We start from the raw sequence: 55,574 nt of genomic DNA, 5'->3' as shown, positions 1-55,574 counted from the left end.
ACGATGTGACCGTCGTGCTCGGCGAGCACCTCGGCCCCGGCGCCGACGGACTCCACCCAGGGGGCGCGGATGAAGACGCCCTCCACAGGATCGCCCGGGATGCCCTTCACGTCGACCGCGGCCTCGAACGACTCGTTCTGCCGGCCGAAGGCGTTGCGGCGCACGATCATGTCGATGCCGCCGATCGTCTCCTGGCCCGAGCGCGGGTCGAGGATCTTGTCGGCGAGCATGATCATGCCCGCGCAGGTGCCGTAGACGGGCATGCCGTCGGCCACGTGCGCGCGAAGGGGCTCCATCACGCCGAAGAGGACGGCCAGCTTGGAGATGGTGGTGGACTCGCCGCCGGGCAGGACGAGACCGTCGACCTCGGCGAGTTCCTCGGGGCGCCGCACCGGCCTGGCCACGGCGTCGGCCGCGGCCAGGGCGATGAGGTGCTCCCGTACGTCGCCCTGGAGGGCCAGGACGCCTATGACAGGAGTGTTCATGGGGTTCAGTACCTGGTCCGTACCGGTGTGCTTACCAGCCGCGGTTGGCGTAGCGCTCGGTCTCGGGGAGGGTGTCGCAGTTGATGCCGACCATGGCCTCGCCGAGGTTGCGCGACGCGTCCGCGATGATCTTCGGGTCGTCGTAGAAGGTGGTGGCCTTCACGATGGCGGCGGCGCGCTTGGCCGGGTCGCCGGACTTGAAGATGCCGGAGCCGACGAACACGCCCTCGGCGCCGAGCTGGCGCATCAGGGCCGCGTCGGCCGGGGTGGCGACGCCACCGGCGGAGAAGAGGACCACCGGGAGCTTGCCCAGCTCGGCGACCTCCTTGACCAGCTCGTAGGGGGCGCGCAGATCCTTGGCGGCGGCGTACAGCTCGTGGTTGTCGAAGCCGCGCAGGCGGGCGATCTCGTTCTTGATCTGGCGCAGGTGGCGGACGGCCTCGACCACGTTGCCGGTGCCGGCCTCGCCCTTGGAGCGGATCATCGCGGCGCCCTCGGCGATGCGGCGCAGGGCCTCGCCCAGGTTGGTGGCACCACACACGAACGGGGTGGTGAAGGCCCACTTGTCGGAGTGGTTGACCTCGTCGGCCGGGGTGAGGACCTCGGACTCGTCGATGTAGTCGACGCCGAGGGACTGCAGCACCTGGGCCTCGACGAAGTGGCCGATGCGGGACTTGGCCATGACCGGGATCGAGACGGCGTTGATGATGCCCTCGATCATGTCCGGGTCGGACATACGGGCCACGCCGCCGTCCTTGCGGATGTCGGCCGGGACCCGCTCCAGGGCCATGACGGCGACGGCGCCCGCGTCCTCGGCGATCTTCGCCTGCTCCGGCGTGACGACGTCCATGATCACGCCGCCCTTGAGCTGCTCGGCCATGCCACGCTTCACGCGCGCGGTGCCGGTCTCGGGAGCCTGGTTCTCGATGGTGGACACGGGTGACCTCACTGATGGGAAAGAGGGTTTTCTGCACCGACGAGGAAACGCGAGTGGACCAGGCCACAGCAAGGGCCAATGGCAAGCCGGTGGATCCTTTTCGCCGGCCGGCCCTCAGGAGACCCGCTCGACCAGGGCGGCCGGCGGCTCGTCGTCCATCTCGAAGGCCAGGGGGAACGGGGCGTGGCCGGCCAGCCGGAACCAGCGGACCTTGCGGTGTTCTCGGAGCCTGCGGGCGGCTCCCACGGCGTCGTTGTGGAAGCGGCGGGCCATCGGGACCCGGCGGACGGCCTCGGCCAGCTCACGGGCCGCCTCCTCGCCGCCAGGGGCCTCGCGCACGGCCTCCACCTGGCCCGGGTCCCCGAAGACCGCGCGCAGCGCCTGGCTCAGCTCGCTCTCGGCGATCTCCCGCTGCTCCTCCTCCGCCTGCCGGGCGGCGTGCGCGGCCTCGTACAGCACGATCGAGGCGGCCGGGTCCAGCACGCCCGAGGTGGCCAGCTCCTGCGCGACGGAGGCCCGGCGCAGCAGCTGCGCGTCGAGCGCGGCACGCGCGGCGTCCATCCGCACGTGCAGCCGGTCCAGCCGCCCGGCCGTCCAGCTCAGGTACACGCCGATCGCGACGAGTGCGACGAGGATCCAGATGAGGGTTGCGGTCACGCCGGAAGGCTATCGGCTGCGGGAACCCGCCCCTCATGCCCGTCCCGCACCGGCTACGGCCACCATCGGCCCGGGGCGACGCGCCCGCGTCGGACACCGCGCCGCGGGCCCGGTCGGGCTGATCGCGGCTCCGCACCTGCGGTGCGCGGGAGAGGCCCGTGGGCCGAGGCTGCGGCCCGGTCCCGGAGAGGCCCGTGGGCCGAAGCTGCGGCTCGGTCCCGAAGAGGCCCACCCCCGGCCCACCCCCCGCGCCCACAGCCCGAGCCACGGGCCTGCCGCCCCGCGCCGCGGACTCAGTCCCGGGCGAGCCCGAACCGGGCCCGCAGGCCCGTCGTCCGTTCGTCCGCCGCGACCGCTGCCGCGCCGGCGGTCACGGTCTCGTAGACGGACAAGATGTCGGCGCCGACCGTCGACCAGTCGAACCGCCGCACATGGGCGCTGCCGCGTTCGCGCAGTTCGGTGCGGCGGGCCGGGTCCGCCAGGAGTCGTACGGCGGCCTCGGCGAGCGCGTCGGCGTCCTCGTTGGCGAAGACCTCGCCCGCCTCACCCTGGTCGAGGACCTGCACGAAGGCGTCCAGGTCGGAGGCGAGCACGGGCGCGCCCGCGGACATCGCCTCGACCAGGATGATGCCGAAGCTCTCGCCGCCGGTGTTGGGCGCGACGTACAGGTCGACGCTGCGCAGGAAGCGCGCCTTGTCCTCATCGCTGATCATGCCGAGGAACTCCACGCGTGAGCGCAGCTCCTTCGGCAGGTCCTCGACGGCCGCCTCCTCGTCGCCCCGGCCGGCGACCAGGAGACGCGTCTGCGGGCGGGCGTCCAGGATCTTCGGCAGGGCCTTCATCAGGACCGGCAGGCCCTTGCGGGGCTCGTCGATGCGGCCGATGAACCCGATGGTGTCGCCCTGCCACTCCGGGTTCGGGTCGGCCTTGGCGAAGAAGTCCACGTCGACGCCGTTGGGGATGACCACCGCGTCCCCGCCGAGGTGTTCGACCAGCGTCCGGCGGGCGTACTCGCTGACCGCGATCCGGGCGCTGATCTTCTCCAGGGCCGCCTGCAGGATGGAGTACGCGGCGATCATGGCGCGCGAGCGGGGGTTGGAGGTGTGGAAGGTGGCCACGATCGGGCCGGAGGCCGCCCAGCAGGTCAGCAGGCCCAGCGAGGGCGAGGTCGGCTCGTGGATGTGGACCACGTCGAAGGCGCCCTCGTGCAGCCAGCGCCGCACCCGCGCGGCCGACAGGAAGCCGAAGTTGAGGCGGGCCACCGAGCCGTTGTACGGCACCGGGACCGCGCGGCCGGCCGAGACGACGTACGGCGGCAGCGGGGTGTCGTCGTCGGCCGGGGCCAGGACGGACACGTCGTGGCCGAGGCGGAGGAAGTACTCGGCGAGGTCGCGGATGTGGAACTGGACGCCACCGGGCACGTCCCAGGAGTACGGGCAGACGATCCCGATTCTCACGAGGGTCCCTTCGCGGGGTCGAGGTCGGCGAGCCACAGCCGCTGCAGCATGTGCCAGTCCTCCGGATGGTCGGCGATCCCGGTGGCGAAGGCGTCGGCCAGCGCCTGTGTCATGACAGACGTCTTCTCGGCCCGGTCACCTGACTCGGGTACCTCGACCGGGGGATGCACACGGCCCTGCATGACGGGCGAGTCGTCGTACCAGAGCGTGACCGGGAGCAGCAGGGCGCCGGTCTGCTGGGCGAGCAGGGCCGGGCCCGCGGGCATCCGGGTCTTCTCGCCGAAGAAGTCGACCTCGACGCCGGAGGCGGACAGGTCCCGGTCGGCGACCAGGCAGACCAGTCCGCCGTCGCGCAGCCTGCGGGCCAGGGTGCCGAAGGCGGAGCCGCCGCTGTGCGGCAGGACCTCCATGCCGAGGCCCTCCCGGTAGGCGACGAACCGGTCGTACAGGGTCTCGGGCTTCAGGCGCTCGGCGACCGTCGTGAACGGCGTCCGGAGCTTGGTGGTGACCCAGGCGCCGGCCAGGTCGTAGTTGGCCATGTGCGGGAGCGCGAGGACCACGCCCTGGCCGGCGGCCAGCCCGTCGGTCAGGAAATGTATGTCCTTGGGGTCGAAGCCCGACTTCACGCGCTCGCGGCTCCAGGCGGGCAGCCGGAAGGACTCCATCCAGTAGCGCAGGTACGAGCGCATGCCCGCTCGGGACAGCTCGCGCAGCCGCTCCGGGCCGGCGTCGGGCAGCACGCGCGCGTAGTTGGATTCCAGGCGCTGTACGCCCTTGCCGCGCTGTTTCCAGGTGAGGTCGGCGATGGTCTGCCCGAGACGGACCGCGACGGGTTCCGGGAGCTTCTTGACGGTGCTCCAGCCGAGCCCGTACAGCGCGTCGGTGAGCCGTTCCCCGGCGCTCACTTCGCGGCCTCACTGGGGCTCTGCCGGGCCGCTTCGGCCTCGGCCTCGGCGGACTCGCGGCGGACGGTGACGACCCGCTGGACCAGCGTGACGAGGCTGCCGACGGCCACGATCCACAGGGCGATCGGCAGCAGCCACTGGATGCCGGGAACGCCGAACTTGTGCAGGCCCGCGAAGCCGGCCGCGACCAGCGAGATCACCAGCCGTTCGGCGCGTTCGACGAGGCCGTTGACGGCGACCGGCAGCCCGATCGACTCGCCGCGCGCCTTGGTGTACGACACCACCTGGCCGCTGGCCAGGCAGAAGATCGAGACGGCGCACAGCGCGTTGTCGTTCCCGTGGCCGGCGTACCAGAGCGCGAAGCCGCCGAAGATCGCGCCGTCGGCGACCCGGTCGAGGGTGGAGTCCAGGAAGGCGCCCCAGCGGCTGGAGCGGCCCAGCTGGCGGGCCATGTTGCCGTCGACCAGGTCGGAGAAGACGAACAGGGTGATCACGACCGTGCCCCAGAAGAACTCGCCCCGGGGGTAGAAGACCAGCGCGCCCGCGACCACACCGGCCGTGCCGATGAGCGTGACCGTGTCGGGGCTCACGCCCCGGCGGATGAGAAACGCGGCGAACGGTGTGAGGACACGCGTGAAGAATGCACGCGCGTACTTGTTCAGCATGGCCTTCCCGACGGTCGGTGTCGCCGCGGCCCCTGGTGGCCTCCGGCTGGCCCATCGTAGCCACGCGCGCGTACGCGTGGCGGGCGGGCACCCGCGGCCCGTGGCCGGAACCGGTGCGCGCCGCCGTGCGCGGGGCGCGCGGCGGCGCGATCGGCGGCCGCGGCTGTCGTTCGTATGGACGCGGCGTGACGGGAGTGGAAAGCTCGAATAACCGCGGGCGTCGCCGGAGCCGCCAGTGCACGCGGGTCCCGCGTGTCCGCGCCCACACATGACCTCACCGTGCACGGGAGGCAGGATCATGGGCGACAAGACTCAGACGCACCACCCCGGGGCCGCCGGCAGGGCTCTGGAGGCCGACCAGCCCGCATCCGTACGGAACGTGGTGCTGGTCGGCCACTCCGGTTCGGGCAAGACGACTCTGGTGGAGGCCCTCGCGCTGGCCGCGGGGGCGGTGAACCGGGCGGGCCGGAAGGAGGACGGCGGCACCGTCTCGGACTACGACGAGATCGAGCACCGGCAGCAGCGTTCCGTACAGCTGTCCCTGGTGCCGGTCGAATGGGACGGCATCAAGATCAACCTGCTCGACACCCCCGGATACGCCGACTTCGTCGGGGAACTCAGGGCCGGTCTGCGCGCCGCGGACGCGGCCCTCTTCGTCGTCTCGGCCTCGGACGGTGTGGACGGCTCCACCCGCATGGTGTGGGAGGAGTGCGCGGCCGTCGGCATGCCCCGCGCGATCGTGATCACACATCTGGAGGCGGCGCGCGCGGACTTCGAGGAGATGACCCGGATCTGCGCGGAGGCCTTCGGCGGCGACGACCCCGACGCGGTGCTGCCGCTGTATCTGCCGCTGCGCGGGCCCGAGGGTCCCGACGGGCACGCGCCCGTGACGGGGCTGATCGGGCTGCTGTCGCAGAAGCTGTTCGACTACTCGACCGGGGAGCGCAAGGAGTCCGAGCCCGGCGAGGACCAGCTGCCGGACATCGAGGAGGCCCGCAACCGGCTCATCGAGGGGATCATCGCCGAGAGCGAGGACGAGACCCTCATGGACCGCTATCTCGGCGGTGAGCAGGTCGACGTCGGAACGCTGATCCAGGACCTGGAGCGGGCCGTCGCCCGCGGCTCGTTCTTCCCCGTCCTGGCGGCCGCCCCCGCCGCCGAGGGCGCCAAACAGGGGCTCGGCACGGTCGAGCTGCTGGAGCTGGTCACGGGCGGGTTCCCGACCCCGTTCGAGCACCCGCTGCCCGAGGTCACCACCATCGACGGCAAGCCGCGCGAGCTGAAGCCGTGCGACACCGGCGGCCCGCTGGTCGCCGAGGTCGTCAAGACCTCCTCCGACCCCTACGTCGGCCGGGTCTCCCTGGTGCGCGTCTTCTCCGGCACCCTGCGCCCCGACCAGACGGTGCACGTCTCCGGGCACGGGCTGGCCGACCGCGGCCACGAGGACCACGACGTCGACGAGAAGGTCGGCGCCCTGTCCATGCCCTTCGGCAAGCAGCAGCGCCCGGTGACGCACGCCGTCGCCGGTGATCTGGTGTGCGTGGCCAAGCTCGGCCGGGCCGAGACCGGGGACACGCTCTCCGCGAAGGACGACCCGCTGCTGATGGAGCCCTGGCGGATGCCGGACCCGCTGCTGCCGATCGCCATCCAGGCGCACAGCAAGGCCGACGAGGACAAGCTCTCGCAGGGCCTGGCCCGGCTGGTGGCCGAGGATCCGACCATGCGTCTGGAGCAGAACCAGGACACCCACCAGGTGGTCCTGTGGTGCCTGGGCGAGGCCCACGCGGACGTCGCCCTGGAGCGGCTGCGCAGCCGCTACGGCGTCCAGGTCGACGTCGTCCCGCACAAGGTCTCCCTGCGGGAGACGTTCGCCGGCCGGGCCGGCGGGCGAGGGCGGCATGTGAAGCAGTCCGGCGGGCACGGGCAGTACGCCATCTGCGAGATCGAGGTGGAGCCGCTGCCCGGCGGTTCGGGCATCGAGTTCGTGGACAAGGTGGTCGGGGGTGCCGTACCGCGGCAGTTCATCCCGTCCGTGGAGAAGGGCGTACGGGCGCAGGCCGCCAAGGGCGTCGCCGCGGGATACCCGCTGGTGGACGTGCGGGTCACGCTGCTGGACGGCAAGGCGCACTCGGTGGACTCCTCCGACGCCGCCTTCCAGACCGCGGGCGCGCTCGCGCTGCGCGAGGCGGCGGCGGGCGCGCGGATCCATCTGCTGGAGCCGGTGGCCGAGGTGTCGGTGCTGGTCGGCGACGACTATGTGGGCGCCGTCATGAGCGACCTGTCCAGCCGGCGCGGCCGGGTGCTCGGCACCGAGCAGGTGGGTTCCGGGCGGACCGTGATCAAGGCGGAGGTGCCCGAGTTCGAGATCGGCCGGTACGCCGTCGACCTGCGCTCGCTGTCGCACGGCACGGCGCGGTTCGACCGCTCCTACGCCCGGCACGAGCCGATGCCGCCGCAGATCGCCGAGCGGATCCGCGAACAGGCGGGTGAGAACGCGTAGTTCGGCACCGTGAGCAGGTGCGCGGGCGGGCGGCTTCGGCCGTCCGCCCGCCGGTTGTCGGTGGCGGCGGATACGCTGATCACCTGATCGCGTCGTGCCGCAGTCGTCCGGTTGTGACGGGTATTCGGCGCGTCGGCCTGTTCAACAGGTGTGCGGAGCGAGGAAGTCGGGAAGGCCGCAGAAGCGACACCGGCGGCGATGGGGGCGGGAATGTCGTTGGGAACGGAGTGGGACGGACCCCAGGTGCCCGTCTCTGGTGACGAGGGTCAGGCGGCGACCTCGGCGCTGGCCTCGGCGGCGTACCGGGACAGCCCGCTGGAGGAGATCAAGAAGGCGGACAACGAGTGGCACGAGTCGACCCTCAAGCCCGGCAGGATCGCCCTGCTGAGGCCCAATCTCGGTGAGGCGTTCTCGCGGGCCGTGGTCGCCCGGATGCTGGCTCCCGACCGCAAGCCGCTCATCCAGTCCTTCGGCTCCGAGCCGCAGTTCGTCGTCGAGCACTGCCTCGCGGCCAACAACATCCGCCGGGAGCGCGACAACCGCCTGACCGCCGTGACGGTCCTGTGCGGGGTGCTCTTCCTGCCCGGGCTGATCGCCTGGCTGCTCGTCTTCCAGCTGCGCACGTTCGTCGCCAGGCGCGAGGACAGGCGGGCGGGCGCACTCGGCACGGCCCTGCTGCTGGGCGTGGGTCTGCTCGCCGCGCTGTTCCTGATCAAGATGCCGTTCAGCGGCTTCTGGGCGTGGTACGCACGGGCGTGCGTCGTGCTCCCCGTGCTCGGCTGGTTCTGGGCCAAGCAGATCTGCGAGCGCACGGCCAAGGACCTGCGGGCCCGCTGGGGCGGCCTGCTGTCGGGCACCAGCGTCGGCGCCAAGGTGCCCGAGGCGGTGCCGCGGGGGCCCGGCCAGACCGCGGCCGAGGAGCTGCGCCAGTCGCTGGCCCGGCTGACCGCCGAGCAGCAGTCCAACTCGGTCTTCTACGCCGGCCCCAAGGGCATACTCGGCATGGGCACCCGCTGGGGATCCTGGCAGCTCGCCGAGGATCTGGAGCCCGCCGACCCGACCCGGGAGATCCACCCCTTCCGCAGCTGGGACGTCATCCGCGCGATCCACGACCAGCTCGCCCTGCTGGAGCGCGGCCCGCTGAACACCGGCGGTTTCCCCAAGCCGTCCATCAAGCACTGGATCGTCACGCCGATCGGCGAGAAGGCCACGGAGGTGGCCCGGCCCGAGGGCACCGACGTCGAGGCCTTCCAGGTCAAGCCGCACGCGATACAGGAGATCTGCAACAAGCAGCAGTTCGGCAGCGGCGACCGGCACTACCTGGGCGTGCAGTGGACGCTGTGGGACGGGCAGCTGGTCCTCACCATGCTGATCACGGTGACGGTGCTGCACGAGACGCTGCGCATCGAGGTGACCGGGCACGCGCTGGGACCGGTGAACTCTCTGTTCACCTCCAAGCCGGAGCCGCCGAGCAAGGAGGTCTCCAAGTCGCTCAAGCCCTGGGAGACCAGGAAGATCATGCTGCCGCTGGTCACCACGGACGAGGTGGTCCGGCTCGCCACCCGCGCCCCGCTGAGCTGGTACCCGCCGCTGCTCAACTGGCTCGGCGGCTCGCTCGTCCTGCCCGAGCCGTTCGGTCTGCGGCACGCCTGGGCGGACCAGCCCTGGCGGCACCGCTTCATGGCCGACGACGCGCTGCGCGCGGCCACGCCGGTGCTGCGGGTGGTGCACTCGGCGGCGCTCAGGGTGCTGGAGGAGAACGGCGTGGACACGGAGAAGTTCGGCACCCGGTCGGGCGTCCTCAGCGGCTTGGTGCAGGACCCCACGCCGAGGAAGGCCGACCTGTACGACGCGTGAGCGGTGCCCTCGGCAGAGGGCACCCTGCGGCTACGCCGGCCAGGCCTCCGCCAGCATCTTCCTGGTGTCCGCCAGCAGCTGCGGCAGCACCTTCGTGTGGCCGACCACCGGCATGAAGTTCGTGTCGCCGCCCCAGCGCGGGACGATGTGCTGGTGCAGGTGGGCGGCGATGCCGGCGCCCGCGACGGTGCCCTGGTTCATGCCGATGTTGAAGCCGTGCGCGCCGGACGCGGTGCGCAGGGCCGTCATCGCCTGCTTGGTCAGCTCGGCGAGTTCCGCGGTCTCCGGACCGGTCAGCTCCGTGTAGTCGGCGACATGGCGGTAGGGGACGGTCATCAGATGCCCGCCGTTGTACGGATAGAGGTTGAGGACGGCGTACACGTGCTCGCCGCGCCGGACGATCAGTCCGTCCTCGTCGGACTTGGCCGGGATGGTGCAGAAGGGACAGCCGTCGTCGGCCCCGGGACCGCTCGGCTTGCCCTCGCCCTGGATGTAGGCCATCCGGTGGGGCGTCCACAGGCGCTGGAACGCGTCCTGCGTCCCCACTCCGATCTGCTGCTCCGGCTCACTCGTCATGCTAGGCAGCATATGGCTTCGCCCGTTCGCGGCGTGTCGCCGGGGCGGCGGGAGGAAGGCCACCGGCCAAGCTGGGCCGGTGGACGACGACAGCCGTGCGGTGCGCTGGACGCAGCGCACCGAGATCCCGCTCTTCGTGGCATCGCTGGTCTTCCTGGCCGCGTATGCCACGCATGTCCTGGCCACGGGCATGCCCGCCTTCTGGCATGTCGTGTGCCTGTCCGTGATGTTCGCCCTCTGGCTGGTGTTCGCCGCGGACTACGCGGTGCGCTGGCGGCTCAGCGGGCAGGGTCTGCGGTTCGTCACCACACACCTGCTGCACACCGTGGTGGTCGTCCTGCCGCTGCTGCGTCCCCTGCGGATCGTTCCGCTGTACGACGCCGTCCAGCGCAAGGCCGGGGAGCCCCGGCTGACGCTGCACGCGCGGGTGATCTCCTACGCCGGCCTGTCCACCGTGCTCCTCGGTTTCTCCGGTGCCCTCGCGGTCTACCAGGCGGAACGCGGGGCGCCCGGCGCCACCATGCGCACGTACGGGGACGCCGTGTGGTGGGCCGCGTCGACCCTCACCACGGTCGGCTACGGGGACATCACCCCGGTCACCCCGATGGGCCGGGTGATCGCCACCGGGATGATGATCGGCGGCCTCGCCCTGCTGGGCGCGGTGACGGGCTCGTTCTCGTCCTGGCTGATGCAGACCTTCTCGCGCGAGGGCGACGAGCGGCCCCCGGGACGCTGAACCTCCCGGGGGCCTGCTTACGCGAGCGGGCGCCGGATCAGACCTGGGCCCGCTCCTCGACGACCTGCGCGATCTTCGCGATGGCCGTGTCGAACGGGATGCCGTTCTCCTGGGAGCCGTCGCGGTAGCGGAAGGACACCGAGCCGTTCGACATGTCCTCGTCGCCCGCGATGACCATGAACGGCACCTTCTGCTTCTGGGCGTTGCGGATCTTCTTCTGCATGCGGTCCGAGGAGGAGTCCACCTCGACGCGCAGGCCCTTCTTCCGGGCCGCCGCCGCGAACTTCTCCAGGTACTCCACGTGCGCGTCGCCGATCGGGATGCCCAGCGCCTGGACCGGGGCCAGCCACGCCGGGAAGGCACCCGCGTAGTGCTCCAGCAGGACGGCGAAGAACCGCTCGATGGAGCCGAACAGCGCGCGGTGGATCATGACCGGGCGCTGCTTGGAGCCGTCGGGACCGGTGTACTCCAGGTTGAACCGCTCGGGCAGGTTGAAGTCGAGCTGGATGGTCGACATCTGCCAGGTGCGGCCGATCGCGTCCTTGGCCTGGACGGAGATCTTCGGGCCGTAGAAGGCGGCGCCGCCCGGGTCGGGCACGAGGGGCAGGCCCTGCTTCTCGGCGACCTGGCGCAGCGTCTCGGTCGCCTCCTCCCAGACCTCGTCGGAGCCGACGAACTTCTCCGGGTCCTTGGTGGACAGCTCCAGGTAGAAGTCGGTCAGGCCGTAGTCGCGCAGCAGGCCGAGGACGAAGGTGAGCGTCTTGTCCAGTTCCTCGGACATCTGCTCACGGGTGCAGTAGATGTGCGCGTCGTCCTGCGTGAACCCGCGGGCGCGGGTGAGGCCGTGCACGACGCCCGACTTCTCGTACCGGTACACGGTCCCGAACTCGAAGAGGCGCAGCGGCAGTTCGCGGTAGGAGCGGCCGCGCGCGTCGAAGATCAGGTTGTGCATCGGGCAGTTCATGGGCTTGAGGTAGTAGTCCACGCCCTCGTCGAGCTGCATGGGCGGGTACATGCCCTCGGCGTACCAGTCCAGGTGCCCGGACGTCTCGAAGAGCTTCCCTTTCGTGGCGTGCGGGGTGTAGACGAACTCGTAGCCCTCTTCCTCGTGGCGGCGCCGCGAGTAGTCCTCCATGACCCGGCGGACGATGCCGCCCTTGGGGTGGAAGACGGCGAGGCCGGAGCCGATCTGCTCCGGGATGGAGAACAGGTCCAGCTCGGTGCCGAGCTTGCGGTGGTCGCGCTTCTCGGCCTCGGCGAGGAAGTCCAGGTACCCCTTCAGCTCGTCCTTGGACGGCCAGGCGGTGCCGTAGATGCGCTGCAGCATCGGGTTCTTCTCGCTGCCGCGCCAGTAGGCGGCCGCGTTGCGCATCAGCTTGAACGCCGGGATGAGGCGGGTCGAGGGCAGGTGCGGACCGCGGCAGAGGTCCTTCCAGCACAGCTCGCCGGTCTTGGCGTCCAGGTTGTCGTAGATCGTCAGCTCGCCGGCGCCGACCTCGACGTCCGCGCCGTCGTCGTGCGACGCCGAGCCCTTGAGGCCGATCAGCTCCAGCTTGTACGGCTCGTCCGCCAGCTCCTCGCGGGCCGCCTCGTCGGTGACGACGCGGCGGGAGAAGCGCTGCCCGCGCTTCTGGATCTCCTGCATCTTCTTCTCGATGGCCTTGAGATCCTCGGGCGTGAACGGCTTCTCGACGTCGAAGTCGTAGTAGAAGCCGTCCTTGACGGGCGGGCCGATGCCCAGCTTGGCCTCGGGGAACAGCTCCTGCACGGCCTGCGCCATGACGTGCGCGGTGGAGTGGCGCAGGATGTTCAGGCCGTCCTCGGACGAGATCTCGACGCCCTCGACCTCGTCACCGTCGGCAAGCTCGTACGCCAGGTCCTTCAGCTCGCCGGCCACGCGCGCGGCGATGATCGAGCGCTCGCCCGCGAAGAGGTCGGCGGCCGTAGTGCCCGTCGTCACCACGCGTTCTTCCCGCTCGGAATCGCGTTGGATGATCACACGGACGTCTGACACCGGTCTCTCCTGACTGAAGGTGGGGTGCGGCGCCATACCAGGAGCGCGCGCACAGGCGATCGTACCGACCCGACGGCGCCGACCGCGAAACGGTCACCCTCGGTCCCCGCTCCCCGCTCCCCTACTCCCTCAGTCCTCGTCCCCGTACTCTCCTGCCTCCCGGTCGCCGCAGGCCTCCTCGAAGAAGTCGAGGTTCTCCTGCAGGGACTTCATCAGCCTGTCCCGTTCGCCCTCGTCCACCTGCACGGGTACGACACCGGAGGCGCCGGTGAGCCGGCGGAAGCCGCCGCGCCGCTCCAGCCGGCCGTGCACCCGCACCGGGAGGCCGACGAGGTGGGCGTGGCCGGCGATGCGGTAGTCCTCCTCGTCCAGGGTGACGCGGACGTGGGGTACGTCGGCGCCGGACAGGACGCGCAGCCGCACGGTGCCCTCGCCGCCGGGTCCGGAGCGGCGCATGCGGATGACGGCGCCGGTGACACGGACCGCAACGGAGGGTTCGTCGCGCAGATAGCGGGCGGCGGCCTCGCGCAGCGCGGGCAGGTCGCCGGGTGAGAACTCGACGGGTTCGGCGGAGGGGGCGCAGCCCTCGGGCACGCCGGAGCCGGGCGCCCAGGCGACGGCGATCCTGGCCCCCTCGGTGCCCCGCACGAGCGCGGCCAGCGCCTCGGTCAGCTCGCGGCTGACCCCCGCCTGCACCGCCCCGTCGAAGGCGTCCATGCCGCCGGTGGCCCGCCGGTAGTCGACCGCCTCGCGGGCGGCGTACAGGGCCTGGTGGAGGCGGACGGCGAGCGGGCGGCCGGTGGGCACGGGCACGAAGGCGGTAAGGTGGCGGCCCTCGGCGGCGGGGCCGACCAGGACGTCCTGCAGGAGGGCGGCGGCGGAGCGGCGGTGGCGGGCACCGTAGTACCCGGCACGCGCACGTGTGGCGAGGGCGGCGGCGAGCAGCATCTGCCGGGCGGCGCCGCGCAGTTGCTCGTCGGCCGTCCAGGGCGCGGCGCCGACGGGCCCGCTCGGGGTGTCGCGCCACCAGCGGATCTCGTCACTGGGCACGGCGAGGGAGATCAGCACCTCGCGGGCGGCGGGCGTCCCGCTGCGGGCGAGGGCGTCCAGGGCCTCGCCGAGCAGGTCGTCGCTGTCCGGGAAGGCCCGGCTCTCCGGCACCAGCAGGCTGGTCCCGCCGCCGCCCGGCCCCGGCGGGGTCCAGCGGCCGTAGCGCCCGGGGGCTCCGCCGCGCCGCTGCCAGCCGTGCCGGTGCAGCAGGGCGCCGAGCACGGCGGGGTCGACCTCGGCGGGCTCCGGGGGCCGGTTCCAGGGAAGGTCGTCGGGATGCGGCCGGACCTGGCGCGGCAGCTCCTCGTACGGACGGCTCCTCATGGCCTGCCTCCCGTCCCGACCCGCGTCATGATCTCGCAGAGCGCCCGGTCGTCGAAGATGCGTGTGGTCGGTATCCGCACGGTGGTCCGGTGCCGGCCGGTGATGGGGTGGCCGGCCAGGTTGACCCAGTAGCAGCAGTGCCTGAGGTCGAGCCGGTCGTGGCTGGCGCGCAGCCAGTCGTCCTGCGAGCGCGGGACGAGCATGACGACCAGGATCTTGTGCACCGAGACGGGTGTGCGGGCGAGCTTGCGCAGATGGTCGTTGTCGAGGGTGAAGGAGAAGGTGCGGCCCGGAGGGTTCGGCGCGACCTGGTACGTGGCCTTGAGCTGCACCTTGATGGTCACCTCGTCGTCGACGGTGTGTCCGGGCGCGCTGTGGCTGACGTGCCAGTCGATGCCGTTGTCCGGGAAGGGCTGGGACAGCGAGCAGCCGGCCGCGGCGGCGACCGCGTGCAGATAGCCGACCTGCAGTGTCTCCATGCAGGCGGTGGTGGCGAGCGTGCCGCGGAGGGGGCCCGTGCGATCGGGCAGCAGCCCGCCCCGCTCGGGCTGCGCAATGGCCATGACCAACAGCCTTCCAAGCCAAGTGTTTCCCCGCTGAGGGCCGCTGAACTGCAAAGACCCGTACTCCTGTTGTCTCCTCCCGGCGTACGCCGCAAACAGCCCGGGTATCACCAAACGGGCAGAAGACGGAACGTCACCTGCCCTGGGTGAACGAGGAGTTGGGTTGGGATGACGTACTGGTACGAGGGGCCGCTGGCCGCCTTCGACACGGAGACGACGGGCGTGGACGTCGAGACCGACCGGATCGTGTCGGCCGCCGTCGTCGTCCAGGACGCGCCGGGGACCCGGCCGCGGGTCACCCGCTGGCTGGTGAACCCGGGGGTGCCGGTGCCCGCCGAGGCCACGGCGGTGCACGGGCTGACCGAGGAGCACCTGCAGCACAACGGCCGCTGGCCGGCGCCGGTGATGTACGAGATAGCCGAGCAGCTGGCGGAGCACGCGGCGATGGGCCGCCCGCTGGTGGTGATGAACGCGCCCTTCGATCTCACCCTGCTGGACCGGGAGTTGCGCCGGCACCGGGCGTCGTCGCTGGACCGCTGGTTCGAGTCGACGCCGCTCAGGGTGCTGGACCCGCGCGTGCTGGACAAACACCTGGACCGCTACCGCAAGGGCCGCCGCACCCTGACGGACCTGTGCGAGCACTACGGCGTCACGCTGCAGGGCGCGCACGACGCCGCGGCCGACGCACTGGCCGCGCTGGACGTCGTACGGGCTCTGGGCCGCCGTTTCGCGACCCGCCTCGAGCGCCTGTCCCCCGCCGAGCTGCACACCCTCCAGACGGGATGGCACGCGGCGCAGGCCCGCGGGCTGCAGGCCTGGTTCGCGCGCAGCGGCTCGGAGGAGATCGTCAGCACGGACTGGCCCCTCAGGCCGGAGCTGCCGGCGGCGGCGTGACCCTGTGGCTCCGGCCGACTGCGGCGCCGGGGACGGGGGTGTGGGTGGCGGAGCCCCCACTTCGCGCGGCGAAGCCGCGCAGAACACGACGAGAGCGACGTGGTCCGCGCTTTTTGCGGACACACGTCGCTCTCGCGAACGTGGGCGATACTGGGTTCGAACCAGTGACCTCTTCGGTGTGAACGAAGCGCTCTCCCACTGAGCTAATCGCCCGGGAACGCAGTGAACAATACAGGCCCCGGCGCCTATCCTTCAAACCGCTTCCAGCCTGCGCAGCAGTCCGCGCCGTCCGGACCGCATCATCAGGCGGTGGTTGGCGCGGAAGACCGGGCGGCCGGGTACGGCGAACCGGCGGAGCAGGGGCTTGTGCACGCGCACGTCCTGGTCGTAGCGGGCGAGCGTGCCGGCGCCCCGGGCGGTGACCGTCCAGCGCGCCCAGCCCTCGATGTCACCGGAGAGAGTGACCTCCAGCACACCGGCGGTTCGGTCGCTGCGGACCTGCCGTGCGGTGAAGGTCATGTCGTAGGGCAGGAGGGAGCGGATGGTGATCACACCCGTGTCCGCGTCCAGCCTCGTCACCGAGCGGACCTGCGGCCACCAGCCCGGATAGTCCTCGGGCCGCTCCAGCACCGCGTACACGGCGGCGGGCGGTGCCGGCAGGGACCACAGGCTGCGGAAACGGTAGTGGGTCCAGTCCATGGGCAGAGTCTGCCCCGGATGGGTGCGCGCGTCTGAGTACGCATACTCATGCGCCGCGCCGTGCGCCGGGCCAGACTCGGTGGGGGAGCGCCGCCGCCCGTGCGACGGCGCTCCCCCTTCGCCGCTATCCCGGCATCCTGTCGCCGAGCAGCGCCAGGTTCTCGATGGCCGCGAGGCCGTAGAGCGCGGTGTCGTTGCTGGACACCCAGCTCGCCTCGCTGCCCTCGACCAGGGTGGCCGGTCCGGTCAGTTTCTCCGTCCTCCACGGCGAGGACTCGGTGTAGCCGTCCGAGCCGTAGAACTTGGCCCAGGCGCGCTCGGCGAGCGTGGCGTCACCGGTCTGTACGGCGGCGTAGGCGTCGAGGCGCGAGTGGCCCTGGAAGAGCAGCAGGGTGCCGAAGTCGGAGCCGTAACGGGCCTTCTGTTCGGCCTTGGTGGCGTTGAAGTAGCGGCAGTAGTCCAGGTAGGCCGACGTGAACGCGGGCATGTCGACCAGGTGGATCAGCTCGGCGGCCAGCTCGTTGAGGCCGAAGACCGCCGAGAGGTGGGAGACGGAGACCACCGGCTGGTCGGCGACGGCGAACCTGCCGGTGTCCAGGTCATACAGCCCGCTGCCCTGGACGAAGCCGTTGGGCTGGGCGGCGATGCCCTCCATGGTGGACAGCACACGTGCCCTGGCCTTCTCCCACTTGGGGCCCTTGCGCTCCCACTCGGTCAGCCAGGCCGACACCAGGCCGCTCCAGTCCGTGCCGAAGCCGATCGACAGGGCGTGCCGGTCGGGGGTGTAGGGGTCGGTGCGGACCTTGCGCTGGGGGTCGAGGACGAGGAAGGTCTCGTCGGAGTCGACGTTGGCGTGCATGAGGTCGCCCACGCGTTCGTCGGCGGTGAGGAAGTAGTAGAAGCGGCGGTAGGTGGTGTTGGCGATGCGCTGCTGTTTGGCGCTGTCGCCGAAGTGCTGCACACCGTGCCGGGTGCCGAGGCCCGCCCACTTGCCGAGGTGGTAGACGTCGACCTCGCCGGTGTGCCGGGTGAGCGCCTCGGCGAAGCGGAACAGGTCGCTGCGGCCGCTTCTCAGGTACGCGTACCAGAGCCACAGGTCCGGGGAGAGCTCGGAGTTGTCCCAGGCGTAGCCGCCGACGTCGTACCGCCACTGGTGGCGCACGGTGTCGTAGGTGTGCATGAAGTCGCCGTAGTCCCAGAAGCCGTACCAACGGCGTTGTTCCACCTGGTCCTTGTAGTAGGTGAAGAGGAAGTCGAGGTGGTCCTCGATCTTCGCCTTGGCCGGGGTGGAGCGGTCCGGCTCGGAGAACAGGCCGGGGCCGAAGACCTTGGCCTTGATGAGCTGCCCGGGCGGGGCGGCGAGCTGGGGCAGCACCCGAACCGCCTGGAGCTGCCCGGCGAGGGTGTCGGCGTCGGGTGTGGAGTCGTTGGCCCAGAAGAGGAGTTCGGAGGTCCGGGCGATGCCGTAGGGGGTGCCGAACTCGGGCTCGTAGTCCTCGTAGGTGATGTTGAGGCCTTCGAGCTGCTCGGCGTAGGTGTCCTGGCCCATGCCGTCGTGGTAGAAGCGCAGGTCCATCGGCTGGGCCTCGGGCGACCAGAGCCAGAGGGTGACGGTGGCCTCGTCGGTGTCGGCGTCGCGGATGTCGAGCTGGGCGGGGAACTTCTCCCAGAAGTCGCGCAGCCCGAAGGAGAGTCCGCCGCTCGCGCCGCCGACGTAGCCGAAGCCGGAGGCCCGCCTGCCGCCGCCCGCGGCGATCCAGCCGTGGCCCTGCTTGGTGCGCTTGCGCACGGTGAAGCCGTCGGCGGAGAGCTGGGAGAGGGTGTAGTCGCCCCAGTGCGGAATGTACCGCAGGCGGGTGGTGACCCGCTGGTCCCAGGTGGCGGGGTCGGGCAGCTTCCTGCCCTCGTACTGGGCCGACTGCACGGCGGCGCCCGGGTCGCGGCGCAGTCCGGTGATGCCCTGGACGGCCTCGCGCAGCAGACCGGTGCCCTCGCCGCCGAGGCGGATGTGCCGGTCGTACGCCGCGTCGCGCATCGGCACGGTGAAGCGGACGCCGAGTCCGCGGATGAAGTCACCGCTCGCCTTGCCGGGCTCCTGGGTGCCGTCGTAGGTGATGGTGTGCACCATGCGGAAGGAGTCGGCGCCCGCGTAGAAGTACAGGCGGAGCGAGAAGGGCAGCCAACCGCGGTCGCCCCTGCGGTGCTTGCCGTCGACGCGGACGACCGCGCGGACCGGGCCGTCCTGTTCGACGGTCACCTCGTCGAGAGCGCCGTCGAACCGCTCGGTCTTCACGGTGCCCTGGTCTCCGTCCTCGATCTCGGGCTGCCGGATGAGGACGAGCCGGCCGTTCTTCGCGATCTCGGTCGAGCCGCGGGTGACGGACTTGATCAGGGTGGTGCCGTTCTTGCCGATCCTCGCGGTGATGACGCCGGTGGAGACGTCGATGGTGCCGCCGCCGGCGTCGACGGTGACCTCCTGGCCGGGTGCGGCGGGCGTCCCGGCGGTGAGGGTCAGCTTCCCGCTGCCCGAACTCACCGCGTGGGCGGTCCACTTGAGGGAGCCGTCGGGCCAGTAGGCGAGCGGCCAGCTCTGTACGGGTACGTCCTTGCCGCCAGCGTCGGTGAGCGCGAAGGTCTGGTCGTCCTGGTGGACGCCCATGGGCCAGGGCACGCCGACGGTGGAGCCGGGCGCCGCGCCGAGGCCGCCGTCCTCCAGCCAGTCCAGGGTGACGGGCTCGGCGCCGCCGGCCGCGGCGGCGGGCGCGGCCTGCGCGTCGTGTGCCCCGAGCGCCCAGCTGAACCGGGTGGCGGCGCCGACCGTGGCGGCCGCCTTGAGCAGGGATCTGCGCGGGATGGGAGACATGCCTTTCCTTCCGTACGGGGATGGACAGCTGGCTGGTCAGAGGCATGACAGGGTGAGGTACGGCGCCCACGGCACCGGCCTTGGGAGCGGTCAGCGGCGCCGGTACCGCTCCTCCACGGCGACGGCCGCCGCCGCGACGGCCCCGAGCACGGGCACCGCCAGCGGGGCGATGAGCAGGGCGGAGCAGACGGTGAGGACCGCGCCGCCGACCAGCAGGAAGGATCCGGCGGGGTCGCGTACGGTACGGCGCCCGGCCGCGGCGAGCAGCACCCGCCAGCGCTCCCCCGGCGCCCAGACGGCCGCCGCGCGCAGCCCGGCCACGGCGAGCCCGATCAGCGCGAACAGCCCCACGGCCCCCACCAGCGGCCCGCCGGGCAGCCCGGCGCGTACGGCCTGGACGTCCACCCGGGCCAGCGCCGCCAGGATCCAGCCGGCGAGGCCCACCGCCCAGCCTCCGCGCAGGGCGGCCCGGACGTCGGCGGCGAACTCCCGCCAGCCGCCTCCGTGATCGCCCGTACGGCGGCGCAGATGCCGGGCGCCGGCGGCGAAGGCGGCCGGACAGGTGACGACTCCGAGGGAGGCCACCGCGATCCACACGCCGGTCAGCAGGCACTCGGCGAAGACGGCGAACCGCTGGGCGAGAACGGACTCCTTGCGTGCCTTCACACGTGCTTCGGCCATGCCGGTCGCCTCAGCCCTTCAGTCCGGAGGTCGCCATGCCGTCGATCAGATACCGCTGGAAGGCGAGGAAGAACAGCAGCACGGGCAGCAGCGCGACCAGGGACATCGCGATCATGCCGCCGTAGTTGGCGGCCACGCCGTCGGAGTCGCGGAACATCATCAGGCCCAGGGAGACCGTGTACTTGCCGGGCTCGTTGAGGTAGATCAGCGGGCCCATGAAGTCGTTCCAGGCGTTGATGAAGGTGAAGATCGCGCTGGTGATGAGCGCGGGCCGGCACAGCGGCAGCACGATCGACCAGTAGATGCGCAGATGCCCGCAGCCGTCGAGGCGGGCGGCCTCGTCCAGTTCGCGGGGCAGGTTCCGCATGAACTGCACCATCAGGAAGACGAAGAAGGCGTCGACGGCGAGGTACTTGCCGATCAGCAGCGGGGTGTAGGTGTTGATCCAGCCGAGCTTCTGGAACATCACGTACTGCGGGATCAGCAGCACGTGGTACGGCAGCAGGAGCGTACCGATCATGAGCGAGAAGAGCAGGTTGCGCCCGGCGAACCTGATGCGGGCGAACGCGTACGCGGTCAGCGAGCAGGAGATCAGCACGCCGACGACGGCACCGAGGGCGTAGAAGAGGGAGTTCCGGAAGAACGTCCAGACGCTGACATCCGCTATGCCGTCGGCGAGGCCCTTGAAGTTGGACAGGATCGGGTGGGACGGGACCAGGGTGAGGCTGTTGATGATGTCCTTGCCGGGCTTGAACGAGGCGCCGATGACCCAGATCACCGGGTAGAGGATGACGGCGAGGATCAGCAGGGCGCCGAGGTGCCAGGCGAGGGAGCCGGTGCGCCGGCGGGTGAGGACCGGTTTCGTGGTGGTGGCGCTCATCGGGCGTCCTCCTCGTAGTGCACCCACTTCTTCTGGGACCAGAAGAGGACGGCCGTCACCAGGGCCACGGCGAGCAGCAGCATCCAGGCCATGGCGGAGGCAAAGCCCATCTGGGCGTTCTTGAAGCCCTGCTGGTACAGGTAGCAGGTGTAGACGAGCGTGGCGTCGGCCGGGCCGCAGGAGGTGTTGGAGACGACGTAGGCCGAGCCGAAGATCTGGAAGGAGTGGATGGTCTCCAGCAGCACGTTGAAGAACAGCACCGGGGAGATCATCGGCAGGGTGATGCTCCAGAACCGCCGGAGCGGGCCCGCGCCATCCATCTCGGCGGCCTCGTACAGTTCCTTCGGCACCTGCTTCAGGCCCGCCAGGAAGATGACCATCGGCGCGCCGAACTGCCACACCGTCAGCGCGACCAGGCAGTACAGCACCCAGTCGGCGTTGCCGACCCAGCCGCCGACGTGCCGGCCGAAGAAGGACTGGGTGCGGTCCACGATCGCGCCGTCGGAGAACAGCGACCGCCAGACGAAGCCGACGGAGACGCTCGCGCCGATCAGCGAGGGGGCGTAGAAGGCGGCCCGGTAGAAGGCCTGGCCACGGCGGCTCTGTGCCAGCAGCAGGGCGACCCCGAGGGCGAGCAGCAGCTTCAGCGGGGTGCCGATGATCACGTACTTGGCGGTGACCTCCACCGACTTCTGCCAGCGGGGGTCGTCGAACATCTTGGTGAAGTTGTCGAGCCCGACCCACTTCGGGGTGTTGAAGAGGTTGTAGTCGGTGAACGCGAAGTACAGCGAGGCGACCATGGGGCCGGCGGTCAGCAGCAGGAAGCCGGCGATCCACGGGGACATGAAGAGGTAACCGGCGAGGTTCTCGCGCCGGCGGCCCGGCCGCCCCGGGGCGGCGGTGGCGGCCGAGCGTGCCCTGCGGGTCGCGGGCAGGGAGTCCTTGACGAGCGTCACGGCGGTTCCCATCAGGCCTGGAAGGCGGCCTCGGCCTCGGTGAAGAACTGCTTCACCGCGTCCGTGACCTTCGTCTTGCCCTGTCCGAGGTCGCCTCCGATGCGCAGGAAGGAGGCCTCGATGGTGTCGGCACCGGAGGGGTGCGGGGTGATCGCGCCGAGCACGCCCGCCTTGGCGGTGTCGGCCTCGTACTGCGCGATCTCCTTGTTCACCGCGTCGGTCGGCTTGTACGCCTCGTACTGTTCGGTGCCGGCGAGAATGCCCCGGTCGTAACCCATGATCCTGCCCACCTCGGGGTCGTGGACCATGAAGTCGATGAACCGGGCGACCTCCTTGGGGTGGGAGGTGCGGGCGGAGGCGCTGAGCATCAGGGAGGCGAGGTACTGGCCGGTGTGCTTGCCGTCCGTGGTGGGGATGGGCGCGAGGCCGTAGGTGCTGTTGCCCTCGGCGGAGTAGCGGATGGTGAAGTTGTCCCAGGTGAACTCGGAGGCGCCGTGGCCGGCGGAGAGGGAGGACTTGGGGCTGTCCTGCTGGACGACCTTCGGGTCGGTGACGATGCCCGCCTTCACGCGGTTGTAGCCGTCGGTCCACCACTCCGTCAGATCGGCCTTGTCGAAGCCGAGTCCGTCCTTGGTGTAGAACGCCTTGCCGTTCTGGCGGAGGTACAGGTCGTAGAGGTACATGATGGTGAAGTAGCCGGTGTCCCCGGGGACCCTCGTCCTGTCGTGGATGGTCTTCAGGGCCTTGAAGTAGTCGTCCCAGGTCCATCCCGGGTGCGGCTCGACGCCGGCCTTCTGGAACACCTTCTTGTCGACGACGAGCGCCATGGTGTTGGAACCGACGGGAATTCCGAGCTGCTTTCCGTCGACCTCGCCGACCTTCGTCACACCCTCCCGGAAGTGATTCAGAGTCAGATTACCTGCTTGCACCTGGGACTTGAGGTCGAGCAGAATTCCGCGCTTGTCGTACTTCCGGAGAAAGGTGACGGCATTTTGGAAAACATCCGGGGGATTTCCGCCGGCGGCCTGGGTCTGGAACTTCTCCCAGAAGGACGCGTACGTCTGGAAGTCGGTCTTGACCTTGATCTTCGGGTACTTCTTCTCGAAGAGGGCGATGGTCCGGTTGATCTTCTTGGCCCGCTCCTCCGCACCCCACCACGAGTAACGGATCGTCACCGTCCCGTCCCCGGAACCGCTTCCGCCCCCGCACCCGGTCGTCGCGGCGAGCCCTAGCGCGGCCGCCGAGGCCCCGGCGGCCTTCAGGATCGTACGCCTCTCCGGATTCCTGCTGGTTCCCATGGTGGGGCCCTCCCCGCAGCGTCGTCGCCGTCGTCATGAATCGTTTCAAGTAAGCGCTTGCTGGCACAAGTTACGGAGGGGTCCGGGGTGCGTCAATGAGTCGGACAGGAATTTCTTGCGGACGGCACGGGTCCGGCGCCGGGCCGGCTGCCGCTCCTGCGACTGTCGCGGTGCGTGTTTCTGCAGGTGAGCGGGTGAGGTGGGGCGGACAGGGTGAACGGAGGTGGTCGGGGTCGTCGCAGCCGGGCAGGGCGGTGAGTCAGTCGGTCGGGATCCGGTTCGTCTCCTTCGGGTGCTCCTGCTGGAGGAAGTGTCCGCAGCGGTACGGGACCGGCACTCGAACCGACCCGCGCCGAGAAGACGACAGCGCGCCGCCCCACGCGCGCCGAAAGCCCGCAGCCTCCGTCACGCTCACGCCTCGGACCCGTTCTGCAGGTTCTGTCGCTTCTGTCGGTTTGTCGATCTGTCGAGCCGTTGGCCTGCGGGGTTGTTGCGGCTTCACTGCTGGTCGCGGGCGGAGCGGCGAGGGACTGGTGATGCGGGAAGGGTGGCGGCGGACGGCTGGTGGCTACGTACCGCGATCGGGCGGCCGTGCCGGTGACCACGCGGGACGTTGCCGGTTCGGCAAAACGTCGGCCGACTGGCTGCTCGCGCTGGGCTCGGTGGGAGCAAGCGTGCAGTACGGGGAAGCGTGCGAGCGGTAGACCCGGGCCGTTGGCGTCCTGCGGCGGCGGGTCGAGGCCCGTGGTGCTTGCAGCACTTCCGCAGGAGCCCACGAGCCGCCTGTCGGCATCGAGACCCGCGCCGCGGCCCTGGAGCCGCCTCCGCCGCCGAAACGGCGCGCAGGGCGCCTGGATCGACCACGCGCCGCCGAGGTCCCGCCGCACGCCAGGAGCTGCTGCTCGCCGCCGAGTCCCGTAGGACACCTGAACCGCTGCTCGGCGCCGGCACCCCGCAGTGGACCGCAGCCGGTGTTCGGTGCCGGAGTCGGCCGGAGGGGGTGCGGTGGGCCGGTGCGGAACGCATACGGCGACGGCCCACCTGCTTTTTCGCAGGTGGGCCGTCGGTCCGGGTGGGCGATACTGGGTTCGAACCAGTGACCTCTTCGGTGTGAACGAAGCGCTCTCCCACTGAGCTAATCGCCCGGGCGCAGGAAGAACATTACCCCATGTCAGGGGGTGCTTCCGACCACGGACCGGGGCGGCGGACGACCAGGCGGAGGCGCCGGGTCACTGACTCTTGATCTTCCACGGCATGACGAGGCCGAACTTCCACACGTAGATCCCGGCGAGCACGGCCACGACCACCAGCCCGATCACCGTCAGCGCGATGTTGCGCCGGCGCACCCTGGGATCGAGGGCCCGTTGGGCCGCCTCGGTGACCTTGCGTTTCGTCCAGCGGAGCACGAGCTGCGCCCAGACGAACTCGGTCGCCCAGATCGCCATGCCGCCGAAGATCACCACCCAGCCGGGTCCCGGCAGCGGCAGCATGACGACGCCGGCGACGACGACCCCGAGGCCGACCACGAAGACGCCGACCTGCCAGCTCAAATGCAGCAGCCGGCGCGCCTTGACGAATTCCGGCGCCCGGGAACCGAGGCCGTCACCGGTGTCGTGCCCGACGTTCTGCCCGGGTTCCTGCCGGTCCGTCCTCGCCTTGTCCGCCACCACGACGACCTCGCCCGGCTCGTCACTCCCCGTATTCATACAGACAAACCCTACCGGAGTGAATCCAGTCACCGGAATGGTCGTAGATCCCGTACGAGTTCTCGGCCGGAAGAGTTACGTAAAGACACGCAAAACCCTCAGAGGGGTTTACAACGGCATCGTAGGTGGCATGTCGATTTCGCCGACGTGCGAATCCCCGAGCGCACACTGAGCGAAAGGCCCTGGCGCTTATGAACACCACGGTCAGCTGCGAGCTGCACCTGCGCCTCGTTGTGTCGAGCGAGTCCTCCCTGCCTGTCCCCGCAGGCCTGCGGTACGACACGGCCGACCCCTACGCCGTGCACGCCACCTTCCACACCGGAGCCGAGGAGACCGTCGAGTGGGTGTTCGCCCGCGACCTCCTCGCCGAGGGGCTCCATCGGCCCACCGGAACCGGCGACGTCCGTGTCTGGCCGTCGCGCAGCCACGGTCAGGGCGTCGTGTGCATCGCCCTCAGCTCCCCGGAGGGGGAGGCCCTGCTCGAGGCCCCGGCGCGGGCTCTGGAGTCCTTCCTGAAGCGGACCGACGCCGCCGTGCCGCCCGGCACGGAGCACCGGCACTTCGATCTGGATCAGGAGCTCTCGCACATCCTGGCGGAGAGCTAGGTCGCGGCCGAAAGCAGCCCGGCGCCGTCCACTCGGGGAGACGGCTCGGGCCAAGACAACCGCATACGGCACAGCCCGGCGCCGTCACCGTGAGCGATTCACGCGCGACGGCGCCGGTCTGTGCCTGCGATCCGCCGCGGGCCCGTCCGCGCAGGCGGCCTGCGCGAGCGGGAACCAGCTCGGGCGCGGAGGCGTTCTACGGGCAGTCGAGGTCGGGCGCGGGCCGGTGCGGTGGGCGGGGTAGTCGCTACCATCGGCCAGCATCGGCGGGCGTCCGCCCGACCCTCAGGCCAGGGAGCGAAACGTGCTGATCACCCACGACACCCGGTGCGCCCTCGACACCGTGGTGGATCTGGTGAACACCGCGCCGGAGGACGACGCGGCGGCCGACGGACTGCCCGATGTCCCGGCGCTCGCGGATTTCGTACGGAACCACAAGATCAGCGATGTCGGTGTGCTGTCGGAGTTCGATCTCTCGGCGGTGCGCAGGGTCCGGGGGCGGTTCGCGGCGATCTTCGCGGCGCCGGACGCCCGCGCCGCAGCGGGGCTGATCAATGAACTGGTCGCCGCGGCGGGCACCACCCCGCGCCTGACCGACCACGACGGCTACGACTGGCATGTGCACTATTTCGCACCCGGCGCCTCCGTGGCCGACCATCTCGCCGCCGACTGCGGGATGGCGCTGGCCTTCTTCGTGGTGGCCGGGGAGCGGGAGCGACTGCGGCGCTGCGAGGCACCGGACTGTCGGCGCGCCTTCGTCGACCTCTCCCGCAACCGCTCGCGCCGCTACTGCGACAGCCGCACCTGCGGAAACCGACTGCACGTGGCCGCGTACCGGGCACGCCGCAAGGAAGCGACGGGGTGACGGACGCGCGAAGAAGCGCCGCGGGGGTTCTTGTCGTGCGCCGCATGCGGGTGCGTTGACGCTGGTCGCACCGGAGCCGGAGCGACGTCGGTCCCGGCGGGTGGCGCCGGGACGGACGTGTACGGCTCACAGCAACAGCAGGTCGTGCAGCGCAGCCATGAGCAGCAGACACCCGATCACCGCAAGGAAGATCATCAGCGGTGGCTGGGATAGGGCGAAGAGGCACCCGCGCGGCTCGTCCTTCGGCGGCGCGGCCTCGCTCTGTCTCGTGTCCAGCATCTCGCCGCAGATCATGGCGCAGAACGGACCCCGTACGCGATCAACACACCCGCGTTATGCGGGAGTTGCCGCATAACGCGCCGTCTCGCCCGACTTGCTTCGGGTTGTGAACGGTTCCGGACGTCCGCGCGACGCTCTGTGTCGATTCGGTCCGGCGGGGGCCGGTGCGGCAGCGCCGACCGGCTGGGGCGGAGCGCCCCACCGCGTCATGCGGTCGGTCATATGCCGTGCTTCTTGAGGATGGCCTCGATGTCGCTGAAGTCGTCGGTGGACCCCTTGGCGCGCGGGGTGGTGGCGGGGCCGGTCGCGGGCCGGGTGCCCGGGCCCAGGGACGGCGCGGAGGCCGCCGGGGCCACGGCCTCGGAGCGGTCGCCGCGAGCCGCCTTGCGCTCGGCGCGGGTGCCGCCGCGCCGGCGCTCGACCGCCCGGGTGCCCGCGAACAGGAGCCAGGCCGCGCCCAGCACCCCGAAGCCCGCCCAGGCGGTGGGGCTGAAGGCGGTGTCGGCGAGCCAGCCGACGACCCCGGTCATCACCAGGCCGACCGGCACCAGCGAGTAGGCGGCGATGCGGGTCGCCGCGAGGAAACGCCTGCGGTAGGCCGTGACCACCGCGATGCCCAGGCCCGCCGCGGACACGGCGGAGCAGACGGTCTCGGCAATCATCCGGTCCTCCTGGCGGGCTCGGTCGGGTGGTGGGCGATGCTCGGCGGACGCGGCGCACCGGCACGGCGCGCGGCCTCCGTCCACCTCCATCCTGCCCCGCCCCGTCCCCGCGATGCCACGCCCGCGGCGGACATCAGGGACAACTCCGGGTCGTCTCCTACTGGAGTGCCGCTGCGGTGCCGTACGGCCGTGGCGTCCCGGGGCCGCACGGTCGCGGTATCGCGGTGCCGCGCGGCGGCCGTACCGTCCCGATTGGGTCGCCCGCGTCCGGCCTGCGAGACTGGTCGGCATGAGCGACTCCTCCCCCGCACGCACCGATGCCCCGGTCCTCGACGTCTGGTGCGAGCTGCAGTGCCCCGACTGCCGCACCGCCCTGGACGACGTCCGGGCCCTGCGCGCCCGCTACGGCGACCGTCTCGAGCTGCGGCTGCGGCACTTCCCGCTGGAGAAGCACAAGCACGCCTTCGCCGCCGCGCAGGCCGCCGAGGAGGCGCTGGTGCAGGGCAAGGGCTGGCCGTACGTGGAGGCCGTGCTGGAACGGGTCGAGGAGCTGGACCGCGCGGGCGAGCCCTTCCTGGTGGAGGTGGCCCGTGAACTGGGCCTGGACGCCGAGGAGTTCGACACGGCGCTGATCGACGGCCGGCACATCCTGATCGTGGACGCCGACCAGGCCGAGGGCAAGGCGATCGGGGTGACCGGCACGCCGACGTACGTCATCGGCGGTGAGCGCCTCGACGGCGGCAAGAGCCAGGAGGGGCTGCGGGCGCGCATCGAGGAGATCGCCGACCGGCTGCTGGGCGGCCAGGAGGCCTGAGCCGCGCCTCGGGAAGCGCCTCAGGGCGCACCGCAGTACCACCGCAGCACGCACGCAGGACGCACCGCAGATCCCGGCCGGAGCCTAGAGCAGGGGCTTGGCGAGGGAGTGGGTCGTCGTCTCGTAGCCGAGCGACTCGTACAGCCGCTCGGCCGGGGTGTTGCCCGCGAACACATTGAGGCCGAGCACCGGCCGGCCGGCCTCGATCGCCTGGCGCTCGGCGAGCAGCATGAGGGTGCGGCCGTGTCCCCGGCCGCGCCGGTCCGCGTCGGTCTCGACGTCGAACACGTACGCCTTGGTGTCCTGAAGGGCCACCCACAGCGTGCCCACCCTGGCCCCTTCGTGCTCCAGGACGCTGAAGATCATGCCGTCGGTCGCGAGACCGTGCGGCAGCAGCCTCTCGTGGTCGCCGCGGGCCTTGGCGCGGGCCGTTGCCTCGGGCACGCCGCGCGCGATCCACGCGCGCGCGTACCGCTCGCTCTCGTGCGCGTACCACGCGTCGAAGTCGGCCCCGGTCATGGGCCGCGCGCTGCTGCCCGCCGGCAGGTCGGGCGGGGTGGTGCCGAGGCGTTTCTCCATGCCGCGGTTGCGCGGGGTGTAGCCGAGGGCGCCGAACAGCCGCAGGGCAATGCCGGCCGAGGCGGGGACGAGGGTCTCGATCTGCCGGCAGCCCCAGCCGCGCGCCACCTCCTCGGCGGCGAGGGCGGCCACCGTCCCCCGGCCGCGCCGCCGGTCGGGCTCGGCTATCCGCAGGTCGATGACGCGGGCCACCGAGTCGCCGAGGGACGGCGAGGTGCCGAGGTGGATCTCGCCGACGGGACGGCTGTTCACGCACACCTGGTAGCGGCGGGAACGGGTGCCGTCGGGGTGCTGCTGGAGCGGCTCGACCGGCCGCAGGGTCGTGGTCATCACAGGTGTTCTACCCGGAGCCGACCACCGAGTCAGCCGGTTTTCCGCACCGTCGTCGGCCCGTCCCCCGGCTCACCCCGGCTCAGGGGTCCAGGTCCTGCCCGGACCGCTCGTCGAAGATCCGCATGGCCTTGGCGGTCACCGGACCGGGGGTGCCGGGCAGCTCGCGGTCGTCGACGCGGTGGACGGCCTGGACGTCGCGCAGGGTCGAGGTGAGGAAGACCTCGTCGGCGCCGCGCAGGACGTCCAGCGGCAGGTCGGTCTCCTTGGCGCCGGTCCACTCGACGGTCAGCGCGCGGGTGATGCCCGGCAGGCAGCCGGAGGCGACCGGCGGAGTGTGGATCTCGCCGTCGAGGACGACGAAGACGTTCGACCCGGTGCCCTCGCAGAGCTGTCCGACCGTGTTGCCGAACAGTGCTTCCGACGCGCGGTGCTCATGGGCGCGGGCGAGGGCGACCACGTTCTCGGCGTACGAGGTGGTCTTCAGGCCGGTGAGGGCACCGCGCTCGTTGCGGGTCCACGGGACGGTGATCACGGCGGTGGTGTCGGGGCGGCGGGTGGTCTCGCCGAGGGCGACCACGAGGGTCGGGCCGTGCTCGCCGCGGTCGGAGCCGAGCGGGCCGTGACCGCCGGTGTAGGTGATCCGCAGCCGGCCGAGCGGCATCGGATTCGCCTCCAGGACCGCCGCGCAGGCCTCGCGGACCTCGTCGTGGTCGGGGTCGGGCAGGCCGAGGCCCCGGGCCGAGCGGGTCAGCCGGTCCAGGTGCCGGGTGAGGGCGAACGGCCTGCCGTGGACCGCCTTCACCGTCTCGAAGATGCCGTCGCCGACGGTCAGCCCGTGGTCGAAGACGGAGACACGGGCGGATTCCGGGTCCCGCAGCCCGCCGTCCAGCCAGATCCTCATGCCAACACCCCTCCGCTTGCCTCGTACGCCCCCGACGCTACCGCGAGCAGCCGGGACGCCTTCAGCTCGGTCTCCCGCCACTCGCCCTCGGGGTCGGAGCCCCAGGTGATCCCGGCGCCGGTACCGAAGCGCAGCACCCCTGCCTCCCGGTCGGTCCAGAAGGTGCGGATGCCCACGGCCAGCTCGCCCGTGCCCCGGTCGGCGTCGACCCAGCCGATGCCGCCGCAGTACGGCCCGCGCGGGGCGGTCTCGAGAGCCTCGATGATCCGCAGGGCGCTCGACTTGGGCGCACCGGTCACCGAGCCGGGCGGGAAGGCGGCGGCCAGCAGGTCCGGCCACCCTGCCCCGTCCCGCAGCTCGCCGCGGACCGTGGAGACCAGGTGGACCAGGCCGGGGTGCTTCTCCACGGCGCACAGGTCGGGGACGGTCACGCTGCCGGTGGCGCAGACACGCCCGATGTCGTTGCGGACCAGGTCCACGATCATCACGTTCTCGGCGTAGTCCTTCTCCAGGAGGTCCGCCTCGGTACGCCCGGTGCCCTTGATCGGCCCCGACTCCACGACACGCCCGCGGCGGCGCAGGAACAGCTCGGGCGAGGCGGTGGCGATCTCCACGCCGTGCGCCGGCAGCCTGATCGTCCCCGCGTACGGCGCCGGGTTGCCGCGGGCCAGCAGGGCGGTCAGGGCGTCGACGTCGGCGTCCGGGGCGACCGGCGCGCTGAGCACCCGGCAGAGATTGGCCTGGTAGACCTCGCCGGCCGCTATGTGCTCGCGTATCCGGCGGACGGCGGCCGTGTACGCGGCCCGGTCCAGGGAGGAGGTCCACTCCCCCACCGCCGGGCCACGCCAGCCGCCCGGCACCGGGGCGGGCACCGGCTCCTCCCGCACGTCCGCGAAGCGGGCGCAGGTCAGGCGGCCCTCGAAGTCCGCGCAGACGGCCCAGAAGCCCGTGGAGTCCAGGGCTGCGGGGTCGCTGGTCACGTCGAGGAGACCCGTGGCGACGCGGTCGCCGAAGCGGGCCAGGGGAAGGAGGCCGGAAGGGTGGTGAAGCACGTGGTCGAGTCTAGGTCGGGTGTCCGACAGGTGGCCCCGGGATGTCCCGGAGGGAGCTCTGACCACGGGGTCCGTCGGGGGCAGCGCAGCACGCTGCGCAAACGCGTTTTTGTACTGGCCCGGGAATCCGCTAGAGTTCAACACGTCGCCGGGACGCGGAAGCGGACCGAAACGACAGGCGGACGTAGCTCAGTTGGTAGAGCGCAACCTTGCCAAGGTTGAGGTCGCGAGTTCGAGCCTCGTCGTCCGCTCGAAGGAAGAAGGGGTCATCCCGATCCCCTACACTCCTGGTGGAGTGGCCGAGAGGCGAGGCAACGGCCTGCAAAGCCGTCTACACGGGTTCAAATCCCGTCTCCACCTCCAAGGACGATTAGCTCAGCGGGAGAGCGCTTCCCTGACACGGAAGAGGTCACTGGTTCAATCCCAGTATCGTCCACTGGATCTTCTCGCAGGATCCACGGGTCTTCTCGAAGATCCCCACCCGCGCGATTAGCTCAGCGGGAGAGCGCTTCCCTGACACGGAAGAGGTCACTGGTTCAATCCCAGTATCGCGCACTGTCTGTGATCCTCGGGTCACGGGCTGCGGACGATTAGCTCAGCGGGAGAGCGCTTCCCTGACACGGAAGAGGTCACTGGTTCAATCCCAGTATCGTCCACACAGCGGCAAGCCCCCGGTCTCGCGACCGGGGGCTTGTTCGTGTGCTCAGCTGGAGAAGAGCATGTGCGCCCAGCTCTTGTGGTGGCCATGGGGGCCGTGGTGTCCGTGGCCGCCGTGGTGACCGCCGTGCGGGGCGCCCCAGGCGGGTGCCGGCGGCGCCGGGTAGCCCTGCGGGGCGGGCGGGACCGGCGGGACGGGCTTGGACCACTGGGCCTCCAGCTGGGTCAGCGCCTCCAGCTCGCCGTAGTCGAGGAAGATGCCGCGGCAGCCGCTGCACTGCTCGATCTGGACGCCGCTGCGGTTGTAGGTGTGCATCGGCGCGTGACACTTCGGACAATGCATGGTCGGCTCAACTCCTCGCCGGTCGGTCCTGCTTCGCGTCTCCCCAGGACAGACTCCGTCCAGCCCGGGCCGGTTGCAGCCTAGTCGGTCACGCCGGGCGCCAACTGGTGCGGAATCGGGGTCATTCGGGCACATGCGTCGACGGCCGCCTGTTCCACCTCGTCCAGCGGACGGCCGGCCGCGAGCGCCTTGGTGACGGCACGGGCGGCCGTCTGCACGGTCAGCGCGCGGGCCGGGACGTCAAGGGCGGGCCAGGGGTCGCCGGCCGCCGGTACGGCCGGGCCGCCGGCCCGCCGGTAGGCGCCGAGGAAGCGCGTCCACTCGTCGGGCGGAAGGAGTCCGCAGGCGTACCAGGCGGCGGGGCGGGCGAGGTCCCAGGCCGGGACACCGGTTCCCAGGTCGTCGACGTCGATCAGGCGCCAGGGGCCGTCCGGTGCCGGGTGGCGGACCAGCTGGCCGAGGTGCAGGTCGCCGTGGCAGAGGGCGGGGGTGCCGGGCATGGGGGCCTCGGCGCGGGCCCAGGCGGGCAGCGCGGCCCAGGCGGCGAGGACCGGGCCGGCCGCCGGATGGGGCGCGGCGCGCAGGGCCGAGTGCAGCCGGGCGACGGCGCGGGCGGCCTTGACGGGGCCGCGCATGGGGGGCAGGCCGGCGGGCGGGGGCGTGCGGTGCAGCCGGGCGAGGAGGACGGCGGTGGCCTCCCAGGGCGCCGCGTCCCGGTCGTCCGGGTCCACGGGGGTGCCGTACGGCCAGAAGGTCGCCAGGCGGTTCAGCAGGAGTGCGGGGGCCGGGGCGAGCGGGGGCAGGAGCACGTCCGGGAGGCCGGCGGCCACGGCGAGGCGCCGGGTCAGCTCGGCGGGGTCGGTACCGGGGGCGTGGGCCTTGGCGACGGTGCCGGCGTGCCGTACGACGGTGGCGTCGGGGCGGTCGGCGAGGGTGGCGGTGCCACAGGCACACGCGTCTCCACCGGTGCCGGGGTGTGCGGCGGCCCTGACCTTCGCGGTGAGCGCGGGCATGAGGGCGGGGGTGTCAGTGGTCAAGGGTTCCTCGGGACGGTGGGCTGCGCAGCCGAGGGTACTGGCGCCGGCCGGGGGCGGGGCGTCGCCCGCCCGCGCCGACGGGGTGCCGCCCGCGCCCACCCTCCCCCACTCTCGGCTTCGCTCGAGCGGGGGGACCCCCATCGCCCCAGCGGCACGACTGCCCGCAGCCTGAGCAGGCCGCACGGCAGCGGCTGCCGCGAGCCCCGCCCCGCCCCGCCAGCAACCCGCAGGCTGAGCAGGTCGTACGGCTGCCGGTGCTGTGGGCGCCCTTAGCGGCACGAATGCCCGCAGGCCACGACGGCGATGCGCGCCGCAAAGGGGCGCGGGGCTGTTTTGATATGCGGCTCTGCCGCGTGGGCGCGGACGGCCACAACGCACCCGCAGCCGGCAATGCACCGCACCCCACGGCGAGACCCCGCTGCGGCGCTGAGAAAACGGCGCATGCCGGCGCAGCTCCCCAGCTGCGCCGGCATTTGTGCCGTCCGCCGCACCCCCGTCCCCACGGGGTTTCCTGGATGGATGTCCCCGCCCGGACCGCTCTTCCGGGCCTGGGGTCGCCGCTCAGCGCCCCAGCATCGCACCCACGGACGACGCCTGTGTGGCCACCGTCTCCCAGCCGTCGAAGACGAGCAGGAGCAGGGCCGCCAGGGGAAGGGCCATGAGCGTCGCCACCACGGGGTGGCGGCGGCCCGTCCGGCGCGGTGCGAACGCCGGGCGTCGCGGTGCCGGGTGGGCCATGGTCCCTCTCCTGACCGTGTCGGTTGTCGTCGGCAGCGGCGGGTGTCTGACCTCGGGGGACGAGTGCTGCACCCGCCGCTTGACCTCAAATCTAGGCGTGGGGCGCCTGCCGGGCGTCATGCCTTCGTACCGATTGCCGGGCCTCCCCGAGGATGAGCCACAACTCGGGACGTACTCCCCTGGGTGGAGACGCGGGCCGGGGTCTCGGGGTCTTCCCGGAAGGGGCCGCCCGCTGTGTCCGGTCATTTCCGAAGGATCCGGCGATCACGAGGAGTGACTTCGATCACTCCGGACGGGTGTGGGAGTGGCGTCGCGTCCGGTGCGCGGCCCGTCCCGCGCCCGGGTCCGCGGTCGGTCCATGGCGGGTGCCGGACGGCCGCCCCGACCGGCATGTGCCGGTCTCTCGCGACCTCAACGCCCCGACACCCGCAGTCGGTTGAGGGTGCGGACGGATCAAGGGCCCCGCGCCGCTTCGCTTCCTGACCGCGTTTCATGTCGTACCGGTGGCCGGCACAATCCGTCCGGACCGGAGGGCGCGGCCTCTGCGCGCAGGCGGCCGTGGAAACGTAAGCTGTGCCACGTCACAGGGACCGGGCAGCGGGGATGAACATGGCGATGATGCGCCTGAGGCGCGAGGACCCGCGCGTCGTCGGCTCGTTCAGGCTTCACCGACGGCTCGGCGCGGGTGGGATGGGCGTGGTCTACCTCGGCTCCGACAAGAAGGGCCAGCGGGTCGCGCTGAAGGTGATCCGGCCGGATCTGGCGGAGGACCAGGAGTTCCGGTCGCGGTTCGCCCGGGAGGTCTCGGCGGCCCGGCGGATCAGGGGCGGCTGCACGGCCCGGCTGGTCGCCGCGGACCTGGAGGCCGAGCGGCCCTGGTTCGCCACGCAGTACGTACCCGGGCCCTCCCTGCACGACAAGGTCGCCGACGAGGGCCCGCTGAGCGCGGCCGACACGGCGGCGGTCGGCGCGGCCCTGTCCGAGGGCCTGGTCGCCGTGCACGAGGCCGGTGTCGTCCACCGGGACCTCAAGCCGTCCAACATCCTGCTGTCCCCCAAGGGGCCGCGGATCATCGACTTCGGCATCGCCTGGGCCACCGGCGCCTCCACGCTCACCCACGTCGGCACGGCGGTCGGCTCCCCCGGGTTCCTCGCGCCCGAGCAGGTGCGCGGCGCGGCCGTCACCCCGGCGACGGACGTGTTCTCGCTGGGCGCGACCCTCGCCTACGCCTCCACCGGCGACTCGCCCTTCGGGCACGGCAGTTCCGAGGTGATGCTGTACCGGGTGGTGCACGAGGAGCCGCAGCTGCACGGCGTACCGGACGCGCTCGCCCCGCTGGTACGGGCCTGCCTGGCGAAGGACCCCGAGGACCGGCCCAGCACGCTGCAGCTGTCGCTGCGGCTCAAGGAGATCGCCGCCCGCGAGGCCCAGGGCCTGACGGACGTACGGCCGCCGGCGCCGCGCGCCGCGGAGGCGGACCAGCCCACCGGTCGGCTCGTCGACACCTACCCCGAGCAGCAGCGCACCCAGCGGCGCGCCGCCCCCGGCACCCCGGTGCCGCGCGGCGGTGCGCCCGCCCGGGGTGGTGCGCCGGCGCGCGGCGGAGCGTCCGCGCGGACCGGCAGCGGCCCGCGCGGCAACGGTTCGGGTGCCCCGGCACGGCCGGGTTCGGCGCGCCCGACCCCGCCGCCGCGCGGTGACCGGCGCTCAGGCAACGGCACCCGTCCGGCCCAGCGCAACGGCTCCGGGCGGCCGGTGCAGCGTACGACCGGCACCGGACTGCGGCCGGCCAATCCCCGGCTGCTGCGTCAGCGGCTGTTCGTGTTCGTCGTGGTGACGCTGCTCGTGGCGCTCGGCATCGCGGTGGCCCAGGGCTGCCAGGGCCCGGCCCGCGGCCTCGGCGACGACGCCGGCCGGCACCAGCGGCTCGCTCAGCCGAGCCGTCCGGCGGCGGTGGCCGGCCGGCCGGTGTCCGAACGGTACGGGCCCACGCCGGGGCAGGGCCGGGACACGTGACCCGCGGTCCGGAAGCCGGCCGGTGGGGTCAGGCTTCCGGGCGGCCGGTGGTCACCGCGTAGAAGGCGACCGCCGCGGCCGCGCCCACGTTGAGCGAGTCGACGCCGTGGGACATCGGGATGCGCACCCATTCGTCGGCGGCGACCAGGGCCTGGGTGGACAGTCCGTCCCCCTCGGCACCGAGCATCAGGGCGACCCGGTCCATCCGGTGCGGGGCGGCCTCGTCCAGGGCGCGGGCCTTGTCGTCCGGGGTGAGCGCGAGCAGGGTGAAACCGGCCTCGCGGACCGAGTCCAGGCCCTTCGGCCAGGTCTCCAGACGGGCGTACGGCACCGAGAACACCGCGCCCATGGAGACCTTGACGCTCCGGCGGTACAGCGGGTCGGCGCAGTCGGGCGACAGCAGGACCGCGTCCATGCCGAGGGCGGCGGCCGAGCGGAAGATCGCGCCGATGTTGGTGTGGTCGTTGACCGACTCCATGACCACGACCCGGCGGGCGGAGCGCAGCAGTTCACCGGCCGTGGGCAGCGGCTTGCGCTGCATGGAGGCGAGCGCGCCGCGGTGCACGTGGTAGCCGGTGACCTGCTCGGCGAGCTCGGGGCTCACGGCGTAGACCGGGGCGGGGAGTTCGTCGATGACGTCGCGCATGACGTCGATCCACTTGGCCGAGAGCAGCATGGAGCGCATCTCGTAACCGGCTTCCTTGGCCCTGCGGATGACCTTCTCGCCCTCCGCGATGAACAGGCCCTCGGCGGGTTCGCGCTTGCGGCGCAGTTCGACGTCGGTCAGGCCTGTGTAGTCGCGCAGGCGCGGGTCGTCGGGATCCTCGACGGTGATGAGATCGGCCACAGGGTGATACTGCCTTGTCCTGCGTGTGCTGCCAACGGCTGGGAACGAGTAGGTTACCCCGGGTTACGCGTGATCAAGCGGTGGACGGTCAGGCGGCGGGCCGGGGGCCGACCGTCACGACCTCGCCGATGACGATGACCGCCGGGGGCTTCACTTCCTCGGTCCGCACCGTCTCGGCGACCGTGGCCAGGGTCGCGTCGACGCGGCGCTGCGCGGCCGTCGTACCCTCCTGCACCAGCGCGACCGGGGTGTCGGCGGACCTGCCGTGGGCGACGAGCGTCTCGGCGATCTTCCCGATCTTGTCGACGCCCATCAGGATCACCAGCGTGCCGGTGAGCTTCGCCAGCGAGGGCCAGTCGACCAGCGAGCGCTCGTCGTCCGGGGCGACATGGCCGCTGACGACCGTGAACTCGTGCGCCACGCCCCGGTGGGTGACCGGGATGCCGGCCGCCCCCGGCACGGAGATCGAGCTCGAGATGCCCGGGACGACCGTGCACGGGATGCCGGCCTCGGCGAGTGCCTGGACCTCCTCCATGCCCCGGCCGAACACGAACGGGTCGCCGCCCTTGAGCCGTACCACCGACTTGCCCTGCTTGGCGTGCTCGATGAGGGCGTTGTTGATGGCCTCCTGGGCCATGAAACGGCCGTACGGGATCTTCGCCGCGTCGATCACCTCGACGTGCGGCGGGAGTTCGGCGAGCAGGTCGCGCGGGCCGAGCCGGTCGGCGATGACGACATCGGCCTCGGCGAGCAGCCGGCGGCCGCGCACCGTGATCAGGTCGGGGTCGCCGGGGCCGCCGCCGACCAGGGCGACGCCGGCGGTGCGGGTGCGGTGGTGGGGCGCCACCAGCGTGCCGTCGCGCAGGCCCTCCACCACCGCGTCCCGGATGGCGGCCGTGTGGCGGGGGTCGCGGCCGCGGGCGTCCGTGGTCAGTACGGCGACCGTGACGCCCTCGCTGTGACCGGTGGCCGGGGTCCAGGCGGTGGCCTGGTCGGCGTCGTCCGAGCGCACGCACCAGACGCGGTGGCGCTCCGCTTCGGCGGAGGCGGCGGTGTTGGTCTCGGGGTCGCTGGTGGCGATGAGGGCGTACCAGGCCTCGGCGAGGTCGCCGTCCTGGTACGGCCGCCTGGTCCAGGTGATCTCGCCCGCTTCCGCCATGGCCTCGACGGAGGGGGTCGCCTCGGGGGACACGACGACGATGTCCGCGCCGGCCGCGATGAGTGCCGGGAGGCGGCGCTGGGCCACCGTGCCGGCGCCGAGGACGACCACGCGGCGGCCGGAGAGGCGGAGGCCTACGGGGTAGGCGGGGTGTTCGGCCATGAGGGACGGCTCCTCGTGCAGGGCGGTGCGGTGGGCGCGCTGCGGCGTCGAAGCGGCCCTGACGTGCGGATTTTAGCTGTGGACAGGGGTGCGGGCACGGGGTGGTCCGGCTGCTGGAACGCCGGACCACCCCTGCCGTGACCCCGTGACCTCTTACTTCTCGGTGACCCCGGCCGAGTCGAACGTGGCCACCTCGTGCATCGCCCGGGCCGTGCTCTGCACCAGCGGCAGGGCCAGCAGGGCGCCCGTGCCCTCGCCCAGGCGGAGGTCGAGGTCGACCAGCGGGCGCAGGCCCAGCTTGTTGAGGGCGGCCACGTGGCCGGGTTCGGCGCTGCGGTGGCCGGCGATGCAGGCCGCGAGGACCTCGGGGGCGATCGCGCGGGCCACCAGGGCGGCGGCACCGGCGCTGACGCCGTCCAGGATCACCGGCGTACGCAGTGAGGCGCCGCCGAGCAGGAGGCCGACCATGGCCGCGTGCTCGAAGCCGCCGATCGCGGCGAGGACACCGATCGGGTCGGCCGGGTCCGGCTGGTGGAGGTCCAGGGCGCGGCGGACGACCTCGGTCTTGCGGGCCAGCGTCTCGTCGTTGATGCCCGTGCCACGGCCGGTCACCTCGGCCGGGTCGGCACCCGTGAACACCGAGATGAGGGCGGCCGAAGCCGTGGTGTTGGCGATGCCCATCTCCCCGGTGAGCAGCGCCTTGTTCCCGGCCGCCACCAGGTCGCGGGCGGTCTCGATGCCGACCTCGATGGCCGCCTTCGCCTCCTCGCGGGTCATCGCGGGGCCGGTGGTCATGTCGGACGTGCCGCCGCGGATCTTGCGGGGCAGCAGGCCGGGGGTGGCCGGGAGGTCGGCGGCGACGCCGACGTCCACGACGCACACCTCGGCGCCGACCTGGCCGGCGAAGGCGTTGCAGACCGCTCCCCCGCCGAGGAAGTTGGCCACCATCTGGGCGGTGACCTCCTGCGGCCAGGGGGTGACGCCCTGGGCGTGCACGCCGTGGTCGCCGGCGAAGATGGCGACGGCCGCGGGCTCCGGGATCGGCGGCGGGCACTGCCGGGACAGCCCGGACAGCTGGGCGGAGATGATCTCCAGCATGCCGAGCGCGCCGGCCGGCTTGGTCATGCGCTTCTGGCGCTCCCAGGCCTCGCCGAGCGCCTTGGCGTCGAGCGGGCGGATCTGTGCGACGGTCTCGGCAAGCAGGTCGTGGGGTTCCTCTCCGGGCAGGGCGCGGCGGCCGTACGTCTCCTCGTGCACCACCCAGGACAGGGGGCGCCGCTTGGACCAGCCGGCCTGCATCAGCTCGGGCTCGTCCGGGAACTCGTCGACGTACCCGACGCACAGGTAGGCGATGACCTCCAGGTGCTCGGGCAGGCCGAGCGCGCGGACCATCTCGCGCTCGTCGAAGAAGCTGACCCAGCCGACGCCGAGGCCTTCGGCGCGGGCGGCGAGCCACAGGTTCTCGACGGCGAGGGCGGCGGAGTACGGCGCCATCTGCGGCTGGGTGTGCCGGCCGAGGGTGTGCCGGCCACCACGGGTGGGGTCGGCGGTGACGACGATGTTGACCGGGGTGTCGAGGATGGCCTCGATCTTCAGTTCCTTGAACTGCTTGGCCCGGCCCTTGGGCAGCGACTTGGCGTAGGCCTCTCGCTGACGCATCGCCAGTTCGTGCATCGTCCGCCGGGTCTCGGCGGAGCGGATGACGACGAAGTCCCAGGGCTGCGAGTGGCCCACGGAGGGCGCCGTGTGGGCGGCCTCCAGGACGCGGAGCAGCACCTCGTGCGGGATCGGGTCGCCGCGGAAGCCGTTGCGGATGTCGCGGCGCTCGCGCATGACCTTCAGGACGGCCTCGCGCTCGGCGTCGTTGTAGCCGGGCGCGGCGGGGCCGGTGGACTGCGGTGCTTCAGCCACTGCGGCCGTGCTCTCTTCCTCCTGGTCGGCGGCCCTGGTCTGCAGGTCCTCCGCGTGCTGTACGACATCGGGGGCCGCCGCGGGCTCGGGCTCGCCCTCGCGGGGTGCCGGCACCATGGCCACCGGCTCCGGCGCCTCCTCCGTGGCGAGGACCATGGGCTGCGGCGGGGTCGGCGCCAGGTGCGGGGTGGTCGGCACCTGGCCCTCCACCTGCACGAACTGACCGATCGGTTGCTCCGGGTGCGCCTGCAGCGGAACGTTGGACGGCAGCGGCCCGGCCTGCTCGGCGGGGGCCGGCCGGTCGCCGGCCTCCGGGTGCGCGAGGGATCCGTCGGCGGGCTCGACCGGCGTGGCCCCGGCCGCGGCGGCGGCCGGCGCCGGGGCGCCGTCGGCGACGGGCGCGTCGAGGGGCTCGACGGGCTGCGTCTGCGGTCCGGCGGGCGCGTCCAGGCCGTTCACCACCGGGGCCGTCCGGGTTGCGGCGACCTGCTGGGGCGCGTCCTGCTCGGTCGGCTCGGGCTGTGCCTGCGGCTGCGGGACGGCGGCGGTCTGCGCCGGTCCGGGCACGGCCTCGGACGCGGGGTGCGCCTCGCCGGGCACGCCGGCGGACGCGGGGTGTGCCGCGCCGGGCACGGCTTCGGCGGCGGGTGCGACGGGTTCGGCCAGCTGCGGGCCCTGCGCCGGGTAAGGCTGCGGCTCCGGCGTACCGGTGCCGTCAGCGGTGGGCACTGCCGAGGCGGCGTCCGGCGTCGGCGAGGGTGCCGGGAGCTCCGCCGGCGCGGCCTCCGGAGCGTGGTCCGCGGTCCCGGGCTCGGGCACGGCCGCCGCTTCGGGCGCCGGTACGGCTTCTGCGGCGGCCACTTGCCGGTCGGCGGACGCGTCCTCGGCTGCGGCGGGCACCTGCTGGACGGCGGCCGCGTCCTCGGCTGCGGGCACCTGCTGAACGGCGGACGCGTCCTCGGCTGCGGGCACCTGCTGGACGGCGGACGCGTCCTCGGCTGGCGCGAGCGCGTCCGGGGCGGCGGGCTGCCCCGCCACCGCGCCGGTCTGCGGCTCCCCCGCAACGGGGCTGTTCGGCTCGGGCTGGGCCGGGGCGGCGGCCTCACCCTGAAGGGAGACGGCGGCCTCACCCTGGGCAGGGACCACGGCCTCACCCTGGGCGGGGACGGTCTCCTCGGCGAACTGGGCAGTGTCCGGCGCCTGTTGTGCGGCAGTGGTGTCCGCGGTCTCGGCGGCGCCCTGCGCGGCGACCGTCCCCGCGGCAGGCGTGGCGGCCGGCCCGGCGTCGGCGGCCCCCGGCGCGCCCTCGCCCTGCTCCGAGGCCTCCCCAGAATGAGCGGGAGCCGAGGGCTGAGCCGGCGCGGGCGGTTCGGCGCCGGTGGCTGCCGGCGCGTCGTGCGGCACCTGACCGGGCCCGGGCTCGCCCGGCACCGCCTGGACCTGGGCCGCATGAGCGGCACCGGGATCGGCGGGGTTCACCGGTGCCGTCCCGGGCACGGGTGCGGCGTCGGCCACCGGCTGAGCCGGAGCCGGATCCGGTGCCGCGTCGGGCTCCGCGGCAGCGGCCTGCTCGGCCTCGGGCGCGACCAGGGCACCCTCGGCGGCCAGGCCGGCCTCCGCCTCTGCCTCTGCCACCGGCACACCGGCACCGGCGCCCGCGCTGTCCTCCGCGCCGAGGACAGCGCCCATGGCGGGCACGACGTCCTCGTGCTGCGCACCGGGCACGCCCTGACCGGCCTCGCCGCCCTCCCCGGAGACCTGCTGGACGCCCTCGGCGCCCTGACCGGGAACAGGCGCCTGCGCGCCCTCCGGGCCTGCGGCCGTGCCGGGTTCGGAAGCACCCTCGGCCCCCTGACCGGCGACAAGCGGCTGACCGCCGTCGGCAAGCGCGCCAACGGGGGCCTCGTACACACCGTCGTGGCCATGGACCGGCTGCACGCCGTCGTGGCCGTGGACCATCTGTGCCGTGCCCGGTGCCGGTGCGGCCGCCTGGCCGGCGAGGCGGGCGACGGCGGCCTGGGCGGCGCCGGACGGGTCGGTGGCGTGCCCGGAGGGGGCGGCCGGGTCAACCGTTTCGGCAGCCGGCGCCTGGGTGCCGACCTGGGCCACCGCCGCGGGTGCCGGTACGCCGGCCTCGGCGGGCACGGCGCCCCAGGGGGCCGCGCTCTGCGGCGCCATGTCGCGCAGCGGCTGGGCGTCGAGGTACTCGGGGCCGGGCGCGGCCGGACCAGGCTGCCGTACCGGCGCTCCGGCCGGGCCGCGGTCGGCGAGGGAGCGGACCGGGCTGGCGGAGGCGTCGGGAATCGGCGGGCCGAGGTGCAGCGGACGGCGCGGCGCCTGCGGGGCGGCCTGCTGGTCCTGCGGCGCCGAGAGGATCGGCGACGACGGCACGGACGCCGGGGCCGGGTCCGGCAGGCGGACGCCGCTGAGGTCGACGGAGCCGCTGTCACGGCCGGCCGTCTCGTGCGGGCCCGGCTCGTGGACGGCCTCGACGACCGGTTCCGGAGCGGGTGGCGCGACCTCGTTGCCCCACGCGCCCTGGGCGCCCGGCAGCAGCAGGTCTTCGTCCTCGGCGGGTGCCTCGGAGAGGTAGGTGTACGCACCGTGCGCGGCGACGCCCGGCTGCTCCACCATGCCTGCGCTCTCCGGCTGCCCCTCGGCCGGGACCTGGCCGGTGTCGGTCATGCGTACCCCTCGCCCATCGGTTTAGTGCTCCTACGACCAGCTCACCCGGAACGGCGCACCGACCGCCCGTAGTGAAGAACGAGCGTCCGTGCCCAGCGGCACGAACGACCCGCCGGAAAAGGCGACAAAGCCATTCAGTGGCATTGTCCCGGCCGTCGCGCCGTCGCGACAGCATGATCCGCGACAGCCCGCTGTGGACTGCGCCACGTTGCGCGTCCTCCGGTTCCGCAGTACCACACCCACCCCAAAACGGGCGTGCTTTCCGGTCATTGACGAACGAAGTTCCGGGCCGCCCGGTGTGGCACAACGATCGGCCAGCCTACCGCGCGCAGTACGACAACAGGATCACGGGTTGCGATCCAGCAGCACCCCGCTGAGCAGGAACGCGACACTCCGCTCGGTCTCGGTCCAGGCGCGGGTGTCGAGTTGGACGGACTGCACCAGGGCGCACTCGACCCGGTAGCCGTGCTCGGTCAGGTCGCGCCCGACGAGTTCGGCCGCGTCGCGGGTCGCGGCGTGCGTGACGATGCGCTGCGGGCGCCGGTCGGCGACCGCGGAGACGACGGCCGCTCCCCCGCCGCCGACCCGGACGACGTCCGGTTCGGGCAGGTTCTCCAGGACGTGCGGGGCGGTGCCCTGGACCACGTGGAGCTGGACGCCGTACCGGCGCGCGGCCGCGTCGGTCCGGGCGCAGGCCGCCGGGTCCCGGTCGACGGCGAGGACGGCGGCTCCGGCCCGTGCGGCCTCGGCGGCGAACGCGCCCGAGCCGCAGCCGATGTCCCAGACCAGGTCGCCGAGCCGGGGCCCGAGGCGGGCCAGTTGGGCGGCGCGCAGCAGCTCCGTCTCGCCCTCGCCGAGTCCGCCACCGGGACCGCCGCCGCGTCCGCCGCCGGGTCCGTCGCCGTACGACGCGTCGGGCTGCACCCAGCCGCGCGGGCCGGCGCCCGGGTCGCGCCCGGCGATCCAGCCGCCGCCGTCACCGGCCCCGACGGGTCCGCCGATGACGATGACCACGTTGGGGTCGCGCCAGGTGTGGTCGGCGGCCTTGTCGGAGGTGACGACGGTGACCTGTTCGCGTTCGGTGCCCAGTTCCTCGCAGATGACGAAGGTCCGGTGGACGCCCTCCAGCAGGAGTCCGAGTTCGGCGGGTCCGGCGCCGGGTGCGGTGAGGACGGCGACCTTGGTGTGGGCGCGGCAGACGTTCACGGCGCGGCGCAGGGTGCGCGGGTGGGCGACGACCACCTGGGCGTCGTCCCAGGGCATGCCGGCGCGGGCGAAGGCGGCGGCCACGGCGGAGACGGCGGGGACGACCTCGACCTCCAGGCCGAACTCCGGGGCGCGCAGGGTGCGTACGACACCGAAGAAGCCGGGGTCGCCGTCGGCGAACACGACGGCGGTGCCGCGGTGGGCGGCGATCCGGCGGGCGGCGAGCGCGACGCTGCCCAGGCGGACGCGTTCGGCGGTGGGCGGGACCTCGGGCAGCGCCAGGTGGTGGGCCGCGCCGGCCACGAGCGTGGCGGCGCCGAGGGCGGCGCGTGCCGCGTCGGTCAGCGGCGAGCCGTCCCAGCCGATCACCGTGACCCGGTCGGCCATCGTCGTCTCTCTCCAGGTCTTCGCAGGTCGTCAGGGGTGTGGGCCCGTAGCCGGGCTCCCTGAGCGTACCTGGTGACGCTCGGGGGCTCAGTTCCAGTCGGAGTAGGAGGTGAAACCGCTCGTGTCGGCCAGGTCCTCCGGCAGCAGGCTCCAGACGATGACGTCGGTGCGTACGTCCGTCCACGTCCCGTCCCCGGTCCTGCTGCGGGCTATCCAGGCGCCCCGCAGGACACCCTCGCTGATGCAGCCGATCTTCTGGGCGACCTGCTGGGAGGCGGTGTTGTCGGCGGCGGTGCGCAGCTCCAGGCGCTCGAACTTCTGGTCGTGGAACAGCCACTGTGCGGTGGCCAGGGCGGCCTCGGAGGCATAGCCCTCGCCGCGGGCCCAGGGGGCGATGACGTAGGCGATCTCGGTCGAGCGCACCCGCCAGTCGGTGTTCTGCAGATGGACGATGCCGACGAGGCGCTGGGTGAGGAACTCGTCGACGGCGAAGACGATGCCGCGGCCCTCGGCGCGTTCGGCCGGGGCGCGCTCGGTGATCCAGGCGCGGGCCTCGGCCTCGGTGTAGGGCTGCGGGACGGAGGTCCAGGCGGTGACCAGTTCGTCGTTCATCATCTCGGCGAAGGCCTGGATGTCGGACTCCTCGAAGGGGCGCAGGACCAACCGCTCCGTGCTGATGGAGACGTTGGGAAAGGTGCCAGTCATGCGCCACTCCGTAACTTCGGAAAAACCGTCAGGGCCTGCTGAACTGCCCAGCATGCAGCATGAAACCACTGAACCGCACGACGGGGTCCACACCCGGTGAGGGTGCGGACCCCGTGCGTTGCGGCCGGTGTCAGAAGGACGGGATGACCGAGCCCTGGTACTTGTCCTCGATGAACTTCTTGACCTCGGGCGAGACGAGGAGCTTGGCGAGCTTCTTCACCCGCGGGTCCTTCTCGTTGCCCTTCTTCACGGCGAGGAAGTTGGCGTACGGGTTGTTCGTGGCGGACTCCAGGACGAGGGCCTGCTTGGCGGGCTTCAGACCGGCCGAGATGGCGTAGTTGCCGTTGACGACGGCGGCGTCCACGTCGTCCAGGGAGCGCGGGGTCTGGGCCGCCTCGACCTCCTTGAACTTCAGGTTCTTGGGGTTCTTGGCGATGTCCTGCGGGGTCGCCTCGTTGCCGGCGCCGGGCTTGAGGGTGATGAGCCCGTTGGCGGCGAGCAGCTTCAGGGCGCGGGCCTCGTTGACGGCGTCGTTCGGGACGGCGATGGTCGCACCGCTCTTCAGGGCGTCGGCCTTCTTGACCTTGTGGGAGTACAGGCCGAGCGGCTCCAGGTGCACCGTGACGACCGGCACGATGTGGGTGCCGCGCTTGTTGTTGAAGTCGTCCAGGTACGGCTGGTTCTGGAAGTAGTTGGCGTCCACCGAGCCGTCCTCGGTCGCCGTGTTCGGCGTGATGTAGTCGGTGAACTCCTTGACCTGCAGGTCGAGGCCCGCCTTCTTCGCCAGCTTGTCCTTGACGAAGTTCAGGATCTCGGCGTGCGGGGTCGGGCTCGCGGCGACGACCAGCGGGCCGCTGTAGTCGTGCGAGCTGGCGGAGTTGCCGGAGCCGCAGGCGGTCAGCCCGAGGGTGAGGGCTCCGGTGGCGAGGACGGCGGCGGTGAACTTGGCGGTGTTACGCACGAAAAGTGCCTTTCCTTAAGGGTGGTGCGACCCCGTGTGGGTGTACGGGGAGTCTTGAGGGACGCTCAGGCGGCCTTGCCGACGTCGGCCGCGGCCGGCTCCTCCGCCTTCAGCAGGCGGAGCTTCGGCGCCGGGCCGGAGCGGCCGCCGCGGCTGTGCAGGGAGCGGGCCGCGACGTCGCCGGCGAACTGGATCAGGGAGATCACGACGGCGAGGATCGCCACGGTGATCCACATCAGCTCGGTCTCGAAGCGCTGGTAGCCGTAGCGGACGGCGAGGTCGCCGAGGCCGCCGCCGCCGACCGTGCCGGCCATGGCGGAGTAGCCGATGAGGGCGATGACCGTGGTGGTGGTGGAGGCGATCAGCGAGGGCAGGGCCTCGGGGACGAGGACCTTGCGGACGATCGTCCAGGTGTTGCCGCCCATGGACTGCACGGCCTCGACGAGACCGTTGTCCACTTCCCGGACAGCCGTCTCGACCAGCCGGGCGAAGAACGGGATGCCGCCGATGGCGAGCGGCACGATCGCGGCGGTCGTACCGATCGTCGTCCCGGTGACCCAGCGGGTGAAGCTCATCAGGGCGACCATCAGGATGATGAAGGGCATGGACCGGCCGATGTTCACGATCTGGCCGATCACCTTGTTGGCGAGGACGTTCTGCAGCAGGCCGCCCCGGTCCGTGAGGACGAGGAGGATGCCGAGCGGAAGGCCGGCGGCGACGGCTATCAGGGTCGACCACAGCACCATCTGGAACGTCTCGGTACACGCCTGCGACAGCAGCGGCTGCATCTCGGACCAGGTCACTTGGCACCTTCCTTCACCAGCGGAGCCTCCTGGCCCACCACGTCGATCTGCAGGCCCTGCTCGCGCAGGAACCCGACCGGCACCACGTTGTCCTCGTAGCGACCGGGCAGCTCGATGCGCATCCGGCCGATCTGCAGGCCGCCGACGGTGTCGATGGCGGCGCCGAGGATCGAGATGTCGATGTTGTAGGTCCGCGCGAGCTGGGAGATGACCGGCTGGGTCGCGGCCTCGCCGTGGAAGGTGACGTCGATGACGGTGCGGTCGGCGTCCGTGCGCTCACCGCTCACCGGGAACAGCGCGGCGGCGAGCTCCGAGCCGGGGGTGGCCAGCAGCTCGCTGACCGTGCCGGACTCCACGATCCGGCCCTTCTCCATGAGGGCGGCGGAGTCGCAGACCGCCTTGACGACGTCCATCTCGTGGGTGATGAGCAGGACGGTCAGGCCCAGCTGCCGGTTCAGGTCGCGCAGCAGCTGGAGGATGGAGCGGGTGGTCTCGGGGTCGAGGGCGCTGGTGGCCTCGTCGGAGAGCAGCACCTTGGGGTCCCCGGCCAGGGCGCGGGCGATGCCGACGCGCTGCTTCTGGCCGCCGGAGAGCTGGGCCGGGTAGGCCCTCGCCTTGTCGGCGAGTCCGACCAGGTCGAGCAGCTCCAGGGCCTTGCGGGAGCGTTCCTTGCCGGACTTGCCGAGGATCTCCAGCGGCAGCTCGACGTTGTCCTGCACGGTGCGCGAGGAGAGCAGGTTGAAGTGCTGGAAGACCATGCCGATGCGGCTGCGCGCCCGGCGCAGCTCCTTGCCGGCGCGCGGGCCGCGGCCGGCGAGGGCGGTGAGGTCCTGTCCGGCGACGGTCACGGAGCCGGAGGTGGGGCGTTCCAGCAGGTTGACGCAGCGGATGAGGGAGGACTTGCCGGCGCCGGACTGGCCGATGACGCCGTAGACCTCGCCTTCGCGGACGTGGAGATCGACGCCGTCGAGGGCGGTGACCTCACGGCCGCGGGAGCGGTAGACCTTGGTCAGGCCCGAGGTGGTGATCACAGGATTTCCGTCACTGTCGAGTGCGCGGGCGTGGGTGTGCCCGGGCACGGGTGCATGCGGTTCAGGCATGGAAGTGGATGTGCGTCTCGTACGGACTGCGCGGGCAGTCATGCGCGCACGGACATGCCACGGCTCTCGCTTCGGGGCGCGAGGCTCAGCTGATGCGGGGGCCCTCTAGAAGGCGCACATTCGGCACATCGAGCGACACATACAACGAGCACCGGGCGTCATGGTCGCCTCGGTCGCAAGGGTGCGGCAGCTCGTCGTGGTCATGCGATCAGTAAACCAGACCTACGGTCCTGACAGGTCGCCGCTGTCCGGATAGTGGACAGCGGCGGACACCCCGGACCTGGGGTTCAGCGGCGGACGGAGATCTCCACGCCCCCGTCGGTGACCAGTGCGGACAGGGCCGACAGGTCCTCCACCACGAGGTCGGCGTCGAGTTCGTCCGCGCGGTGGGTTGTGGCCAACGCCACGGTGGTCATTCCGGCGGCCCGGCCCGCCTGGAGTCCGGCCGGGGCGTCCTCGAAGACGACACAGCGGGCCGGGTCGACGCCGAGCCGCCGGGCGGCGAGCAGATAGGGCTCGGGGTCGGGCTTGCCGCGCGTGATGTCGTCGGCGGCGATCAGCGTCTTGGGCAGGATGCCGACGGCGTCCAGCCGGGCCTCGGCGAGCCGCCGGGTGGCGGAGGTGACGACGGCCCAGACCTCGGCGGGCAGCGAGTCGAGGAAGTCCCGCGTGCCGGGCAGCAGCCGTACGCCACCGTCGGGCACGTCGTCCACCTCCAGCTGCTCGACCCGGGCGACCGCCCGCGGGACCAGGTGGGCGGGCAGCAGGTCGGCGACTATCTCGGCGGCCGGCCGCCCGTGCAGCGCCACGCGCCCGAACTCCTCGGCGGTGATCCCGTACTCGCCGGCCCAGCGGGTCCAGCAGCGCTCGACGGAGTCGAGGGAGGAGACGAGGGTGCCGTCGTTGTCGAACAGGAGGGCGTGCGCGTGGATCGTCATACCCAGACCCTACGATGTGGTCTAGACCCCCTGGCTCGCGGGAGGCACTGGAGCCGACGCGCGGGTGGGGTGGGGGCCGAGGCGCGGGCGGGGTGGGACCGGCGCGCGAGCGGGGTGGGGCCGGGGGCCGGCGCGCGGGCGGGGCCGGGGGCCGGCGCCCGTTTCGGCCGTAATAAGGTCACGGCATGCTCAATGCCCTGACGCTGGTGACCGGGGTCGCCGCGCTGCTGCTCGCCGCCTGGTGCGGCTGGGCCGCCTACCGGGACCAGCCGACCAAGGACTGGCACTTCATCGGCATGGCCGCGGTGTCGCTGCTGGCGGTGATCCAGCTGGTGGTCGGGATCGTGCAGCTGGCGCGGGGCGAGAAGCCGGCCCAGGGCACGACGATCTTCGTGGCGTATCTGCTGGGCGCGTTCGCGTGCGTTCCGGCGGCGGGGTTCATGTCCCTGGCCGAGCGGACCAAGTGGGGCTCGGTGACGGTGGCCGCTGGCGGTGTGGTGCTGGCCGTGCTGGAGGTGCGGCTCTATGACATCTGGGGAGGCTGAGGTGACGGCGGTGGAGGAGAAGCCGGCGGCGGAGAAGCCGGCCCGGTTGATCAGCGGGCCGGGCATGCTGCTCGTCTGGTTCTACGGCGTGATGGTGGTCGGCGCGGTGTCGCGCTCGGCGTTCGAGATCAGCACCGAGTTCGACCGGGCGCCGCTCCCCTACGCGCTGTCGGCGCTGGCGGGCCTGGTGTACGGGTTCATCACCTACACCCTGATCCGGGGTGGCGAGACGGCTCGGCGGGCGGCGTTGCTGTGCTGCGCCGCCGAGCTCGCCGGTGTGCTGATCGTGGGCACGTGGACGCTGGTCGACCGCTCGGCGTTCCCGGACTCGACCGTGTGGTCGTACTACGGGGCGGGGTACATCTTCATCCCGGTGCTGCTGCCGGTCTCGGCGATGTACTGGCTGCGCAGGGCGCGGGCCACCACGGTCACGCAGTAGCCGCGTACGCCCCCGCCCGCTTCTCCAGGATGATCATCTCCACTCCGTCGGCACCCCTGGAGCGGCCCACCGTCTCGTAGCCGGAGCGGCGGTACAGGCGGAGGTTGCCCTCGCTGCGGTGGCCGGTGAAGAGGCGGAAGCGGGTGGCGCCGCGCTCATCGGCCAGCGCCGCCTCGGCCGCGCGCAGCAGCCGCGCGCCGATGCCGTGGCCCTGCAGGCGGGGGTGGACGCAGAGCTTGCCGATGTCGGCGGCGCCGTCCTCGGTGACCTTGCCGCGCACCGAGCCGACCACCTCCTCGCCGAGCCGGGCGACGAAGACGCAGTCGGAGGCGACCTCCTGGCGGACGGAGTCCAGTGTTTGGACGAGCGGGTCGATGCGGTAGTTGCCGTACAGCGCCGCCTCGCTCTGGAAGCACAGGTACTGAAGCCGGAAGATCTGCTCCGCGTCCTGCTCGGTCGCCACCGAGATGGTCACGCTCATGCCCATGTGCGCACGCCTCCCGCTCACCTGATCACCTGTCGTCCCTCACTCCTATCCCCGCACTTCGCGGGCCGCAACCTCCGGCGTGAGCAATCGGCGCAGACATCCCAGACATCTGGAGCGTTCCGGGCCGAGACTGCCCTGTGAGATACCCAACTCCCCCGCGATCTCCCGGTATGTCAGGTCGTTCGGGGACAGCAGGGCCTCGATGAGCCGGGGGCAGCGGCCGGGCAGCCGGCGCACCGCGTCGCGCAGCGCGCGGTACCGGGCGGCCGCGAGGACGTGGCTCTCCGGGTCGGTGCGGGCCTCGTCGGCCGGCTCGGTTCCGTACGGGCGCTCCCGGCGGGTGGTACGGCGGCTGCGGCGGGCCTCGGCGCGGACGGCCCTGCGCAGCCAGCCGTGCGGGTCCGGCGGCGGCCCCTCGGTCTGCAGCCGCTCCAGCAGCCGGAGCCAGACGGCCTGCTCCAGGTCGCCCGGCTCGCTCCCGGCGGCATATGCCTCGGCCGAGGCCTCGGCGGTGAGCAGCGGGCCCAGCGCGGCCACCAAGTCGTGCGTCATATGCGGAACGACGCGCTGCCCCGGGCGCAGGTTTCCCGGGCGGCGCACAGTCACCCCGAACGGGGTGAGAACGGGCCGTGGGTTGACGCGGTCAGCCCGCCCGGAAGTCGGCCCGGGCGAGCAGGCCGGTGTCGGCGTTGTCGGTGAAGACCCCGTCGATGCCGGTCGCGAAGTACGTCCTGAAGGCACCGAAGGGATCGCCGTAGCCGTCGGCCGCACTGCCCTTGCGGTACTCGGCCGGGAGGAAGGGGTTCTCGTTGCGCATGGTGTAGGGGTGGAGGACCAGGCCCACCTTGTGCGCGTCGGAGACCAGCGTCGTCGGCCGGGTGAGGTTGCCGTTCGCGTCCTTCGGGATGACCAGGTCAAGGGTCGGGCCGATGCCCTGGGCGTAGCCGGCGATCTCCCTGAGGCCCTTGGGCGTGATCAGGTCCGCGACCGTACGCGGGTCGCCGGCCTCGACGAAGTCGTAGGGGCGGCTGTCCGCCGTGGAGAGCAGCACGACGAGCGGGTTGTCGACCAGCTGGTTCAGCTTCTGGATGCTGGTGGGCTCGAAGGACTGCAGGATGACGGGCGAGTTCCGGCCGTCCTTGCCGTACTTGCGCAGCAGCTTCGCCACCCGCTCCTCAAGACCGAGGCCCAGCTTGCGGAAGTAGGTGGGGTGCTTGGTCTCGGGGTAGATCCAGACCTGCTTGCCGCGCTTGCGGGTCTGCTCGTCCTGCCACTTCAGGACCTCTTCGAAGGTGGGGATCTCCCAGCGCCCGTTGTAGAGGGTGTTGTGCGGCCGGTTGGCCGGTATCCGCTCGACCGCGCGCAGGGTCTTCAGCTCGGCGAGCGTGAAGTCCTCGGTGAACCAGCCGGTGGTGGCGACCCCGTCCAGCATCTTGGTGGTCTTGCGGCCGGCGAACTCCGGGTGGGAGGCGACGTCCGTGGTGCCGCCGATCTCCGGCTCGTGCCGGCAGACCAGATGGCCGTCCTTGGTGGGCACCAGGTCACCGGCCTCGACGACGTCGGCGCCGAGGTCCAGGGCCAGGTCGTACGAGCCGAAGGTGTGCTCGGGGCGGTAACCGCTGGCGCCCCGGTGGCCGATGATCGTCGGCACCGGCAGGCTCTTCAGACCCCGGCCGCGCTGCCCGGCCGGCCGGGTCTCGGCGGCCTCGGCCGCCCCCGGCAGCCCGAGGGCCGCCCCGCTCACGCCGAACACCGCCGCGCCGAGGATCGCCCGCCGCCCGGTGCCCTGGGTCCTGTCGTTCGCCGTCTTCGCGCCCGCTGTCTTCTCGCCCGCCGTCTTCGCGCCCGCCGTCATCTCGTTCGTCTGGTCGCCGCCCATCAACGCCCTCCTGCCGTCCGCTCGTGAATGCGGGCCGATCGTAGGGGCGCGCACATGACCGAAGGGAGTCCCCCGACGGAACACGCGGGTGACGCGGTATGTCCTCTGGGAGGCGGGTGGTGACGGCCCGTCGGATCGGCGGCGGAGCCGGGCAGCCGAGTGGGTGAGGGCTTCACGCGATCTCCGTCACACCGTCTCGGTGGTGTTACGGGGCGTCCCCGAGGCGTCACCGCAGGTAAACCCGCGTCAACACTTCGTAAGACCTCGGTGAACCGGCCGTACCCGATGTGCGCCGCGCCCGGGGCCGCGAGTAATGTCCTCACCTGCACAGACTCATATCGACCCCTCGACATCGGAGGACCCGTTGTCCCGCTTCGCGCTCATCAAGGCAGTGCTCGGACCGATCATGCGCCTGATGTTCCGCCCACAGGTGGAGGGCGCGGAGCACATCCCAGGGGACGGCCCGGTGATCCTGGCCGGCAATCACCTCACCTTCATCGACTCGATGATCCTGCCGCTCGTCTGCGACCGGCAGGTCTTCTTCATCGGCAAGGACGAGTACGTCACCGGCAAGAGCCTCAAGGGGCGGCTGATGGCGTGGTTCTTCACGGGTGTCGGCATGATCCCGGTGGACCGGGACGGCGGGCGCGGTGGTGTGGCGGCGCTGATGACCGGGCGGCGCGTCCTCGAAGAGGGCAAGATCTTCGGCATCTACCCGGAGGGCACGCGGTCTCCCGACGGCCGGCTCTACCGGGGCCGTACCGGCATCGCCCGCCTCACGCTGATGACGGGCGCGCCTGTGGTTCCCTTCGCGATGATCGGCACGGACAAGCTGCAGCCGGGCGGGGCGGGGATGCCGCGGCCCGGGCGCGTGACCGTGCGGTTCGGTGAGGCGATGGAGTTCTCCCGGTACGAGGGGATGGACCGGGACCGGTATGTGCTGCGGGCGGTGACCGACTCCGTGATGGCTGAGGTCATGCGGTTGTCGGGGCAGGAGTACGTGGACATGTATGCGACGAAGGCCAAGGCCGCCTAGTCGCCGTTGGGGGCGCGGGATCTGTTGCGGGTGCGGGTCCGTTGTGGTTGTTCGCGCCCACGCGGCGCAGCCGCATATTGACACAGCCCCGCGCCCCTTTCGGGGCGCTTCGCTCACCCGGCGCTTTCCAGGTGCTGTCCCCTCAGCAAGAACCATGCCGCCAGCGCCGTTCCCAGCAGGACCGCCGCGCCTGCGCCCGAGGCCAGGTGCAGGCCGTGGACGAAGGAGTCACGGGACGCGGTCAGGAGTGCCTCCGCCGGGTGCGGGGGCATTTTCGTCGCCGCCTCCACTGCCGCGCCCAGTGATTCGTGCGCCTGGGCCGGGGTGCCGGCCGGGCCGGTGAAGCCGCGGTAGGTGCCGGTGACGATGGAGCCGAGCAGGGCGATGCCGAGGGCCGCGCCCAGTTCGTACGCCGTCTCGGAGACCGCCGAGGCGGCGCCCGCCTGTTCCTTGGGCACGCTGGAGAGGATCACGTCGGCGGTGACCGTGAAGGAGAAGCCGGCGCCGATGCCCACGACCAGGAGCGCGGCCCCGAGGACGGGGTAGCCGGTGGACCGGCCGAGTGTGGTGAGCGCGGCCAGGGCCAGGCCGACCGCCGCGAGGCCGCCCGAGACCACCGCGCGGACCGAGAAGCGGCGGGCCGCGCGGCCCGCGATCAGGCCGGCCGCCACCGCGCCGACCGCGGCGGGCAGTTCGGCCAGGCCCGCCTCGAACGGGCGCCTGCCCTGGACGAGTTGCAGGTACTGGGAGAGGAAGAACACCAGGCCGGACATGCCGAGCACGGTGAGCAGGTCGGCGAGGACCGCCCCGCTGAAGCCGCGGCGCCGGAACAGCCGCATGTCCAGCAGCGGCGTCGGCATGGTGAGCTGGCGGTGGACGAACCCGTAGAGGGCCGCCGCGCCGAGCAGTGCCGTGGCGAGCACCGGCCAGGTGAACCCGTGGGTGGCGGCTTCCTTGACCGCGTACACGGCGGCGATCATGCCGACCAGTGACAGCACGACGCTGCTCAGGTCCCAGGGGCCGGGGTGCGGGTTGCGGGACTCGGGCAGGGTGCGGATGCCGACCAGGACCAGGACCGCCATCACCGGCAGGTTGATCAGGAAGACCGAACCCCACCAGAAGTGCTCCAGGAGGAAACCGCCGGCGATCGGGCCGACCGCCGTACCGGCTGAGGCGGTCGCGCCCCAGATGCCGACGGCGAGGCTGCGCTCGCGCGGGTCGTGGAAGAGGTTGCGGATCAGGGCGAGGGTGGCGGGCATCAGGGTCGCGCCCGCGACACCGAGCAGCGCCCGTGCCAGGATCATCAGTTCCGGTGTGGTGGCGTAGGCGTTGAGCACGGATATCGCGCCGAACGCGGTGGCGCCGCCGAGCAGGATCCGCTTGCGGCCGATGCGGTCGCCGAGGCTGCCCATGGAGACCAGCAGACCGGCGATGACGAAGGAGTAGACGTCGCCGATCCACAGGAGCTGGGTGCCGGAGGGGTTGAGGTCTTCGCTGATGTAGGGGGTCGCCAGGCCGAGGACGGTGGCGTCGACGGCCACCAGCAGCACGGCCAGGACGAGGACGGAGAGCGCGAGCCAGCGGCCCGGGCGCGTCACCGCCTCCGTCGTCGCGGCCGGCTGCAGGGTGCTGGTCATGGTTCCTCTCTTCGTAGCGCGCCGCCGAGCAGCAGCTCGGCGACCATCGTCGGGAAGTCCCGGGCGGCCACGCGGCCGTCCAGGGTGGCCCAGGCGCACGAGGCGATCAGGCCGTACAGCGCCTCGGTGAGCCAGACCGGTGTGAGGTCGATGCGGAACTCGCCGACCTGCTGTCCGCGCTGGAACACGGCTCCGATGCGGGTGTCCAGGCGCAGCCAGCCGTCGTTCTGCCGCTCGCCCTCCCACAGCTGGCTCTCGCCGTAGAGGAAGGCGAGCAGTCCGGCGGCGGGCTGGATCTCGCGCACCAGCCGGCGTACGGCCTCGCTCGCGGGCCCTTCGTCCGGCCGGGCCCGGTCCACCGCCGCCTCGCACTCCTCGATGCCGAGCGCCTCCAGCGCCCGTACGAGCGCGTCGCGCCCGGCGAAGTGGCGGTGCAGCGTCGCCCGGCTGATCCCGGCGGCCTTGGCGACCTCGTCCATGGTCGCGGTGGACTTGCGGGTCAGCAGGGCGGCCGCACTGCGCAGCACCTGGTCACGGTCGAGAGCCATGAGACAAGGGTAGCGCATGTGAGACATCTTTGTCTCACATTAGGCATGCGTGACTCATAGGCGCTGGTCGGAAGAGGCCTGCGCGGCGGAATCAGGGGTGCTCAGTGCCAGGGCAGCTGTCCGCGCCGCTCCCAGTAGGCGCGCGGGTCCTCGGCGAGCGTGGCGAGGCGGGTCAGCTGGTCCGCGTCCAGGTCGACGGCGGGAGCGTGGAGGTTGGAGACGAGCTGGGTGACCGTCGCGGCACCGGAGAGGACGACGCCCACCCAGGGCCGGCACAGGATCCAGGCGAGGGCCACCGCGTCGCAGCCGAGGCCGGCCTGTTCGGCGACGGCCCTGAGCGCCTCCGGGGCCTGCGGCGCGGCCAGCCGCCCGTTGGCCATGCCCTCCTTGACGATCACGGTGAGCCCGGCGTCGTGCGCCTCGGCGAGCGCGGGGGCAGCCGAGGTCTCCAGCACGTTGTACGTCGACTGCACGGTACGGAAGAGGGGCTCGCCGTCGGCGGTCACCTGGAGGGCGGCGCGGATCACGTCCGCCTGGGCGGGGCCGCTGGTGGAG

51 protein-coding genes and 7 tRNA genes (2 of these 58 only partly in view) are annotated in these 55,574 nt (G+C 72.1%); 16 read left to right on the top strand and 42 right to left on the bottom strand.

Annotated features, from left to right (window positions below):
* The 6 genes from pdxT to pgsA form a co-directional block, all read right to left on the bottom strand.
* Positions 1-485 carry the 5' portion of a pyridoxal 5'-phosphate synthase glutaminase subunit PdxT gene (gene pdxT / locus ABB07_RS31645; protein ID WP_208901920.1) on the bottom strand. 109 nt of this gene lie to the left of the window's left edge, so the window shows 485 of its 594 coding nt (coding positions 1-485); it begins with the start codon at positions 483-485; the stop codon falls past the left edge of the window.
* Positions 486-516: 31 nt separating this feature from the next.
* Positions 517-1,422 carry a pyridoxal 5'-phosphate synthase lyase subunit PdxS gene (pdxS, locus tag ABB07_RS31640; RefSeq protein WP_208901919.1) on the bottom strand — a complete coding sequence of 302 codons (906 nt, stop codon included), beginning with the start codon at positions 1,420-1,422 and terminating at the stop codon, positions 517-519.
* A gap of 114 nt (positions 1,423-1,536) precedes the next feature.
* Positions 1,537-2,079, bottom strand: a complete 543-nt coding sequence (locus tag ABB07_RS31635) for a LemA family protein (protein ID WP_208901918.1) — start codon at positions 2,077-2,079, stop codon at positions 1,537-1,539.
* A 293-nt stretch (positions 2,080-2,372) separates the two neighbouring features.
* Complete coding sequence (locus ABB07_RS31630; RefSeq protein WP_208901917.1) at positions 2,373-3,536, bottom strand: glycosyltransferase family 4 protein; 1,164 nt, start codon at positions 3,534-3,536, stop codon at positions 2,373-2,375.
* Positions 3,533-4,441: a phosphatidylinositol mannoside acyltransferase gene (locus ABB07_RS31625; RefSeq protein ID WP_208901916.1), complete on the bottom strand. Its 909-nt coding sequence runs from the start codon at positions 4,439-4,441 to the stop codon at positions 3,533-3,535. The genes ABB07_RS31630 and ABB07_RS31625 overlap by 4 nt, the downstream gene beginning before the upstream one ends.
* On the bottom strand, positions 4,438-5,106 hold the full coding sequence (gene pgsA, locus ABB07_RS31620) for a phosphatidylinositol phosphate synthase (RefSeq protein ID WP_208901915.1): 669 nt from the start codon (positions 5,104-5,106) through the stop codon (positions 4,438-4,440). The genes ABB07_RS31625 and pgsA overlap by 4 nt, the downstream gene beginning before the upstream one ends.
* A gap of 298 nt (positions 5,107-5,404) precedes the next feature.
* Between pgsA and ABB07_RS31615 the strand changes: the two genes are divergently transcribed.
* Together ABB07_RS31615 and ABB07_RS31610 are read left to right on the top strand one after the other, a co-directional pair.
* Positions 5,405-7,606 (top strand): elongation factor G-like protein EF-G2, encoded by a 2,202-nt coding sequence (locus ABB07_RS31615; RefSeq protein ID WP_208901914.1) that lies wholly within the window; start codon positions 5,405-5,407, stop codon positions 7,604-7,606.
* Positions 7,607-7,816: 210 nt separating this feature from the next.
* Positions 7,817-9,463, top strand: coding sequence for a hypothetical protein (locus tag ABB07_RS31610; protein WP_208901913.1), 1,647 nt, complete (start codon positions 7,817-7,819; stop codon positions 9,461-9,463).
* A 30-nt stretch (positions 9,464-9,493) separates the two neighbouring features.
* Here ABB07_RS31610 and ABB07_RS31605 read toward each other — a convergent pair whose 3' ends face one another.
* Complete coding sequence (locus ABB07_RS31605) at positions 9,494-10,051, bottom strand: HIT family protein (protein ID WP_208901912.1); 558 nt, start codon at positions 10,049-10,051, stop codon at positions 9,494-9,496.
* 67 nt (positions 10,052-10,118) lie between these two features.
* On the opposite strand from ABB07_RS31605, the gene ABB07_RS31600 reads away from it, so the two are divergent.
* A complete protein-coding gene (locus ABB07_RS31600; RefSeq protein ID WP_208901911.1) occupies positions 10,119-10,775 on the top strand; it encodes a potassium channel family protein in 657 nt (218 codons plus the stop codon).
* Between the two features lie 37 nt (positions 10,776-10,812).
* Here the strand turns inward: ABB07_RS31600 and thrS are convergent, their stop codons facing one another.
* The 3 genes from thrS to ABB07_RS31585 all read right to left on the bottom strand — a co-directional run bounded on the left by thrS (position 10,813) and on the right by ABB07_RS31585 (position 14,726).
* Positions 10,813-12,789 (bottom strand): threonine--tRNA ligase, encoded by a 1,977-nt coding sequence (gene thrS / locus ABB07_RS31595; protein ID WP_208901910.1) that lies wholly within the window; start codon positions 12,787-12,789, stop codon positions 10,813-10,815.
* Between the two features lie 129 nt (positions 12,790-12,918).
* On the bottom strand, positions 12,919-14,163 hold the full coding sequence (locus tag ABB07_RS31590) for a hypothetical protein (RefSeq protein ID WP_208901909.1): 1,245 nt from the start codon (positions 14,161-14,163) through the stop codon (positions 12,919-12,921).
* Positions 14,160-14,726, bottom strand: coding sequence for a DUF4365 domain-containing protein (locus tag ABB07_RS31585; RefSeq protein ID WP_055708375.1), 567 nt, complete (start codon positions 14,724-14,726; stop codon positions 14,160-14,162). The genes ABB07_RS31590 and ABB07_RS31585 overlap by 4 nt, the downstream gene beginning before the upstream one ends.
* 168 nt (positions 14,727-14,894) lie before the next feature.
* Here ABB07_RS31585 and ABB07_RS31580 point away from each other — a divergent pair, with 168 nt between their 5' ends.
* Positions 14,895-15,620 (top strand): 3'-5' exonuclease, encoded by a 726-nt coding sequence (locus tag ABB07_RS31580; RefSeq protein WP_208901908.1) that lies wholly within the window; start codon positions 14,895-14,897, stop codon positions 15,618-15,620.
* Between the two features lie 141 nt (positions 15,621-15,761).
* Here ABB07_RS31580 and ABB07_RS31575 read toward each other — a convergent pair.
* From ABB07_RS31575 to ABB07_RS31535, 9 genes are all read right to left on the bottom strand, one after another.
* Positions 15,762-15,833, bottom strand: a tRNA-Val gene (locus ABB07_RS31575).
* Positions 15,834-15,872: 39 nt separating this feature from the next.
* Positions 15,873-16,319, bottom strand: a complete 447-nt coding sequence (locus tag ABB07_RS31570; RefSeq protein ID WP_208901907.1) for an SRPBCC family protein — start codon at positions 16,317-16,319, stop codon at positions 15,873-15,875.
* A gap of 124 nt (positions 16,320-16,443) precedes the next feature.
* Entirely contained in the window at positions 16,444-19,182 is a 2,739-nt protein-coding gene (locus tag ABB07_RS31565; protein WP_208901906.1) for an exo-rhamnogalacturonan lyase family protein, read from the bottom strand.
* Positions 19,183-19,272: 90 nt separating this feature from the next.
* Complete coding sequence (locus ABB07_RS31560; RefSeq protein WP_208901905.1) at positions 19,273-19,863, bottom strand: hypothetical protein; 591 nt, start codon at positions 19,861-19,863, stop codon at positions 19,273-19,275.
* A gap of 10 nt (positions 19,864-19,873) precedes the next feature.
* The gene (locus tag ABB07_RS31555; RefSeq protein ID WP_208901904.1) at positions 19,874-20,743 is read right to left on the bottom strand and encodes a carbohydrate ABC transporter permease; all 870 of its coding nucleotides are present in this window, start codon (positions 20,741-20,743) and stop codon (positions 19,874-19,876) included.
* Complete coding sequence (locus tag ABB07_RS31550) at positions 20,740-21,699, bottom strand: carbohydrate ABC transporter permease (protein WP_208901903.1); 960 nt, start codon at positions 21,697-21,699, stop codon at positions 20,740-20,742. The genes ABB07_RS31555 and ABB07_RS31550 overlap by 4 nt, the downstream gene beginning before the upstream one ends.
* A gap of 11 nt (positions 21,700-21,710) precedes the next feature.
* Complete coding sequence (locus ABB07_RS31545; RefSeq protein ID WP_208901902.1) at positions 21,711-22,997, bottom strand: ABC transporter substrate-binding protein; 1,287 nt, start codon at positions 22,995-22,997, stop codon at positions 21,711-21,713.
* Between the two features lie 1,073 nt (positions 22,998-24,070).
* Positions 24,071-24,142 (bottom strand) — tRNA-Val (locus ABB07_RS31540).
* Between the two features lie 84 nt (positions 24,143-24,226).
* Positions 24,227-24,703, bottom strand: coding sequence for a TIGR02611 family protein (locus ABB07_RS31535; RefSeq protein WP_208901901.1), 477 nt, complete (start codon positions 24,701-24,703; stop codon positions 24,227-24,229).
* Positions 24,704-24,894: 191 nt separating this feature from the next.
* Between ABB07_RS31535 and ABB07_RS31530 the strand changes: the two genes are divergently transcribed.
* Together ABB07_RS31530 and ABB07_RS31525 are read left to right on the top strand one after the other, a co-directional pair.
* Complete coding sequence (locus tag ABB07_RS31530) at positions 24,895-25,308, top strand: SsgA family sporulation/cell division regulator (RefSeq protein WP_004002642.1); 414 nt, start codon at positions 24,895-24,897, stop codon at positions 25,306-25,308.
* A gap of 304 nt (positions 25,309-25,612) precedes the next feature.
* On the top strand, positions 25,613-26,173 hold the full coding sequence (locus ABB07_RS31525; RefSeq protein ID WP_208901900.1) for a CGNR zinc finger domain-containing protein: 561 nt from the start codon (positions 25,613-25,615) through the stop codon (positions 26,171-26,173).
* Between the two features lie 126 nt (positions 26,174-26,299).
* On the opposite strand, the gene ABB07_RS31520 is transcribed toward ABB07_RS31525, so the two are convergent.
* On the bottom strand, positions 26,300-26,452 hold the full coding sequence (locus tag ABB07_RS31520) for a hypothetical protein (protein WP_165289388.1): 153 nt from the start codon (positions 26,450-26,452) through the stop codon (positions 26,300-26,302).
* A gap of 218 nt (positions 26,453-26,670) precedes the next feature.
* A complete protein-coding gene (locus ABB07_RS31515) occupies positions 26,671-27,114 on the bottom strand; it encodes a hypothetical protein (protein ID WP_208901899.1) in 444 nt (147 codons plus the stop codon).
* Positions 27,115-27,403: 289 nt separating this feature from the next.
* On the opposite strand from ABB07_RS31515, the gene ABB07_RS31510 reads away from it, so the two are divergent.
* Complete coding sequence (locus tag ABB07_RS31510) at positions 27,404-27,928, top strand: DsbA family protein (protein WP_208901898.1); 525 nt, start codon at positions 27,404-27,406, stop codon at positions 27,926-27,928.
* Between the two features lie 84 nt (positions 27,929-28,012).
* Here the strand turns inward: ABB07_RS31510 and ABB07_RS31505 are convergent, their stop codons facing one another.
* The 3 genes from ABB07_RS31505 to ABB07_RS31495 all read right to left on the bottom strand — a co-directional run bounded on the left by ABB07_RS31505 (position 28,013) and on the right by ABB07_RS31495 (position 30,793).
* Entirely contained in the window at positions 28,013-28,837 is an 825-nt protein-coding gene (locus ABB07_RS31505) for a GNAT family N-acetyltransferase (RefSeq protein WP_208901897.1), read from the bottom strand.
* Positions 28,838-28,919: 82 nt separating this feature from the next.
* Entirely contained in the window at positions 28,920-29,741 is an 822-nt protein-coding gene (locus ABB07_RS31500) for an aminotransferase class IV (protein WP_208901896.1), read from the bottom strand.
* Positions 29,738-30,793, bottom strand: coding sequence for a chorismate-binding protein (locus tag ABB07_RS31495; protein WP_208901895.1), 1,056 nt, complete (start codon positions 30,791-30,793; stop codon positions 29,738-29,740). Before ABB07_RS31495 ends, ABB07_RS31500 begins: the two co-directional genes overlap by 4 nt.
* Before the next feature lie 178 nt (positions 30,794-30,971).
* Here ABB07_RS31495 and ABB07_RS31490 point away from each other — a divergent pair.
* The 5 genes from ABB07_RS31490 to ABB07_RS31470 all read left to right on the top strand — a co-directional run bounded on the left by ABB07_RS31490 (position 30,972) and on the right by ABB07_RS31470 (position 31,449).
* Positions 30,972-31,044 (top strand) — tRNA-Gly (locus tag ABB07_RS31490).
* Positions 31,045-31,082: 38 nt separating this feature from the next.
* Positions 31,083-31,156, top strand: a tRNA-Cys gene (locus ABB07_RS31485).
* Between the two features lies 1 nt (position 31,157).
* Positions 31,158-31,229 (top strand) — tRNA-Val (locus ABB07_RS31480).
* 47 nt (positions 31,230-31,276) lie between these two features.
* Positions 31,277-31,348: transfer RNA gene (locus ABB07_RS31475), tRNA-Val, on the top strand.
* 29 nt (positions 31,349-31,377) lie between these two features.
* A tRNA-Val gene (locus ABB07_RS31470) sits at positions 31,378-31,449 on the top strand.
* Between the two features lie 47 nt (positions 31,450-31,496).
* Here ABB07_RS31470 and ABB07_RS31465 read toward each other — a convergent pair.
* The 3 genes from ABB07_RS31465 to ABB07_RS31455 form a co-directional block, all read right to left on the bottom strand.
* The gene (locus ABB07_RS31465; protein WP_208901894.1) at positions 31,497-31,793 is read right to left on the bottom strand and encodes a TFIIB-type zinc ribbon-containing protein; all 297 of its coding nucleotides are present in this window, start codon (positions 31,791-31,793) and stop codon (positions 31,497-31,499) included.
* Between the two features lie 80 nt (positions 31,794-31,873).
* Complete coding sequence (locus tag ABB07_RS31460) at positions 31,874-32,806, bottom strand: phosphotransferase family protein (RefSeq protein ID WP_208903695.1); 933 nt, start codon at positions 32,804-32,806, stop codon at positions 31,874-31,876.
* Between the two features lie 585 nt (positions 32,807-33,391).
* Positions 33,392-33,568: a hypothetical protein gene (locus tag ABB07_RS31455; protein ID WP_208901893.1), complete on the bottom strand. Its 177-nt coding sequence runs from the start codon at positions 33,566-33,568 to the stop codon at positions 33,392-33,394.
* Positions 33,569-34,171: 603 nt separating this feature from the next.
* Here ABB07_RS31455 and ABB07_RS31450 point away from each other — a divergent pair.
* The gene (locus tag ABB07_RS31450; protein ID WP_244189572.1) at positions 34,172-35,584 is read left to right on the top strand and encodes a serine/threonine-protein kinase; all 1,413 of its coding nucleotides are present in this window, start codon (positions 34,172-34,174) and stop codon (positions 35,582-35,584) included.
* 28 nt (positions 35,585-35,612) lie between these two features.
* Here the strand turns inward: ABB07_RS31450 and ABB07_RS31445 are convergent, their stop codons facing one another.
* The 9 genes from ABB07_RS31445 to ABB07_RS31405 all read right to left on the bottom strand — a co-directional run bounded on the left by ABB07_RS31445 (position 35,613) and on the right by ABB07_RS31405 (position 48,448).
* Complete coding sequence (locus ABB07_RS31445; RefSeq protein ID WP_208901892.1) at positions 35,613-36,431, bottom strand: TrmH family RNA methyltransferase; 819 nt, start codon at positions 36,429-36,431, stop codon at positions 35,613-35,615.
* A gap of 88 nt (positions 36,432-36,519) precedes the next feature.
* Positions 36,520-37,752, bottom strand: coding sequence for a uroporphyrinogen-III C-methyltransferase (gene cobA, locus ABB07_RS31440; RefSeq protein WP_208901891.1), 1,233 nt, complete (start codon positions 37,750-37,752; stop codon positions 36,520-36,522).
* Positions 37,753-37,905: 153 nt separating this feature from the next.
* On the bottom strand, positions 37,906-42,348 hold the full coding sequence (gene cobT / locus ABB07_RS31435; protein ID WP_208901890.1) for a nicotinate-nucleotide--dimethylbenzimidazole phosphoribosyltransferase: 4,443 nt from the start codon (positions 42,346-42,348) through the stop codon (positions 37,906-37,908).
* Positions 42,349-42,693: 345 nt separating this feature from the next.
* Positions 42,694-43,941 carry a precorrin-6y C5,15-methyltransferase (decarboxylating) subunit CbiE gene (gene cbiE / locus ABB07_RS31430; protein WP_208901889.1) on the bottom strand — a complete coding sequence of 416 codons (1,248 nt, stop codon included), beginning with the start codon at positions 43,939-43,941 and terminating at the stop codon, positions 42,694-42,696.
* An 87-nt stretch (positions 43,942-44,028) separates the two neighbouring features.
* Positions 44,029-44,646 carry a GNAT family N-acetyltransferase gene (locus tag ABB07_RS31425; protein WP_208901888.1) on the bottom strand — a complete coding sequence of 206 codons (618 nt, stop codon included), beginning with the start codon at positions 44,644-44,646 and terminating at the stop codon, positions 44,029-44,031.
* Between the two features lie 130 nt (positions 44,647-44,776).
* Positions 44,777-45,607: a MetQ/NlpA family ABC transporter substrate-binding protein gene (locus ABB07_RS31420; RefSeq protein WP_208901887.1), complete on the bottom strand. Its 831-nt coding sequence runs from the start codon at positions 45,605-45,607 to the stop codon at positions 44,777-44,779.
* Between the two features lie 65 nt (positions 45,608-45,672).
* On the bottom strand, positions 45,673-46,410 hold the full coding sequence (locus ABB07_RS31415) for a methionine ABC transporter permease (protein WP_208901886.1): 738 nt from the start codon (positions 46,408-46,410) through the stop codon (positions 45,673-45,675).
* Positions 46,407-47,441, bottom strand: a complete 1,035-nt coding sequence (locus ABB07_RS31410; protein ID WP_208901885.1) for a methionine ABC transporter ATP-binding protein — start codon at positions 47,439-47,441, stop codon at positions 46,407-46,409. The genes ABB07_RS31415 and ABB07_RS31410 overlap by 4 nt, the downstream gene beginning before the upstream one ends.
* 356 nt (positions 47,442-47,797) lie before the next feature.
* A complete protein-coding gene (locus ABB07_RS31405; protein ID WP_208901884.1) occupies positions 47,798-48,448 on the bottom strand; it encodes an HAD family hydrolase in 651 nt (216 codons plus the stop codon).
* A 185-nt stretch (positions 48,449-48,633) separates the two neighbouring features.
* Between ABB07_RS31405 and ABB07_RS31400 the strand changes: the two genes are divergently transcribed.
* Complete coding sequence (locus tag ABB07_RS31400; RefSeq protein WP_208901883.1) at positions 48,634-48,993, top strand: hypothetical protein; 360 nt, start codon at positions 48,634-48,636, stop codon at positions 48,991-48,993.
* Positions 48,974-49,432 carry a hypothetical protein gene (locus ABB07_RS31395; protein WP_208901882.1) on the top strand — a complete coding sequence of 153 codons (459 nt, stop codon included), beginning with the start codon at positions 48,974-48,976 and terminating at the stop codon, positions 49,430-49,432. The genes ABB07_RS31400 and ABB07_RS31395 overlap by 20 nt, the downstream gene beginning before the upstream one ends.
* Here ABB07_RS31395 and ABB07_RS31390 read toward each other — a convergent pair.
* The 3 genes from ABB07_RS31390 to ABB07_RS31380 all read right to left on the bottom strand — a co-directional run bounded on the left by ABB07_RS31390 (position 49,422) and on the right by ABB07_RS31380 (position 51,774).
* Positions 49,422-49,919, bottom strand: a complete 498-nt coding sequence (locus ABB07_RS31390; RefSeq protein WP_208903694.1) for a GNAT family N-acetyltransferase — start codon at positions 49,917-49,919, stop codon at positions 49,422-49,424. The two genes, ABB07_RS31395 and ABB07_RS31390, sit on opposite strands and share 11 nt — an antisense overlap.
* A gap of 45 nt (positions 49,920-49,964) precedes the next feature.
* Positions 49,965-50,471, bottom strand: a complete 507-nt coding sequence (locus tag ABB07_RS31385; RefSeq protein ID WP_208901881.1) for a sigma-70 family RNA polymerase sigma factor — start codon at positions 50,469-50,471, stop codon at positions 49,965-49,967.
* A 91-nt stretch (positions 50,472-50,562) separates the two neighbouring features.
* Positions 50,563-51,774: a glycerophosphodiester phosphodiesterase gene (locus ABB07_RS31380; protein ID WP_208903693.1), complete on the bottom strand. Its 1,212-nt coding sequence runs from the start codon at positions 51,772-51,774 to the stop codon at positions 50,563-50,565.
* A gap of 388 nt (positions 51,775-52,162) precedes the next feature.
* Between ABB07_RS31380 and ABB07_RS31375 the strand changes: the two genes are divergently transcribed.
* Positions 52,163-52,834, top strand: coding sequence for a lysophospholipid acyltransferase family protein (locus tag ABB07_RS31375; protein ID WP_208901880.1), 672 nt, complete (start codon positions 52,163-52,165; stop codon positions 52,832-52,834).
* A gap of 113 nt (positions 52,835-52,947) precedes the next feature.
* Here ABB07_RS31375 and ABB07_RS31370 read toward each other — a convergent pair whose 3' ends face one another.
* The 3 genes from ABB07_RS31370 to ABB07_RS31360 all read right to left on the bottom strand — a co-directional run.
* Positions 52,948-54,471, bottom strand: a complete 1,524-nt coding sequence (locus ABB07_RS31370) for an MFS transporter (RefSeq protein ID WP_208901879.1) — start codon at positions 54,469-54,471, stop codon at positions 52,948-52,950.
* Entirely contained in the window at positions 54,468-55,019 is a 552-nt protein-coding gene (locus ABB07_RS31365; RefSeq protein WP_208901878.1) for a TetR/AcrR family transcriptional regulator, read from the bottom strand. Before ABB07_RS31365 ends, ABB07_RS31370 begins: the two co-directional genes overlap by 4 nt.
* Positions 55,020-55,120: 101 nt before the next feature.
* Positions 55,121-55,574, bottom strand: partial view of an aldo/keto reductase gene (locus ABB07_RS31360; protein WP_208901877.1) — the 3' end only. The gene runs 518 nt beyond the window's last position; the window shows 454 of its 972 coding nt (coding positions 519-972); its start codon lies off the right edge, out of view — the gene reads right to left on this strand; the stop codon is at positions 55,121-55,123.

It is taken from the genome of Streptomyces incarnatus (assembly GCF_001027185.1).
GTDB classification, from domain to species: Bacteria; Actinomycetota; Actinomycetes; order Streptomycetales; family Streptomycetaceae; genus Streptomyces; species Streptomyces puniciscabiei.
The sequence above is the reverse complement of the archived record's forward strand: the minus strand, read 5'-3'. Positions and strand labels throughout refer to the sequence as shown.

Excerpts from the sequence above, each read along its gene's own strand:
- ABB07_RS31460 (WP_208903695.1), bottom strand. The coding sequence starts at position 32,806 with ATGCCCGCGCTCACCGCGAAGGTCAGGGCCGCCGCACACCCCGGCACC.
- ABB07_RS31520 (WP_165289388.1), bottom strand. The coding sequence starts at position 26,452 with ATGCTGGACACGAGACAGAGCGAGGCCGCGCCGCCGAAGGACGAGCCG.
- ABB07_RS31500 (WP_208901896.1), bottom strand. The coding sequence starts at position 29,741 with ATGAGGATCTGGCTGGACGGCGGGCTGCGGGACCCGGAATCCGCCCGT.
- ABB07_RS31465 (WP_208901894.1), bottom strand. The coding sequence starts at position 31,793 with ATGCATTGTCCGAAGTGTCACGCGCCGATGCACACCTACAACCGCAGC.
- ABB07_RS31605 (WP_208901912.1), bottom strand. The coding sequence starts at position 10,051 with ATGCTGCCTAGCATGACGAGTGAGCCGGAGCAGCAGATCGGAGTGGGG.
- ABB07_RS31400 (WP_208901883.1), top strand. The coding sequence starts at position 48,634 with ATGCTCAATGCCCTGACGCTGGTGACCGGGGTCGCCGCGCTGCTGCTC.
- ABB07_RS31615 (WP_208901914.1), top strand. The coding sequence starts at position 5,405 with ATGGGCGACAAGACTCAGACGCACCACCCCGGGGCCGCCGGCAGGGCT.
- ABB07_RS31580 (WP_208901908.1), top strand. The coding sequence starts at position 14,895 with ATGACGTACTGGTACGAGGGGCCGCTGGCCGCCTTCGACACGGAGACG.
- ABB07_RS31510 (WP_208901898.1), top strand. The coding sequence starts at position 27,404 with ATGAGCGACTCCTCCCCCGCACGCACCGATGCCCCGGTCCTCGACGTC.
- ABB07_RS31570 (WP_208901907.1), bottom strand. The coding sequence starts at position 16,319 with ATGGACTGGACCCACTACCGTTTCCGCAGCCTGTGGTCCCTGCCGGCA.
- ABB07_RS31590 (WP_208901909.1), bottom strand. The coding sequence starts at position 14,163 with ATGAGGAGCCGTCCGTACGAGGAGCTGCCGCGCCAGGTCCGGCCGCAT.
- ABB07_RS31505 (WP_208901897.1), bottom strand. The coding sequence starts at position 28,837 with ATGACCACGACCCTGCGGCCGGTCGAGCCGCTCCAGCAGCACCCCGAC.
- ABB07_RS31545 (WP_208901902.1), bottom strand. The coding sequence starts at position 22,997 with ATGGGAACCAGCAGGAATCCGGAGAGGCGTACGATCCTGAAGGCCGCC.
- cobA (WP_208901891.1), bottom strand. The coding sequence starts at position 37,752 with ATGGCCGAACACCCCGCCTACCCCGTAGGCCTCCGCCTCTCCGGCCGC.
- ABB07_RS31425 (WP_208901888.1), bottom strand. The coding sequence starts at position 44,646 with ATGACTGGCACCTTTCCCAACGTCTCCATCAGCACGGAGCGGTTGGTC.
- ABB07_RS31365 (WP_208901878.1), bottom strand. The coding sequence starts at position 55,019 with ATGGCTCTCGACCGTGACCAGGTGCTGCGCAGTGCGGCCGCCCTGCTG.
- ABB07_RS31455 (WP_208901893.1), bottom strand. The coding sequence starts at position 33,568 with ATGGCCCACCCGGCACCGCGACGCCCGGCGTTCGCACCGCGCCGGACG.
- ABB07_RS31450 (WP_244189572.1), top strand. The coding sequence starts at position 34,172 with ATGAACATGGCGATGATGCGCCTGAGGCGCGAGGACCCGCGCGTCGTC.
- ABB07_RS31370 (WP_208901879.1), bottom strand. The coding sequence starts at position 54,471 with ATGACCAGCACCCTGCAGCCGGCCGCGACGACGGAGGCGGTGACGCGC.
- ABB07_RS31395 (WP_208901882.1), top strand. The coding sequence starts at position 48,974 with ATGACATCTGGGGAGGCTGAGGTGACGGCGGTGGAGGAGAAGCCGGCG.
- ABB07_RS31405 (WP_208901884.1), bottom strand. The coding sequence starts at position 48,448 with ATGACGATCCACGCGCACGCCCTCCTGTTCGACAACGACGGCACCCTC.
- ABB07_RS31380 (WP_208903693.1), bottom strand. The coding sequence starts at position 51,774 with ATGACGGCGGGCGCGAAGACGGCGGGCGAGAAGACAGCGGGCGCGAAG.
- cobT (WP_208901890.1), bottom strand. The coding sequence starts at position 42,348 with ATGACCGACACCGGCCAGGTCCCGGCCGAGGGGCAGCCGGAGAGCGCA.
- ABB07_RS31530 (WP_004002642.1), top strand. The coding sequence starts at position 24,895 with ATGAACACCACGGTCAGCTGCGAGCTGCACCTGCGCCTCGTTGTGTCG.
- ABB07_RS31560 (WP_208901905.1), bottom strand. The coding sequence starts at position 19,863 with ATGGCCGAAGCACGTGTGAAGGCACGCAAGGAGTCCGTTCTCGCCCAG.
- cbiE (WP_208901889.1), bottom strand. The coding sequence starts at position 43,941 with ATGGCCGACCGGGTCACGGTGATCGGCTGGGACGGCTCGCCGCTGACC.
- ABB07_RS31390 (WP_208903694.1), bottom strand. The coding sequence starts at position 49,919 with ATGGGCATGAGCGTGACCATCTCGGTGGCGACCGAGCAGGACGCGGAG.
- ABB07_RS31585 (WP_055708375.1), bottom strand. The coding sequence starts at position 14,726 with ATGGCCATTGCGCAGCCCGAGCGGGGCGGGCTGCTGCCCGATCGCACG.
- ABB07_RS31610 (WP_208901913.1), top strand. The coding sequence starts at position 7,817 with ATGTCGTTGGGAACGGAGTGGGACGGACCCCAGGTGCCCGTCTCTGGT.
- pgsA (WP_208901915.1), bottom strand. The coding sequence starts at position 5,106 with ATGCTGAACAAGTACGCGCGTGCATTCTTCACGCGTGTCCTCACACCG.
- ABB07_RS31565 (WP_208901906.1), bottom strand. The coding sequence starts at position 19,182 with ATGTCTCCCATCCCGCGCAGATCCCTGCTCAAGGCGGCCGCCACGGTC.
- ABB07_RS31535 (WP_208901901.1), bottom strand. The coding sequence starts at position 24,703 with ATGAATACGGGGAGTGACGAGCCGGGCGAGGTCGTCGTGGTGGCGGAC.
- ABB07_RS31385 (WP_208901881.1), bottom strand. The coding sequence starts at position 50,471 with ATGACGCACGACTTGGTGGCCGCGCTGGGCCCGCTGCTCACCGCCGAG.
- ABB07_RS31555 (WP_208901904.1), bottom strand. The coding sequence starts at position 20,743 with ATGAGCGCCACCACCACGAAACCGGTCCTCACCCGCCGGCGCACCGGC.
- ABB07_RS31515 (WP_208901899.1), bottom strand. The coding sequence starts at position 27,114 with ATGATTGCCGAGACCGTCTGCTCCGCCGTGTCCGCGGCGGGCCTGGGC.